50 protein-coding genes and 1 pseudogene (1 of these 51 running past the window's edge) are annotated in these 57,671 nt (G+C 51.8%); 45 read left to right on the top strand and 6 right to left on the bottom strand.

The window, feature by feature from the left end:
* On the top strand, positions 1-880 hold the 3' portion of the coding sequence (locus FD25_RS06015) for a glycosyltransferase family 2 protein (protein WP_057802366.1). 419 nt of this gene lie to the left of the window's left edge; the window shows 880 of its 1,299 coding nt (coding positions 420-1,299); the start codon falls outside the window, past its left edge; its stop codon occupies positions 878-880.
* A 12-nt stretch (positions 881-892) separates the two neighbouring features.
* Entirely contained in the window at positions 893-2,056 is a 1,164-nt protein-coding gene (locus FD25_RS06010) for a family 8 glycosyl hydrolase (RefSeq protein ID WP_057802364.1), read from the top strand.
* Positions 2,057-2,142: 86 nt separating this feature from the next.
* Here FD25_RS06010 and FD25_RS06005 read toward each other — a convergent pair whose 3' ends face one another.
* Positions 2,143-2,985, bottom strand: a complete 843-nt coding sequence (locus FD25_RS06005) for an alpha/beta hydrolase (protein WP_057802362.1) — start codon at positions 2,983-2,985, stop codon at positions 2,143-2,145.
* Positions 2,986-3,286: 301 nt separating this feature from the next.
* Between FD25_RS06005 and allW the strand changes: the two genes are divergently transcribed.
* From allW to FD25_RS05950, 11 genes are all read left to right on the top strand, one after another.
* On the top strand, positions 3,287-4,795 hold the full coding sequence (gene allW, locus FD25_RS06000; protein WP_057802360.1) for an allantoin permease: 1,509 nt from the start codon (positions 3,287-3,289) through the stop codon (positions 4,793-4,795).
* Between the two features lie 3 nt (positions 4,796-4,798).
* Entirely contained in the window at positions 4,799-6,187 is a 1,389-nt protein-coding gene (allB, locus tag FD25_RS05995; RefSeq protein WP_057802358.1) for an allantoinase AllB, read from the top strand.
* A gap of 280 nt (positions 6,188-6,467) precedes the next feature.
* Positions 6,468-7,691: an allantoate deiminase gene (gene allC, locus FD25_RS05990; RefSeq protein ID WP_057802356.1), complete on the top strand. Its 1,224-nt coding sequence runs from the start codon at positions 6,468-6,470 to the stop codon at positions 7,689-7,691.
* A gap of 40 nt (positions 7,692-7,731) precedes the next feature.
* Positions 7,732-8,517: a (S)-ureidoglycine aminohydrolase gene (gene allE, locus FD25_RS05985; protein ID WP_057802354.1), complete on the top strand. Its 786-nt coding sequence runs from the start codon at positions 7,732-7,734 to the stop codon at positions 8,515-8,517.
* Positions 8,518-8,541: 24 nt separating this feature from the next.
* A complete protein-coding gene (gene allD, locus FD25_RS05980) occupies positions 8,542-9,606 on the top strand; it encodes an ureidoglycolate dehydrogenase (RefSeq protein WP_057802352.1) in 1,065 nt (354 codons plus the stop codon).
* Positions 9,607-9,634: 28 nt separating this feature from the next.
* A complete protein-coding gene (gene fdrA, locus FD25_RS05975) occupies positions 9,635-11,401 on the top strand; it encodes an acyl-CoA synthetase FdrA (protein WP_057802350.1) in 1,767 nt (588 codons plus the stop codon).
* A gap of 3 nt (positions 11,402-11,404) precedes the next feature.
* Complete coding sequence (locus FD25_RS05970; protein ID WP_057802348.1) at positions 11,405-12,676, top strand: YlbE family protein; 1,272 nt, start codon at positions 11,405-11,407, stop codon at positions 12,674-12,676.
* Positions 12,657-13,502, top strand: coding sequence for an oxamate carbamoyltransferase subunit AllH family protein (locus FD25_RS05965; RefSeq protein ID WP_057802346.1), 846 nt, complete (start codon positions 12,657-12,659; stop codon positions 13,500-13,502). Before FD25_RS05970 ends, FD25_RS05965 begins: the two co-directional genes overlap by 20 nt.
* A 15-nt stretch (positions 13,503-13,517) precedes the next feature.
* Positions 13,518-14,459 (top strand): carbamate kinase, encoded by a 942-nt coding sequence (arcC, locus tag FD25_RS05960; RefSeq protein WP_057802344.1) that lies wholly within the window; start codon positions 13,518-13,520, stop codon positions 14,457-14,459.
* A 65-nt stretch (positions 14,460-14,524) separates the two neighbouring features.
* Complete coding sequence (locus FD25_RS05955) at positions 14,525-15,283, top strand: NADP-dependent (R)-specific alcohol dehydrogenase (RefSeq protein ID WP_057802342.1); 759 nt, start codon at positions 14,525-14,527, stop codon at positions 15,281-15,283.
* A gap of 63 nt (positions 15,284-15,346) precedes the next feature.
* Positions 15,347-16,306, top strand: a complete 960-nt coding sequence (locus FD25_RS05950) for a 2-hydroxyacid dehydrogenase family protein (RefSeq protein ID WP_057802340.1) — start codon at positions 15,347-15,349, stop codon at positions 16,304-16,306.
* A gap of 134 nt (positions 16,307-16,440) precedes the next feature.
* On the opposite strand, the pseudogene FD25_RS05945 reads toward FD25_RS05950, so the two are convergent.
* The 4 genes and pseudogenes from FD25_RS05945 to FD25_RS05930 form a co-directional block, all read right to left on the bottom strand.
* Positions 16,441-18,295, bottom strand: a pseudogene (locus FD25_RS05945) (heavy metal translocating P-type ATPase).
* 109 nt (positions 18,296-18,404) lie between these two features.
* Positions 18,405-18,758 (bottom strand): fluoride efflux transporter FluC, encoded by a 354-nt coding sequence (locus FD25_RS05940; protein WP_057802337.1) that lies wholly within the window; start codon positions 18,756-18,758, stop codon positions 18,405-18,407.
* Positions 18,755-19,135 (bottom strand): fluoride efflux transporter FluC, encoded by a 381-nt coding sequence (locus tag FD25_RS05935; protein WP_057802335.1) that lies wholly within the window; start codon positions 19,133-19,135, stop codon positions 18,755-18,757. The genes FD25_RS05940 and FD25_RS05935 overlap by 4 nt, the downstream gene beginning before the upstream one ends.
* Before the next feature lie 97 nt (positions 19,136-19,232).
* On the bottom strand, positions 19,233-20,489 hold the full coding sequence (locus FD25_RS05930) for an MFS transporter (protein ID WP_057802334.1): 1,257 nt from the start codon (positions 20,487-20,489) through the stop codon (positions 19,233-19,235).
* Between the two features lie 175 nt (positions 20,490-20,664).
* Here FD25_RS05930 and FD25_RS05925 point away from each other — a divergent pair, with 175 nt between their 5' ends.
* Positions 20,665-22,314 carry a PucR family transcriptional regulator gene (locus tag FD25_RS05925; protein ID WP_057802331.1) on the top strand — a complete coding sequence of 550 codons (1,650 nt, stop codon included), beginning with the start codon at positions 20,665-20,667 and terminating at the stop codon, positions 22,312-22,314.
* A 78-nt stretch (positions 22,315-22,392) separates the two neighbouring features.
* Here FD25_RS05925 and helD read toward each other — a convergent pair whose 3' ends face one another.
* A complete protein-coding gene (gene helD / locus FD25_RS05920) occupies positions 22,393-24,717 on the bottom strand; it encodes an RNA polymerase recycling motor HelD (RefSeq protein WP_057802329.1) in 2,325 nt (774 codons plus the stop codon).
* Positions 24,718-25,587: 870 nt separating this feature from the next.
* Here helD and trpS point away from each other — a divergent pair.
* The 31 genes from trpS to FD25_RS05765 all read left to right on the top strand — a co-directional run bounded on the left by trpS (position 25,588) and on the right by FD25_RS05765 (position 57,586).
* Positions 25,588-26,607, top strand: a complete 1,020-nt coding sequence (trpS, locus tag FD25_RS05915) for a tryptophan--tRNA ligase (RefSeq protein ID WP_057802327.1) — start codon at positions 25,588-25,590, stop codon at positions 26,605-26,607.
* A 17-nt stretch (positions 26,608-26,624) separates the two neighbouring features.
* Complete coding sequence (locus FD25_RS05910) at positions 26,625-27,545, top strand: Ppx/GppA family phosphatase (protein ID WP_057802325.1); 921 nt, start codon at positions 26,625-26,627, stop codon at positions 27,543-27,545.
* Between the two features lie 10 nt (positions 27,546-27,555).
* Positions 27,556-28,824: a hydroxymethylglutaryl-CoA reductase, degradative gene (locus tag FD25_RS05905; RefSeq protein ID WP_057802323.1), complete on the top strand. Its 1,269-nt coding sequence runs from the start codon at positions 27,556-27,558 to the stop codon at positions 28,822-28,824.
* A 7-nt stretch (positions 28,825-28,831) separates the two neighbouring features.
* Positions 28,832-29,797 (top strand): hypothetical protein, encoded by a 966-nt coding sequence (locus FD25_RS05900; protein ID WP_057802321.1) that lies wholly within the window; start codon positions 28,832-28,834, stop codon positions 29,795-29,797.
* 27 nt (positions 29,798-29,824) lie between these two features.
* Complete coding sequence (locus FD25_RS05895; RefSeq protein WP_057802319.1) at positions 29,825-30,523, top strand: NAD-dependent protein deacylase; 699 nt, start codon at positions 29,825-29,827, stop codon at positions 30,521-30,523.
* Positions 30,524-30,533: 10 nt separating this feature from the next.
* Positions 30,534-30,860, top strand: a complete 327-nt coding sequence (locus tag FD25_RS05890; RefSeq protein ID WP_057802317.1) for a hypothetical protein — start codon at positions 30,534-30,536, stop codon at positions 30,858-30,860.
* Between the two features lie 339 nt (positions 30,861-31,199).
* On the top strand, positions 31,200-32,048 hold the full coding sequence (locus FD25_RS05885) for a DUF72 domain-containing protein (RefSeq protein ID WP_057802315.1): 849 nt from the start codon (positions 31,200-31,202) through the stop codon (positions 32,046-32,048).
* Positions 32,049-32,181: 133 nt separating this feature from the next.
* Complete coding sequence (gene metG / locus FD25_RS05880; protein ID WP_057802313.1) at positions 32,182-34,215, top strand: methionine--tRNA ligase; 2,034 nt, start codon at positions 32,182-32,184, stop codon at positions 34,213-34,215.
* Between the two features lie 427 nt (positions 34,216-34,642).
* Positions 34,643-35,419 carry a TatD family hydrolase gene (locus tag FD25_RS05875; RefSeq protein WP_057802311.1) on the top strand — a complete coding sequence of 259 codons (777 nt, stop codon included), beginning with the start codon at positions 34,643-34,645 and terminating at the stop codon, positions 35,417-35,419.
* Positions 35,406-35,981, top strand: a complete 576-nt coding sequence (gene rnmV, locus FD25_RS05870; RefSeq protein ID WP_057802309.1) for a ribonuclease M5 — start codon at positions 35,406-35,408, stop codon at positions 35,979-35,981. Before FD25_RS05875 ends, rnmV begins: the two co-directional genes overlap by 14 nt.
* The gene (gene rsmA, locus FD25_RS05865) at positions 35,974-36,864 is read left to right on the top strand and encodes a 16S rRNA (adenine(1518)-N(6)/adenine(1519)-N(6))-dimethyltransferase RsmA (protein WP_057802307.1); all 891 of its coding nucleotides are present in this window, start codon (positions 35,974-35,976) and stop codon (positions 36,862-36,864) included. The genes rnmV and rsmA overlap by 8 nt, the downstream gene beginning before the upstream one ends.
* 98 nt (positions 36,865-36,962) lie before the next feature.
* Entirely contained in the window at positions 36,963-37,199 is a 237-nt protein-coding gene (locus tag FD25_RS05860) for a Veg family protein (protein ID WP_057731357.1), read from the top strand.
* Positions 37,200-37,312: 113 nt separating this feature from the next.
* Positions 37,313-38,167: a 4-(cytidine 5'-diphospho)-2-C-methyl-D-erythritol kinase gene (ispE, locus tag FD25_RS05855; protein ID WP_057802305.1), complete on the top strand. Its 855-nt coding sequence runs from the start codon at positions 37,313-37,315 to the stop codon at positions 38,165-38,167.
* 215 nt (positions 38,168-38,382) lie between these two features.
* Positions 38,383-39,081, top strand: a complete 699-nt coding sequence (locus tag FD25_RS05850; protein ID WP_057802303.1) for a GntR family transcriptional regulator — start codon at positions 38,383-38,385, stop codon at positions 39,079-39,081.
* A gap of 106 nt (positions 39,082-39,187) precedes the next feature.
* The gene (locus FD25_RS05845; RefSeq protein ID WP_057802301.1) at positions 39,188-39,817 is read left to right on the top strand and encodes a histidine kinase; all 630 of its coding nucleotides are present in this window, start codon (positions 39,188-39,190) and stop codon (positions 39,815-39,817) included.
* A complete protein-coding gene (locus tag FD25_RS05840) occupies positions 39,814-40,554 on the top strand; it encodes an energy-coupling factor transporter transmembrane component T (RefSeq protein ID WP_057802299.1) in 741 nt (246 codons plus the stop codon). The genes FD25_RS05845 and FD25_RS05840 overlap by 4 nt, the downstream gene beginning before the upstream one ends.
* Entirely contained in the window at positions 40,551-41,414 is an 864-nt protein-coding gene (locus FD25_RS05835) for an energy-coupling factor ABC transporter ATP-binding protein (protein ID WP_057802297.1), read from the top strand. Before FD25_RS05840 ends, FD25_RS05835 begins: the two co-directional genes overlap by 4 nt.
* 6 nt (positions 41,415-41,420) lie before the next feature.
* On the top strand, positions 41,421-42,224 hold the full coding sequence (locus tag FD25_RS05830) for an energy-coupling factor ABC transporter ATP-binding protein (RefSeq protein ID WP_057802295.1): 804 nt from the start codon (positions 41,421-41,423) through the stop codon (positions 42,222-42,224).
* Positions 42,225-42,245: 21 nt separating this feature from the next.
* The gene (locus tag FD25_RS05825) at positions 42,246-43,181 is read left to right on the top strand and encodes a nucleoside hydrolase (protein ID WP_057802293.1); all 936 of its coding nucleotides are present in this window, start codon (positions 42,246-42,248) and stop codon (positions 43,179-43,181) included.
* 152 nt (positions 43,182-43,333) lie between these two features.
* On the top strand, positions 43,334-44,278 hold the full coding sequence (locus tag FD25_RS05820) for an alpha/beta hydrolase (protein ID WP_057802290.1): 945 nt from the start codon (positions 43,334-43,336) through the stop codon (positions 44,276-44,278).
* Between the two features lie 83 nt (positions 44,279-44,361).
* The gene (locus tag FD25_RS05815) at positions 44,362-45,273 is read left to right on the top strand and encodes a metal ABC transporter solute-binding protein, Zn/Mn family (RefSeq protein ID WP_307725070.1); all 912 of its coding nucleotides are present in this window, start codon (positions 44,362-44,364) and stop codon (positions 45,271-45,273) included.
* Positions 45,274-45,311: 38 nt separating this feature from the next.
* The gene (locus FD25_RS05810) at positions 45,312-45,977 is read left to right on the top strand and encodes a metal ABC transporter ATP-binding protein (protein ID WP_057802432.1); all 666 of its coding nucleotides are present in this window, start codon (positions 45,312-45,314) and stop codon (positions 45,975-45,977) included.
* Positions 45,970-46,773, top strand: a complete 804-nt coding sequence (locus tag FD25_RS05805; RefSeq protein WP_057802288.1) for a metal ABC transporter permease — start codon at positions 45,970-45,972, stop codon at positions 46,771-46,773. The genes FD25_RS05810 and FD25_RS05805 overlap by 8 nt, the downstream gene beginning before the upstream one ends.
* A gap of 200 nt (positions 46,774-46,973) precedes the next feature.
* The gene (locus tag FD25_RS05800) at positions 46,974-48,737 is read left to right on the top strand and encodes a thiamine pyrophosphate-binding protein (protein WP_057802286.1); all 1,764 of its coding nucleotides are present in this window, start codon (positions 46,974-46,976) and stop codon (positions 48,735-48,737) included.
* A gap of 656 nt (positions 48,738-49,393) precedes the next feature.
* Positions 49,394-50,233: a pur operon repressor gene (purR, locus tag FD25_RS05795; RefSeq protein WP_083484103.1), complete on the top strand. Its 840-nt coding sequence runs from the start codon at positions 49,394-49,396 to the stop codon at positions 50,231-50,233.
* A gap of 12 nt (positions 50,234-50,245) precedes the next feature.
* Complete coding sequence (gene glmU / locus FD25_RS05790) at positions 50,246-51,625, top strand: bifunctional UDP-N-acetylglucosamine diphosphorylase/glucosamine-1-phosphate N-acetyltransferase GlmU (RefSeq protein WP_057802284.1); 1,380 nt, start codon at positions 50,246-50,248, stop codon at positions 51,623-51,625.
* 84 nt (positions 51,626-51,709) lie between these two features.
* Complete coding sequence (locus FD25_RS05785; RefSeq protein ID WP_057802281.1) at positions 51,710-52,690, top strand: ribose-phosphate diphosphokinase; 981 nt, start codon at positions 51,710-51,712, stop codon at positions 52,688-52,690.
* A gap of 262 nt (positions 52,691-52,952) precedes the next feature.
* Positions 52,953-53,306 (top strand): DUF3899 domain-containing protein, encoded by a 354-nt coding sequence (locus FD25_RS05780; RefSeq protein WP_057802279.1) that lies wholly within the window; start codon positions 52,953-52,955, stop codon positions 53,304-53,306.
* Between the two features lie 195 nt (positions 53,307-53,501).
* Entirely contained in the window at positions 53,502-53,855 is a 354-nt protein-coding gene (locus FD25_RS05775; protein ID WP_057802275.1) for a hypothetical protein, read from the top strand.
* A gap of 105 nt (positions 53,856-53,960) precedes the next feature.
* Entirely contained in the window at positions 53,961-54,689 is a 729-nt protein-coding gene (locus FD25_RS05770; protein WP_057802273.1) for a GntR family transcriptional regulator, read from the top strand.
* Positions 54,690-55,126: 437 nt separating this feature from the next.
* On the top strand, positions 55,127-57,586 hold the full coding sequence (locus FD25_RS05765; protein WP_057802270.1) for a phosphoketolase family protein: 2,460 nt from the start codon (positions 55,127-55,129) through the stop codon (positions 57,584-57,586).
* The last annotated feature ends 85 nt before the right edge of the window (positions 57,587-57,671 follow it).

The following is a 57,671-nucleotide window of genomic DNA, read 5'->3' as shown; positions in this document are numbered from 1 at the left end:
GGGGGTGTACGACGCGGATGCGGCACCGGAGACTAATGCGCTGTATTTTCTGGTGCAAAAGGTCCTGGAAGATCCCGAACGGTATGCGGCGGCGTTTGGCCGCAATAAGACCCGGAACTATCAACAGAATTTTTTGACCCGGTGCATTAACTTAGAGATCGTGAATACTCAACGCATCCAGCATACGGGGTTGTGGCAACTCTTTAAGATTGGTCGGATTCCCGGAACTAACTTCATCATCAATAAGAAAATCGTGCAAAGCATCGGTGGCTGGAACGACGGCGCGTTGACCGAGGACACCGCCATTTCGTTTAGCCTAATGCGCGCGGGAAAGCTGATTGCTTTGGCCCACCGCGCCGAGGCCTTTCAACAGGAACCGGAGACGTTATTTGCTTACTACAATCAGCGGAAACGCTGGGCGCGGGGCAATTACGAGGTCATCATGGCAAACGTCAAGCACCTGTTCGATCGCACCCCTTGGCGGATCAAGTTAGAGGTGTTCTATTACGTGTGCACTTTTTTCTGGTTCAACGCCGCTATCGTGATTTCCAACGGGATTTTTCTGATTAACGTGTTACTGGGGACTGCCCAGCTCGCGATTCCGGGTGTACACCAGTTAGTGTCCTTGGGTGGGCCACTGGCGACCCTCTTCTTGATCAACTGGGTGCTGATGTTTTACCTGTACCTAGTTCAGATGAACATCGCCTTGGCTAGTGATTACGGGCAGGCGACGGTCACCAATTTTCTATACACGCTGGCGTCGTACTTCACCTATGCCCAGTTGTTCATCGTGGTGTCGGTGGCGGCAATGGCCGACATGGCGCGCGACAAGGTGACCGGGCAACGGCACACGCACTGGTACAAGACCCAACGATTTTAGGAGGCGGAGTTGGTGAGACGACATAAGTATCAATGGCTTTTAGGGGCCCTGATTATCTTGGTTGCGTTAGCGGTCGGGACGGCGATCTATAAAACGCAGCGGCCCCAAGCCACGGCGATGGTCAAAACCACGACGATTAAAACCCACTATCAGGCCTGGCAAAAGACCTACCTGAAAGGACAAGGACGACAACGCTTCGTGCAGACCACTAGTACGGGGGCGGTACAGACTTTGTCGGAGGCGCAGGGCTACGGGATGTTAATCACGGTGCAGGCGGCGCGTCAAGGTCTGGCCTCCCGAGCAACGTTTGATCAACTGACCCGCTATTATCTGGCCCATCGCATTAGTCGGACCAATCCACTGATGGCCTGGCGCCAGACACAACGTCAGGGGAAGATGGTCAGTACCACGGCCGAAAAGACCAGTGCGACCGACGGGGACTTGGATATCGCTTACGCGCTGATTCTCGCCGATGAGCACTGGCATGGTCGGGGCAGTCTGAATTATGGGCAACTGGCTAAGCAGTTACTGCGCGCCATTAAACGTCAGGAGCTCAACTCGGTCACGCATTTACCCAAGGTCGGCAACTGGGCCACGGCCGCTAATACGGCTAACCTGGTCCGACCGTCCGACTTGATTACGGCGTACTTCCGTAAGTTTGCGAGCTATACCGGTGATGGGAGTTGGACGCGGGTCGCACAGAATAGTCAGAGTACCTTACAGGTCTTGAGTCGCCAACACGCGACGGGCTTGATGGCTGACTTTGTGACGGTCAGCGGGACCAGTCGGCGAATCGGGACGGTGCGAGCGCGCCAGGTCTCCTCAGTCCGCGATAACCAGTACGGGTTCAACGCCTGCCGAATTCCGTGGCGGGTGGCGCTCGACTACCAGCGCTCACACAGCCAGGTGAGCCGCCAAATCGTGCAGAAAATGTTGCGGTTCTTTGCCAAACAACGGTCGATTAAGGCCGGTTATACTTTGACGGGCAAGGCCACGGTCGCTTACACCAACCAGGCCTTTACCGCGCCACTAGCCTACGCGGCGCAAACGATAGGGGATCAGAACCTGAGTCGCCAATACGTCCAGACGTTGACGGCGGCTTTGCCGACAAAGGACTATTACCCGGCAACTCTCCAGACGCTAATGTTGGTCCAGAGTGGGCGGCTAAAACGATGATCCAGTTAACTTTGATGATTAACTAAACGACTTCCCCGGTTGCGGCGGTGCCTCAAACACCGTCGTAACCGGGGAAGTCGTTTGATTTAGGAGACCAATGCTTGGGCTTGCGGGTCCGCCAAGAAGTCAATCATGGTTTGATAGTACGCCTGGGTCGTCGGGGTCACGGTGCGGTCGAAGTCGTGCTCGTGGCCCGCAACGGGGATGAGCTGGGCCGCGGGAATGGCTTGCGTGGCGAGTTGAGCGGCGGCAAACGGGATATCGGGATCGTGACGACTATGGAACGACAGGGTGGGCGGCAACTGCGCCAGTTCGGCGGTGGTCAGTGAATACTGGTCCGCATCACGGATACTGGGCAGAATCTGACTTAACCAGGTGCCAAATTGACGACTGGAAACGTAGAGGGGGTAACGGTCCTTGAGGGCGCCCGTGACCAACGGTTGGTCTTGTACCAGGGCTTGAGCCTGCATGGGCGGGACCGCGGGAAAGGCGGTGTAGAACTCGGCCGGCCGGCGGAACTCGGGGTGGTTGAGCCCGGCATACCCGTAGAGATCGAGAAAGGCGTGGGCAGGCAGACCATCTCGCAGGAGCAGGTAACCCAGATAGGCGCCGGCGGAACGTCCCATCAAGTAGAGGTTGCTGGTTAGGGTGAGCTTGGTTTGTAACGTGGCGATACTTTCCTTAAGGACAGCTAAAATGACGTCCAGTTTACTTTCGGGTGCCAGTAAGTAATCGAGCGTGATGACCTGGTAACCGGCGTCCACGAATTGTTGGAGGTAGGGCCGGGGCAGATCGTCACGTTGGCCGAATTCTAGCCCCCCACCGTGAAGGTACAGAATGGTTCCCTTTAGCGGGCGGGGACTTTCGTAGTGGGTCGCTTTAAGCGAGACGTTGGCGTGGTGATTCAATGAAATAATTTGCGCTTCCATGGTAACGAGCACTCCTTCCTTTAAGTGTATACGCTTACATTTTAGCAAATCAGAATTTTTTAAAATGACAAAAGCAAATTTTTTTCTGGTCAAAGTGGACAATGCCCCGCAAAAAGAAACCGCTTACAATTGGAACTGGTAAATAGCACAAGTTTAATTGAATGAAACTAACGGTTATCAGATTATGATCAAATGAAGTTTAGTTCGCGCGGACGGTTGCATTTGAGTTAGTCGGTCAGGCTATTTATCGAGATCTTCCTGTAATGAAGGTGAGTTTTAAATGTACTAAGGGGGTTTCGCGGTGAAAACGGACGACCAGTATGAAAACATCACCGAACAACAAGTTGCGGTTTTTAAAGCCCGCGGGTATAACGAGGATTTGTTACCCAAGACCAAAGAAAAGCGGAACATGGGTACCGGTAATTTCTTTACGTTGTGGATGGGCTCCATCCATAACATTCCCAATTACGCGGCAGTCGGGGGCTTTCTGTTTCTGGGGTTATCGCCCCTTAACGTGATGCTCGCCATCTTCTTGAGTGCCTTTTTCGTCTCAGCCTTCATGGCTTGTAACGGAATCGTGGGCTCCAAGTACGGCATCCCCTTCGCCATGCATCTTCGTTCAGCCTATGGAAATCTCGGGGCGAAGCTACCAGGCTTTCTGCGGGGTTGCGTTGCCGCAATCGCGTGGTTTGGCCTTCAAACCTATACCGGATCTTTGGCTTTGCTGATTATGCTGGGCAAGATCTGGCCCGGGTTTCTCCAAATTGGTGGCTCGACCAAAATTTTGGGGATTAGCATCCCCGGCTTAATTTCGTTTACGATTTTCTGGATTTTAAACGTGTTAGTCGGTTTCGGGGGTGGCGATATTCTAAACAAGTTTACCGCTATTCTCAGTCCACTCATCTACGTGGTTTTTGGGGGGATGGCAATTTGGGCAATCTGGGGGGCCGGTGGCTTAGGTCCGATCCTGGCGTATCACATTACCGCCACGACTCATGTGAACCCGTTGTTGGTCTACTTCATTATTTTTAACTCAGTGATTGCCGTGTGGGCGGCGCCGGGGACGAGTATTGCGGATTTTACGCAAAATGCCAAGTCCACCAAGGCGCAAGTCGTCGGGCAGACCTTAGGATTGTCGGTAGGGTACTTAATCTTCGCGTTTTCTAGTGTTGTTATCTTAATCGGTGGGTCGATTCACTATAACATCCAAGAATGGAACGTTTTAAATATTGTTGAGCGGTGGGACAGCTTTCCCGCAATTATTATTTCAATGGCGGTTTTCTTACTAACGACAATCTCAACGAATGCCACGGGGAACATTATTCCCGCCGGGTACCAGTTAACGGCGTTGTTCCCGAAACACCTGACTTATCGAAGTGGGGTCATCATTGCCAGTCTCATCAGTTTCCTGATTATGCCCTGGAAATTAATGGAAAATTCTGATAGTATTTTTATTTTCTTGAACGGTATCGGGGCGGTCTTAGGACCGGTTGCTGGGGTGATGATTGCCAACTACTTCTTTATTCATAAGCGACACGAAAATTTAGATGAGCTTTACATGGATTTGAACAAGGACAAAGACGTTTTATATCACGGTGTGAATAAATCGGCCTACATTGCGACCATTTTAGCCTTGCTGTTATCGCTGAGCGGTCAATTTATTTCCGGTCTGAAAGTCGTGTCTGATTTATCATGGTTTGTTGGATTTATCTCGGCATTTCTGATTTATCTGGGTCTCAAGTGGCTCGTGGCCAAACGCGACGTAGCCCCAATCGACCAGAATGTAAACCAAGAAATAAAGGAGGAATAAGACATGAGTCATGAATTAGTCATTAAAAATGGGTTAGTGATTCTCGAAGACGGTGGGGTCAACACGGACGTTGCCGTAGATGGTGGTAAGATTACGGCCATCGGCGAGAACTTGGATGGTCAGCGGGTTATCGATGCCCAAGGTCTCGTTGTGAGTCCCGGCATGGTGGACGCCCACGTGCACATCACACCAATGGGTGGCGGCTACCGGGATCAATGGGAAGGATACGTCACCGGGACGGCCGCTTGTGCCAAAGGTGGGGTCACGTCCTTCATGGAAATGCCATTAAACCAGGTTCCGGCAACGGTTGACGGCAAGACCCTGGAAGAAAAGTATTCCCATAAGGACGAGTTAAAGGTCGACGTGGCCTCGTTCGGGGGCTTGGTGCCCACCAACTTAAAGGGGGGCATTCAAGAACTGGACGACGGTGGTGTTGCCGGCTACAAGTGTTTCTTAGCCACTTGTGGGGATCGGTCCATCGACGGGGACTTTGAAAACGTCGACGACTACTCCCTGTACGAAGGGATGAAGCAGATTGCCAAGACCGGGAAAGTCTTAGCGATTCACGCCGAAGATGCCGCGATTACCGACCGCTTAGGCGAGATTGCCAAGGCCGAGGGGAAGACGACCTTAGCGGACTACGTGGATACCCGACCGGCCTTTACCGAAGTCATGGCCATCAAGAAGGCCATCTTCATGGCCAAGCAAACGGGTTGCCGGATTCACATTTGTCACGTGGCCTGCAAGGAAGGTGTCGACGAAGTCATCAAGGCGAGAGCCGAGGGTGTGGACGTTACCTGTGAAACCTGTGTTCACTACCTGTACTTTACCAAGGATGAATTGGACGCCATTGGACCAGTGGTTAAGTGTTCCCCACCAATCCGGGAACAAGCGCAAAAAGACGCGCTGTGGGACCGGGTCGAAGCCGGCGCGATTAGTTTCGTGACGTCCGACCATTCCCCATGTACGCCGGACTTAAAGGACACGGATAACGCGTTTGAAGCCTGGGGGGGAATTCCGGGCGTGCAAAACGACGTGGACGTGATGTACGACGAAGCCGTTCAAAAGCGGGGGATGTCGTTGAAGCACTTTGCTGAAATTATCGCGGCTAATCCGGCCGACCGGTACAACCTGGACCAAAAGGGTCGCATCAGTGTCGGTAAAGACGCGGACTTCGTGTTGATCAAGCCCAACGCACCGTACACGCTGAAGGCCGAAGACTTGGAATACCGTAACCAAATCAGCCCATACATTGGCCGTCAGATTGGCGCCCAAGTGGCCCAGACCATCTTACGGGGGCAAACGATCTACAGCCAGGACCAAGGGGTTGTGAGTGGCTTCCCTGGCCAATTTATCGAAAAAGCTGGGGCCCAAACGGCCGTGACCGAATAATCTGATTAACCAATTAATACAGTCGAAGGGTGCTTGGTGGGTGACCGCCAAGCACCTTTTAGTTGGGGAAGAATACGCGCTAAAATAGGTCGCCTCCAGGCTGTACATGGAATCATTAAAATGATGATTGATTAGCCGGAAACGCTGACTCCTCTAATCTAATTCAGTATAGGTTATAGTGGACAAAAAAAGGATTATCTTTGGCTAAAGCGTCCAATGATAGCAATTATGAAAGCGCATACAATTGGGTTGTAACAAAGTATGAAGGAGGTTCGGAACAATGGAACTCGCAACGAAACTTGATGAACGACTTAAAGCAGTTTCTTCAATCGGGAGTGATCCCACTGGTGGGATGACCCGGTTATTGTACACGGATTCGTGGTTGGAAGCCCAGAAGTACGTCAAACAACAGATGGAATCCTTCGGGATGACCACGACGTTTGACGACGTGGGGAATTTATTCGGCCGCATCGAAGGCGCTGAAAATCCGGATGAAACCATCATGACTGGTTCGCACATTGACACGGTGGTCAACGGTGGGAAGCTCGACGGTCAGTTTGGGGTTTGTGCGTCGTTGACGGCGGCAGAATACTTGGTTGCCAAGTACGGCCAACCTAAGCGTTCCTTAGAAGTCATTTCGATGGCCGAAGAAGAAGGCAGTCGGTTTCCGTTCGCCTTCTGGGGCAGCAAGAACTTCGTGGGCGTGGCCAACAACGACGAAGTGCAGGATGCGACGGACGCCGACGGCAAGAAGTTTGTGGACGAGATGCGGCGCCAGGGCTTCGATTTTAGCCCTAAGCAGACGCGGCGCGACGACATCAAGGCCTTCGTGGAAGAACATATCGAACAAGGCAGCATCCTGGAACAAGAACACGAACAGATCGGGATTGTGAACAGCATTGCTGGTCAACGGCGCTACGACATCGTGTTGAAGGGTGAAGCTAACCACGCGGGAACCACGCCGTTAAGCTACCGGCACGATGCGGTTTACGGCATGGCCAAGATGATCAACAACGCCTTGGATAAGGCCCATCAGGTTGGCGACCCATTGGTTCTGACCTTCGGGAAAGTGGTGCCGAAGCCTAACACCGTAAACGTGGTTCCGGGGGAAGTCCTCTTCACCATGGATTGCCGGCACACGGACGCCGAATACTTAGTTCAATTTACCAAAGAAATTACGGATATGATGACGCAGGTTGCTGCGGAAATGGGCTTAGACATTTCGATCGACTTATGGATGGACGAAAAGCCCGTACCAATGAGTGACCAGATCGTCAAGACCATCGAAGACAAGGCCAAAGCTGGCAAGTACAAGTACCGCGTGATGCACAGTGGCGCGGGGCACGATTCACAAATTATCGCGCCGGTTTACCCAACGGCCATGATCTTCGTCCCAAGTATCGGGGGCATTAGTCACAACCCCGCCGAAAATACCAAGTTTGAAGACCTGGTCGAAGGCGTGAAGTTAATGGCCGATACGTTATACGAATTAGCTTACAAGTAGCGTTTACACACACATTCAACTAAAAAAGGGAGTCTTTAAAATGGGTTACAAAAACAATCGTACTGGTTACCAAAAAACGTTATTAGGGTCACGGTCAGTGGTTAAGCAAGGCAACTTTGCGTTGATTCCCCACGACGGCTTAGTGAAGAACACGGTTCCTGGTTTTGAAAACGTGGACGTTTCCATCATGGGCACGCCACGGTTGGGCGCGCACTTCGTTGACTACATTGCGTCCTTCCAAAAGGGTGGCAAGCACACCGGCTTTGGTGGCGAAGGCATCGAAACGGTCGCTTACGTGGTCAGTGGGAAGCTGAAAGTTTCCGACGGCCAAGAAGACAACGTGCTGGAAGCCGGCGGTTACGCTTACTTCCCTGAAAGCGTCATCATGAAGATGGAAAACGCCCAAGACGAGCCAACCGAAGTCTTCCTGTACAAGAAGCGTTACCAACCATTAGCCGGTCACAAGGCTTACAAGATCGTGGGTAACATTCACGACCACAAGCCGGTACCGTACGAAGGCATGACCGACGTCTTACTGTGGGACTTCTTACCAACCGATGACTTGGGCTTCGACATGAACATGCACATCCTGTCCTTCGAACCAGGGGCTAGCCACGCTTACATCGAAACGCATTACCAAGAACACGGCGCTTACCTGATCAGCGGTGAAGGGATGTACAACCTGGATAACGGCTGGTACCCCGTTGAAAAGGGCGATTACCTCTACATGGGTTCCTACTCACCACAAGCCGCTTACGCCGTTGGCCGCGACGAACCACTGGCTTACGTTTACTCGAAGGATGCGAACCGCGACCCAGAAATCTAAACCAACCGCTTGGAGGGAAATACGATGGCAGACGGAGTTACCTTAGTAGATGCGCAAGAATTACAAGACTTAATGATGAACAAGTTTATTGCGGCGGGACTGAAGAAAGAACACGCCGAAGAAACGGCCCGGCACTTAACCTATGCGGACGCTTGTGGAATTCACTCCCACGGGACGGTGCGGGTGGCCTACTACGCCGAACGAATCGCCAAGGGCGGCGTCAATTTAGATCCCCAGATTACGTTTGAAAAGACGGGGACCTCGACCGGGATCGTGCACGGAGATAACGGGATGGGCCAGTACGTCTGCAACCGCGGGTTAGACTACGCGATTGAGATGGCTAAAGATACCGGTTTAGCCGCGGTCGGCGTGGAAAAGACCGGTCACAGTGGGATGCTGTCCTACTACGTGAAACGGGCGGCCGAAGAAAATCTAGTGGCGTTGGCAATGTGCCAATCCGATCCAATGGTAGTCCCGTTTGGGGGCAGTGAAAACTACTTCGGGACTAACCCGATTGCGTTTTCCGCTCCCCGGTCCAGTGGTGAAGCCTTGGTCTTCGATATGGCCACCACGGTTCAAGCCTGGGGGAAAGTCCTCGATGCCCGGTCTAAGGATCGCGCCATTCCGGATACCTGGGCCGTTGACGGCGACGGGAACCCAACCACCAATCCTCACGCGGTCCGGGGCCTGTTACCGATTGCCGGGCCTAAGGGTTACGGGTTGATGATGTTAGTCGATGTTATGGCCGGCTCCATGTTGGGCTTACCATTCGGGAAGCACGTCTCCTCGATGTACGCCGACTTGACGCAAAAACGGAACCTCGGTCAATTCTACATCTTGATGGATCCGAAGAAGTTTACCGACCTTAAGGCCTTCAAGGAACGGGTTCAACAGATGACCGAAGAACTCCACCAGATGCCACCGGCTAAAGGGTTTGACCAGGTTTACCTGCCAGGTGAACGGAGCCAGATTCGACGGAAAGAGGCTATGGCGAACGGAATTGAAGTGGCGACCGAAATTTACGACTATCTGAAGAGCGACACGGTGCACTTCGATAAGTACGATGGTCAAGGCGCTTTCGCCGAATAAATTTTTTCGAAAGAGAGTTGATCACTAAATGCTGCATACGATTATTGAAAAAAACAGTTATCAGGACTCCATCGTCCTCATGCTGCTGACGAACTATCTAGAAACTTTAGACGGCGTCAACAACGTTCAGGTCATGATGGGCACGCCTGCTAACAAGGACATCTTCAAGACGGGGGGCTTAGCGACCACAGAATTAGAGGACGCGACGCCTAACGACATGGTGATTGTCCTGGACGTGGACGATGCGGATCAAATTGATGATCTGATGGAGAAGGCTCAGGTCTACCTGGACGAACAGGGTAAAGGCAACGACGAAGACGCGGGCAACGAACGCGTCAAGACCTGGGATAAGGCGTTAGAGCTGGGCAAGGACGCACCCGTGGCCCTGATTTCGGTACCGGGGGTCTACGCCGCTAACGAAGTTGAAAAAGCGTTGGATGCGGGCAAACACGTCTTTTGCTTCAGTGATAACGTGACGATTGAAGACGAAGCCCGGCTAAAGAAGCTGGCACACGAAAAGGGCCTGCTGCTGATGGGACCAGACTGTGGAACGGGGATTGCGAACGGGTTACCGTTAGCCTTCGCCAACCGCGTGCGCAAGGGCGGTATCGGCATCGTCGGGGCTTCTGGGACCGGGATTCAAGAAGTGACGACCATCATCCATAAGTTGGGTGCGGGCGTGACCAACGCCATCGGGACCGGGGGCCGGGATTTAAAGGCCGCGGTTCAGGGCACGACCTTTAAGGACGGCATCGCGCTGTTAGATCAAGACGATAGCGTTAAGGTGATCGTGGCGATCTCCAAGCCGCCGGCAAAGGAAGTTCGCGATGACGTGGTTGACCTGTTACGGGCCGCCCACAAACCCGTGGTGGCTATCTTCTTGGGCGAAAAGCCAGAAGCCCACGAAGAGGGTCTCTACCGGGCGTACACGCTAGAAGAAACGGCGAAGATTGCCGTGAACTTGTTGAACGGGAAGGGACCGCAGATCGACGAAGCGCCGTTGACGGTGCCGGACGTTCAATTGGAACCCCAACAAAAGTACATCAAGGGGTACTACTCCGGTGGGACGTTAGCTTACGAAGCAGCCACACTGATGAACGACGCGTTAGACCTGCACGCCGAAAACGGGGTCGACGGTTACATCCTGAAGCAAGACGGTTACGAAGTCATTGATTTAGGCGACGACGTCTTTACGCAGGGACGGCCGCACCCGATGATCGACGCGACGAAGCGTAAGGAAATGATGGTTGAAGCGGGGAATGACCCGGAAACGGCCGCCATTCTGATCGACATCGTGTTGGGGTACGGAGCGCACGATAACATGGCCGGTGAATTAGAAGGGGCCATTAAGAAGGTTATCAGTGACGCGCGTGCTCAGGGTCGACAATTGCCCGTGATTGGGACCATCGTTGGCACGGATATCGACCCGCAAGACTACGCCCAACAACAGAAGACGTTGACGGACGCCGGAGTGATTCTGTGCCAGAACAACGCCCAGGCCGTGAAGACGGCGCTGGCCATTGTGGGACAATCGATCGACGAACAACCGTTAGCCGTGTTACCAGAACAGGCTTCTCACGTGACGATGCCCGTGGTGACGGACACCATGCGGAAACTCCTGGACGTGACGGACTTTATCAACGTTGGGTTAGATAGTTTCGCCGACGCCATTAACGAAAACGGGGGCCACGCCATTCAATTCGATTGGCACCCGATTGCTGGTGGGAACGTCGAGTTGCAAAGGGCCCTGCTGTTCTTAAACAAGGTCTCATTAGAACAACCAATGGAGGTGTAATGAATGGCTTATAAAACGATTGACGAGGCGAACCAAGCCGTCGTTTCTAAAATTATCGCCGGTTCACCATTCCTCTTAGACGTTGTTCCGGCAATGGACGTGATTGATGAATTCAAACACGGTAAGGTCTTACTACACGCGGGACCACCCATCACCTACGATCACATGATTGATCCGGTGCAGGGGGCCTGCATTGGCGCCGCCCTATTCGAAGGCTGGGCCGCTAACGAAGACGACGCCCGCCGGCTGATGGAAAGCGGTGAAGTGACGCTGATTCCGTGTCACCATGTGGACGCCGTGGGCCCGATGGGCGGGATTACCTCCGCGCACATGCCCGTTGTGATCGTGGAAAACCGCACGGACGGGAACCGCGCTTACTGCACCATGAACGAAGGGATTGGGGCCGTGCTGCGGTTCGGTGCCAACGGTCCGGAAGTCATCAACCGGTTACGGTGGATGCGTGACGTCTTAGGCCCAACTCTGAGCAAAGCGTTACAGATTCGCGAACCGTTGAATGTAAACGTTTTAATTGCCAAAGCGGTGGCCATGGGGGATGAATTCCACCAACGCAACATTGCCGCGTCGTTAGCCTTCTTGAAGGAAATGGCGCCCAGCATTGTCAGCTTAGACATCGACCAACAGGAAAAACAAGACGTGATCCAGTTTCTCGCGGATACGGATCAATTTTTCTTAAACATCATGATGGCCTCCGCGAAGGCCGTCATGGATGGCGCCCGGCAGATTCAAGAAGGTACCATCGTGACGGCCATGTGCCGGAACGGGTATGAATTTGGTATTCGGATCGCCGGCATGGGGGACGAATGGTTTACCGGTCCCGTAAACACGCCGAAGGGGCTGTACTTCTCCGGATTCTCCGAAGACGACGCCTCGCCGGACATGGGGGATAGTGCCATTACCGAAACCTTTGGGGTCGGGGGCTTTGCCATGATCGCCGCCCCTGCCGTTACCCGGTTCGTGGGGACGGGTGGGTTCTTCGATGCCCTGCATACCAGTGAGGACATGACCGAAATTACCACGGCCGCTAACCCGAACTTCCCCATCCCAACCTGGGACTTCCGGGGAATCTCCATCGGGATCGATGCCCGTAAAGTGGTTGAAACCGGCATTTTACCGGTAATCAACACCGGGATTGCGAACAAGAAAGCGGGACTAGGACAGATTGGGGCAGGGACTGTTAATCCACCGATGGCCTGCTTCGAAAAGGCGGTCTTAGCCTACGCCAAGAAGCTAGGGTTTGTTACGCAGCCAGCATAACGTTGCCGTTTACGGCGACCAAGATTTTCTAACGCTAGAGGAAGGAACTTGGTATGTTCATAGTGTCTTTGAACATACCTTTAATTTAACAAATCAACAGCAGACCACCCTGGTGATTGTGACTGGTGATCGCACCAAGCTGTTACCAGGTGGACTCTACCTTCCTCCAGCGGAATTTACCGCGTTACACCGACAGATTCGCGACGTGCAACGAATTACGTTTCGACAACGGACGTTTTACTTGGATACGTACCAGACCCGGTGGTCGCTTAACTTAACGGCAACGTTTAACGCGACGTTAGACCCAGCACCACTGGTGGCTCAACGGATTCAAACCCTGCAAACTGCCTGTGGTCAAGTCATGCAACTGACGGGGTTCGATCACCCGTTTCGACAGTTCCTCGACCTGGCCACGACGCCTTATCCTAAGGAACTGCTGTGGTTGACCACCCCGGTCACGGTGCAGTGGGGCGTGGACTTCTTCATCGGCCGGGGCCGGGGCTTGACCCCTTCCGGCGATGATTTTCTCCTGGGCTGGTTGTTGGTCGCCGACTTAACCACGCAAGATCAGCGGCTTCGAGACGCCATTGCCTGTCGGATTCAATCGGAACGTTACACGACCGCGGTGGGCCGGAGTTACTTGGCTTACGGTTTGCAGCACAAGTTTAGCAGTGCGTTATTAGCTTTGATGGCGTACTTACAAGGCGCGCCCGTCACCCAACCGGTGACCGCGCTGCTGGCGGCAGTCATTCATTACGGCAATACGTCGGGAATCGATTGCTTGGCGGGCATCATGTCCGCACTAGCGTTTAACCCACAACATTGAAAGGGGGGTCTCCAAATGGCCAAACGAGTGGTCATTGCAGTTGGCGGTAACGCGATTCTGCAACCCAAACAGGAACCGAGTTTTGAAACACAAATGGAAAACGTGAAAAAGAGTGCCGAACAGATTGCTAAGATCGAAGCGATGGATTATGAAATCGTTTTGACCCACGGTAACGGGCCACAGGTCGGTAATATCTTACAGCAAAATGACATGGCCAAGCAGGTGGTCCCACCACTACCGTTAGATGCTTGTAACGGTGAATCACAGGGCTTCATTGGCTATATGTTAGAACAAGCGCTGAAGAATACCTTACGGAAGAATCAGTCCTCAGCTAACGTGGCCACCCTGGTCACGGAAGTCGAAGTGGATCGACACGATCCCGCGTTCGACCACCCGACGAAACCGGTGGGGGTCTTCTACACGGAAGCCGAAGCCAAGGAACTTAAGGCGACGAAGGGGTGGGACATGGTCGAAGACGGTGGCCGCGGCTACCGGCGCGTCGTGCCTTCCCCGATGCCCTTACTGATCCACGGTATTGACGCCATTAATCACTTACTCGAACAAAACATCATCGTCATCGCGGGCGGTGGTGGGGGCATCCCGGTTTACAAAACTGAAGACGGGTACCTCCGCGGCCTAGAAGCGGTGATTGATAAGGATCGCACGGGTCGTAAATTAGCGGAACAGGTGAATGCCGAGATCCTGGTGATCTTGACGGACGTCAGCAACGTATACATTAACTACGGCCAACCCGATCAACAGAAATTGGAAGAGGTTTGTGTCAAAGAAGCCCAACGGTACCTGGATGAAGGGCAATTTGCCGCGGGGAGTATGGGGCCGAAGATTGAGGCCGGCATTGAGTTCGCCAAAACCGGGCGAACGGCCATCATTTGCTCACTAGAAGAAGCGGATCTCGCGTTGCAGGGCAAGGCGGGCACTCGAATTAGCTATACTTAATCAACACTGAAAGATTGATTGGGAATGGGTAGCGAATTTTAAAAAATCATTGGAGGTACGAGAAAATGACAGATCGTTTAGCAGGAAAGGTCGCCATCGTCACGGGCGGTACCTTAGGAATCGGCTTAGCCGTTGCGGATAAATTCGTGGCCGAAGGGGCCAAAGTCATGATCACGGGTCGGCACGCCGACGTCGGGGAAAAGGCCGCTAAGAGCGTTGGGGGTCCCGACGTAATTCAGTTCTTCCAACACGATGCGACGGACGAAGACGGTTGGCTCAAGTTATTTGACGCCACGGAAAAGGCCTTCGGACCGGTCACAACGATCGTGAACAACGCGGGGATGGCCGTGAACAAGAGTATCGAAAACACCACGACCGCCGAATGGAAGCAACAATTGGCCGTAAACCTGGACGGGGTCTTCTACGGCACGCGCTTAGGGATTCAACGGATGAAGAACAAACACCTGGGCGCCTCCATCATCAACATGTCGTCGATCGAAGGTTTTGTGGGCGATCCGAACCTGGGCGCTTACAACGCGACCAAGGGGGCCGTGCGGATCATGTCCAAGTCGGCAGCCTTAGATTGTGCCTTAAAGGACTACGACGTGCGGGTCAACACCGTGCACCCGGGTTACATCAAGACGCCGTTAGTCGATGATTTACCAGGGGCCGAAGCCGCGATGTCTGCGCGGACCAAGACGCCAATGGGCCACATCGGGGAACCGAACGATATTGCCTACATCTGTGTTTACTTAGCCTCTAATGAAGCGAAATTCGCCACCGGATCCGAATTTGTGGTGGATGGTGGTTACACCGCCCAATAAAAGCGCTATCATTAAAGAAGAACCAACGGAATGATCTGAAAATTGTAGAAGGAGTGACATTTCATGACTAGTGTTTTAGTAACTGCAGCGATTCCGCAATCGGCTTTGGAAATTTTAAAGACGGCGGGATTAGACGTTGAGATTTATACCGGCAGTGGATTAATCACGAAAGACGACTTGTTGAAACGAATTGTCGGCAAAGATTACCTCATTACCCCCTTATCAACTAAGGTGGATCGTGACGTGATCGATGCAGATCCGCAATTGAAGATCATTGCGAACTACGGTGCCGGCTTCAATAACATTGATGCGGCGTATGCCCGGGAGAAGGGCATTCCGGTGACAAATACGCCGGGCGCCTCGACCGTTTCGACGGCCGAAGTGACGACCGGGTTAATCATTACCTTAGCCCACCGGATGGTTGAAGGCGATAAGCTCATGCGGACCAAGGGCTTTGATGGCTGGGCACCGTTGTTCTTCTTAGGCCACGAATTGGCCGGTAAGACGCTGGGCATCGTAGGCTTGGGCGACATTGGCCAGGCCGTGGCGAAACGGATGAAGGCCTTCGACATGTCGATCATCTACACCCAGCGGAACCAGTTAGACGCCGCCACGGAAGCTAAATTAGGCGCTAAGTTTGTGTCCTTGGATGACTTAGTGGCCCAAAGTGACGTGATCAGTCTTCATTGTCCGTTGAACGACGCCACCCACCACATGTTAGGGGCTGCGGAGTACCGGCAAATGAAATCCTCCGCCTACTTAATCAACGCCGCACGGGGACCCGTGATTGACGAGGCCGCACTTTTAACCGCCTTAAAGGACGGGGAAATCGCTGGTGCAGCGTTAGACGTTTACGAAGCGGAACCGCACGTGGACGATGGGTTCAAACAACTCGACAATGTAATTTTGACCCCGCACGTTGGGAACGCGACCGTGGAAGCGCGGGATGCCATGGCGGCTATCGTGGCCAAGAACGTGGTTCGAGTCGACCAACAACAAGCACCAAAGTTCATTGTGAACTAGCAATTCAACCAATCTAACTTAGCTTTAAATCCTTCATACTGATAAAAATAGAGGAAGTTCGCGAATTACGCGAACCTCCTCTATTTTACGTTGGGCTTAGAAGTGCCCTGGTTTGGGGAACGACAACCCATGCATCATTTAGCTAACAGGAGCCGTAGGCCGTTTAAGATGACCACCAGCGTACTTACCCTCGTGAAGGACGACGCCCCAGGCGATGTCGGTCAGTTGTAAAACGTTAAGGATCATCAGGAGAACCACCACGGCCAACGCCAAGCAGAGGTTCTCCCGGACGATGTGTTGAAGGCGCGCCGACAAGCGGTGGGCGGTCGTGAGTTTGGTCAAATCGTTGGTCATGAGCACCATGTCGGCGACGTCGATGGCCACGTCCGTGCCGGCGCCCATGGCGATACCAATGGTGGCTTGGGCGAGAGCGGGGGCGTCGTTGACCCCGTCGCCCACCATGGCCACGGACTTAAAGCGCCGTTGTTGGGCCGCAATCAGGGCGGCCTTAGAGGTGGGGAGCGTATTGGCACTGACGTGTTGGACGTGTAGTTGGCGGCCGATGGCTTGGCCCGTGAGCAGGGTGTCCCCCGTGATCAGCTCCGTGTGAATCTGGTGCCGGTTAAAGTACGCCACGGTGGCGGCCGCGTGTTCGGCGGGCTGGTCCATGAGGGCGATTAAGAGTTGAATCTGTTGGTCAATGGCGAGTAACACAATCGTTTTTCCCTGGGTTGTCAGGTCGTGGATGATTTGGGCCACGTCCGCCGGTAAAGCGGGAAACGCCGTGGGTTTTCCGATCACGATCGACTGGCCGTGGTAGGTCGCTTGCAGGCCAATTCCTACCGTATTGGTGACGGTTAGCGGCAGGGTGTGCGTCGGTGTGAAATGGGCCGTGATGGCCGTGGCGAGGGGGTGATTACTCTGCCGCTCCATGGCGACCAGGAGGTTCACGACCAGCTGCGGATCGGCCGTGGGGGCCAAGTTCACGTCCGTGACCTGGGGGTGGCCCTGGGTCAGCGTGCCCGTCTTGTCAAAGGCAATGGCGCGTAGCTCGGTGAGTTCGGTTAAGGTGTGGCCGCCCTTAAACAAAACGCCCTGTTTCGCCAGGTTGGACAACCCGGCAAGGGTGGCGGGAACGGCGGCCGCGGCCAACGCACAGGGAGAAGCGGCAATCAGGAAGACGATGGTGCGGTAAAGACTGGTCGCTAGGGTCCAGCCGAGCAGCCAACGATTGCTTAAAAAGACGAACGGAATCAGGGCGAGGACGACCTTGACGTAGCGGGGTTCGAAGCGCTCAATCCAGGTGGCGGTGTGGCCCAAAGACGTCTGGGAGTGTTGAACTAGGGCCACGATTTGGGCGAAGGTGGTTTCCTCACTAGTTTTGGTGACCACCATTTGAAAGCTGGAGTCGCCGTTGAGGGTGCTACCGTAAACGGGGTCCCCCACTCGTTTTTCGCGGGGAAGGCTTTCGCCGGTAATGGTGGCCTCGTTGATTACGGCGGTGCCCCGGGTGATGGTGCCGTCAGTGGGCACCTGATCGCCGTTAAGGACCTGGAGTTGATCCCCCACCGCCAGGTCACTCACGGCAACTAATTCAACGGTGTGCTGGGGCGTTAGCCGGCGGGCTTCAAGGGGGTTGAGGTCCAGTAACGCGGTAATCTCACGGTTACTTTTGCCTTCGGCGTACTCTTCGAGAAAGTGCGCCCCGGCAAAGATCAGCATCAGTAAGGCGGCTTCGCGAAAGCTACCGATGAGGATGGCTCCCGCGGCGGCAAGAAACATTAAGAGGTGGATGTTGGGGGTGAAACGGTGGTGCTGGCGACTGGCAGATCGGGTATCCTGGAGACCTTCAAAGGTGACGTGATAACCGGCAAGGCCGGTGGCCAGAAGCAACCCAATCGCCGATAATGGGGCGGGTAGAAACAGACTGATCCCGAAGAGGAGGAGTCCGCTTAGGTAAAGTTGCATGGCGGTGTTGAGGTGTCGCATGCTAAGGACCTCGCTTTCTAACTAGGTGACGGGGGCTAACGGGAGTGCTGGCAGTGAGTAGGGCGTTAAGTGAAAAAAGTCCCCAGACTAAGTTCGTGTGGGGACCGGGTCAGCGAATCAAGACGTAACCGAGAAAGGCACTCCCAATGCTTAACGAGACGGACGTCGTGAGGTAGGTCACGGCGGTCCAGGGGTGGGCCTGACTGAGCTTGACGAAGTCGTTGGTAAAGGTGGAAAAGGTTGAAAAACCGCCTAGAAAGCCCCCGGCCAACTGAAAGAGCAACCAACTCGGCGCTAGTAGTCCGGTGACGAGGCCTAAACAGCCGGAACCCAGGAGGTTGATGGTGAACGTGGCAACCGGAAAATGGGTGGGACGAATGCGCCGGTTGATGAGGGTAGTCACGGTAAAGCGCGTTAAAGCGCCGCCAGCCCCGGCTAGGCTGATCCAAAAAACGGCGCTCATTTTGACGGAACTCCCGCCGTGACCCAGAGACTGGTACGAAAGCCTAAAATCACGGCGCCGCTACTCAAGATGAGGCTCCCCGCCAGATAAGCGAAGGCTAACCCAAAGGCCCCTTGCGTGAACAGGGTCACCACGTCCATGGTGAACGTGGAAAAGGTGGTGAAGCTGCCGACGAGCCCGACGGAAAGACCGGTCATCGTGGCCTCGGATAAGGAAATCAGGGCGGGAAGGGTTTGGGCGATAAAGGCCAGGAGAAATGATCCCAAGACGTTGATCGTTAAAATAACGAGATAATGCTGACCAACCAAAGTGAGTTCGGTACGCAGAAAACTGCCGCAGAACCCAAATAAGAGAATGGCTAAAATCTTTTTGAACACGGCTAGGACCTCCCGAGATGGTTACCAAGGCAGAAACGACCAAGCAAAGTTACCTAAAGGTAAGCGCTTGGTCGTCTCGATAAGTGATTTGGCGCGATTAAGCGCGTTTCTTTTTCAAGTTGGCAAAGAGGAAGAGGATGGTCCCAACCACCAGCAACAAGATGGCGATGTAGAAACCTAAGACCTTGGACCCCGTGGCGTCGGAGATGTTCCCGGTCAGAGCTGGTGCAATGATCGACGACATCATGCCGAAGAAGTTGAAGACCCCTAAGGTTGTGCCGACCCCGACTTGGGGCGCATTTTCACCCAGCCAAGAGATGATGATGGGTTCAACCGCCAGTTTGCCTAAGAACCCGTAGAGAATCAGGGCAGTCAGGAGGAAGGTAGCGCTGGTAGCTTGCACCGTCAGGAGTAACATGGCGGCTGAGAGCAGTTCTAAGATCACGATGAACTTGATCTTATGGGCCATGTATTTATCAGCTAACTTACTGAAGAAAAGGGCGCCGGGAATGGAGGCAAAGGCAACCAGGGATGATGAAAAACCGATGGCGGCGCCGTGGAAGCCCCGTTCCGTGGCCAAGAAGTTCGGCAGCCAGGTCACAATCATGTAGTAGGCGTAGCAGGTGGCGAAGTAGAGAATGTAGGAGAACAGCATCTTCGGGGCAAAGAGGGTCCCGATAGACACTTTTTCTTTAACCTTGGGCGTGTCGGCCTTGATTTCGGCTGCCGTTGGTTGTGCGGCCAGGGCGGCGACGTCGTCTTTGTGACTCCGAATAATGGCTTGGAACGCGATGACCATGCAGATAATCATGACGACGGCAATGTACATCATGGTTTGCCACGGCATTCCCTGCTGGGCAACCAAGAAACTAGATAAAATCATCCCGAGTCCAGACCCCACGGCGGACCCACTGTTTACGATGGCCGTGGAGAAGCTCTTCTTGTCGGCCGGAATGTTTTGGGCCGTCAACGAGTAGGCGGAGCCGTAGAAGGACCCACAACCTAACCCGGCTAGCAGACTCCCCACGTAGATCATTTGAATGGAGTGGGAGAGAGCCACCACGAGAGCGGCGACGGCGAATAAGAGAAATCCGGGGATTAGGACCCGTTTTTTCCCAATCTTATCGACTAAGAACCCCGCCGGAATTTGCATAATAACGTAACCTAAGAAATAAAAACTAGAAATCGATCCTAGGGCCGTGTCGGAGACGCCGCCACCTAATGAAGACCGAATTTGCGGGTAGACCGGTGCTAATGCTGACCGGTAGATCCAGATGGTAATCCACCCCGCGCACAGGAGAATAACGATTTTTTTCCAATAGGCCATGCCCGTTTTTTCTGTGACTTTGTCCATAATAGACCCTCCAAAAATCTTTCATATGTAAACGCTTACAAGACCAATTATAAGGAGATTTAAGAGAATTTCATTGCGTGTTCTGCACCATAAAAAAAACAAGTTTGTTTATTTTGACCAAATATGGTTAAATCGTTAATTGAAAGCGCTAACACAAAATGAAGGGGGTCACAGCGTGAGTAGCTTAAATGATTTATTGAAATTACCTCGGTTTTCGGACCTGGAGGTTTTATCCACCCATCGGGACCTTGACCGGCCCGTCGAGAGTGTTGAAATTACGGAAACGCCGGACATCGCGGGCTTCATTCCCGAGAACGTCATCATCCTGACCACGGCCATGATCTTTAAGGATGACCAGCAACAGTTAAAGCCGTTTTTAGCTTCTTTAGTGACGAAAAAAGTCGCCGCTTTGGGGATTAAGGTGGGGCGGTTCATTGAAGATATTGATCCGGCAGTGGTGGCGTACGCCACGGAACTGAATATTCCGTTGATTAAGATTCCCAGCACCCAACCACTGGGGGGGCTGCTCTACCGTATGCAGAGTTACCTGTGGGATACCAAGACGGAACAACTGACCTACGCGTTGGACATTCAAAAAAAGTTTTCGAGTTTATTGATGCACGACGTGAGCAACGGGCGCTTCATTGCGGAACTCGGGAAAATTATTAACGCCCCGGTGATTCTGTTGAACCCCTGGCATAAGGTCATTGGAAACTCGCAGTACTTCTCGGGGTCCAGTTACCCGGCTTCGTTCTACGCGGAACAGTTATCCGCGCAGAACTACCGCCGCATCAGTGAAGGCAAGGCGAACCTGGTGATTAACAACATCAACGGTGAGAAGTTGCAAGTTTTGGGTTATCCGGTCAACGTCATCGATAATTTTCCGTACTACCTGTTGATCTTGCGCCCGGAACAGATCCCGTATCCCATCTCGGAGTTTGCCATTGAGCAGGCGGTGTTGACGCTGATGTTTATTCTGTATAAGAACCACAAGGTCCAAGACTTCTTTGACCTGTTAAAGAGTGACTTCTTATCACAATTGGTCGAAGCCAAGAGCCTACAAACGGAAGAGCACCGTAACTGGGTTGATTTGGGCAGCAACTACGGGTTGGTCCAGAGTAACCATTACCGGATTGCCTTAGTCTATTGCGTGCCCGACGAGCAGAGCCAAAACCAGGTCTTTTACCGCAAGGATGAATCGCAAATCGCGAACAACTGGATGCAAGATCAGTTGCCGTTGAAGATTCGAGACGTCGTAGTCTTTAAGGTCAAGAATAGTAACGACATCGCGTTACTGTTTCAATCGGAAGAACCCGATTTGGAACGGACGCTGACGAATCTGGTTAAGGAATTGGAGGACGCCTTAGGTATTCGCTTGAGTTTCTCGTTTGGGAATGCGTGTGAAACCATCGAAGATATCTCTAATTCCTACATCGAGGCCAAATCGGCCTTGACGGAGATTAAGCAGCGCACCGAGATCGAAACGATCAACTACTACCGGCCCAAGGGGTTAATCGGGTTATTTGAGGGAACCGACGAGGAAGATATTCACTACTTCTGTGAGAAAATCTTGGGTGAGTTGGCCTATCCGGAAGATACGGCGACCGTGGATCTCCGGAAGACCTTGCAATATTATCTGGATTATAATTGCGAGATCACCAAGACGGCAAATACCTTGTATCTGCACCGCAACACCATTAAATACCGGATTAAGCAGTGCGAAAAATTGCTAGGAATTTCGGTGAAGCAACCCCAAAACAGCTTGAACTTACGGTTGGCGTTAGAGCTGTCCAAGGGTGAAAACGTCCCTAAACTTAGTGAGTAGCTAAAAAAACAGAGTCCACCAAGTCGTTAACTTGGGGGACTCTGTTTTGATGGGACCTAGTATGGATTAAATAATCAGCTAGTTTAAGAGTTCGTGTTCAATTTGTAGATCGCTTTGCGGAATATTCTCGGAGGCGATGAGTGGCGATACCGGCCCGATGCTCAACAGGGTCAGGTGGTGCATGGCCCTAGAGGCAATCGTGTAGAGCGTGCCGGTCAATTGTTGATCCGGATAATTTTCCGCCGAAACGTTATAGGCGATCACGCTGTCAAATTCCAGTCCTTTGGCCAGGTAAATCGGCAAGACCACCACGCCCTTGGGCAATGACCGGTCGGTATCGGTTAACCGGGTCAGGTCAACGGTGGCGTGCAGTTCCTGGTAAACGTACTTAGCTTCGGCGGTGTTCTTGGTGAGGATCGCCACGGTCCCACTAGTCGCCAGCTCCGTTTGGACTTCGTGGGTCAGGGCCTTAAACGCTGACGCGTCGTCGTAGCGGATCACGACCTTGGGCAGATCCCCTGGTCGGTTGAAGGCCTCAATCTGGTCGCCATCGGGCAGAAGCGCCTTGGCAAAGGTGGTGATGGGGAGCGTTGACCGGTACGAGCGCCGCAGGGTGATCAAACGTGAACGCTTGGCGTGTAAGGCCGCGCCTAACTTCTTCAAGATGGACTCGGGTGACTCAACGGCCTTGAAGAGGGCCTGTTCGCTGTCGCCCAGAAGCGTGAGTTTAGCGCGAGGAAAGGCGTGTTGCAGGTAAATTAACTGAGCAATCGAATAGTCCTGCATTTCGTCGACGAACAGGTGCTGCATCTGGTGATTCATCCCGCCACCGATCAAGAGGTCGCGTAGGTAAAGTAGCGGGGCGGCATCGGTCAACGCCAACCGGTGGAATTCGATGTCGTGTTGGTAACGGTCGATGACGGCCTGCCACTGGTCGGCCGTCACGTCAGCCGGTAAGGGACACTGCTTTAGAAAGGCGGTGTATTGGCTGTAAACGTCCAAAAAGTACCCGTTGTAGATGGCGTCGTCGACCTGCCGTAAGCGGCGGCGCACGATTTGCCGGGCAATGAAGTCGATCTCGTCGTCGAGTTGTTCAAATTGGCCGAGGTGCTTGGCCCCCAGCAGGTTGTGATAGTCTTCGTCGCTGAGTTGGTCGATGGTGTCGCGGACCCAGTCGGCTTTGGCTTCCTCAGCAATTTGTTTGCGGAGCCGTTTTTCGAGAACGTTCTTGGTCTTTAAGAACCGTTCCGCCGCGGGTAAGCCCACCGGAAACTGGCGGTAGATGTCGCGAATCTCCTGGTGATCGAAGAAGACCCGGCCGTTGAAGCGAATGTCGGTGAATTGTAGGTCGTTGGCCGGACATTTTTTACAGTAATCGGCCACGGCACTCATCATCGCCGCGCTTTCCTGAAAGTTGCGTAGGGCCAGATGAACGGGGTGTTGTTGGTCGCTTTCGTACCGTTCGAACTGGGTCTGGACCTTGAGCCCCTGGAACCGTTGGGTCAAAAACTCGGCCAGGGTTACCTGGCGCATGTTCCGTTCCCCGAGGCTGGGTAAGACGTCACTAATGTAGTGACTGAACAGGCGGTTGGGGGAGAACAACACGATTTGGTCGGCCTCAAGGTCGCGGCGGCTGTGGTACAACAGAAAAGCGATGCGTTGTAAAATTGCGGAGGTCTTCCCGGAGCCGGCGACGCCTTGAACCACCAGCAAGTCGCTGTGGACGTCGCGGATGATGTCGTTTTGTTCACGCTGAATGGTGGCCACGATGTTTTGCATGGTCGCGTCGTTTTGTTCGCCCAAGACGTGTTGGAGCATTTCGTCGCCCACGGTTTCGTTGGTGTCGAACATACTTTGGATTTGGCTGTCTTGAATGAGAAATTGACGTTTTTTGAGGAGGTCGGTTTGTTGCTGACCGGCCGGCGTGTCGTAGGCTACCTGACCCAGGACCCCGTTGTAGTAGATACTAGAGATGGGGGCACGCCAGTCATAGACTAAGAAGTTCTCGTCATCGTCAACGAACGACGCTGTTCCGATATACAGTGATTCGGGTGTCGGTTCATCGGGATCTTGAATGTCGATGCGCCCAAAGTAGGGCGACTTTTTGAGTTCTTGAAAGGTGGTTAACTGATCTTGAATGATATTTTGGTTTTCGGTTAAACGGGAAACCAGGGCCCGTTGTTGCTGGAGTTCGGCACTGGTTTCGATTCGGTCATCGACTTCAAACCAGTTGACCGACGTGTTTTCGGTATAGTTTTTTAACACGTTGCGCAACTCTTTGTGGGCGTCATTATACTCGCTCGTGGTGCGGTCGATACGGGTGCCGATTTGTTGAACCACGTCGTCCACGCGGTGTTGCTCGTTGGCTTGTTCGCTGGTGGTCAAGATGACCGCCTCCTTCATTAGAATTGGCTAAATTGCTTAACAAGTTTAGTCACATTTTGGGGCGCTGTCAATCAAAGACCGTTGGTGAAATTGTGGGGACTTTAAGAGATTAGCTTGGCGGATTAAACGCTTCCGGGTCAGTCAGAAATGGGCTGGAACGGGGTGGGCACGGCTTCAAGCCCACAAACCAGGTCTTGAAGACCGACCTTTGTCTAGGTCGGTAAAAAACACCGACCAACACAAATTTCACCCCTGAGCCCATTTCTGACTGGCCCTCCAGCTTACACGGGTTATAACGACGACTAAATCAGATCCTTTTTCAACTGAGAGGTAAAGAATGGCCATTTAAATCTGTGCTAGAGTTTTAAGACAGACCCTAGCAGTAACGGTAACTCTCGGATGGGGTTTAACTAAATGTGTAATTAAATGGATGACCGTGGCTAATGAGGATAATTACATTCTGGGAAACAGTTAGGTAACGGACATCTTTACCGGTGTGAAATCAGCAACATCGTCTGTGGTAGTAGTTAATGACGATTGTCATATTAAATCAATTGCGGCGGAGAGCGACCAGCTTCTTCCTAACTAAGACGCCAGTTTAGTCTGCTAAGATTTCCGTCATGATTTCGGTTTACTTTCGCCCCCAAATCCACTAAACTGTAGGCATGAGTTTCGATGGAGTAGACTAATCTCAGAGAGACGCCGATTTGCTGCAACGGTGTCACGGTCGAAGTGGGTCGAGACGGTTTAAACGACGATGAACTCGCGGTGGCCCCGTTAACGGCTGAAAGTGGTGATCCCAAGTGGTCACAAGTTAGGTGGTACCGCGCACAAGCGTCCTATTGACAGTCGTCAATGGGGCGCTTTTTAGTAGAAAGGAAGATTCTCATGACAAACAAACACGTGATTTTAACGGGCGATCGCCCCACTGGTAAGCTCCACATCGGCCATTACGTTGGCTCCCTGAAAAACCGGGTGATGCTCCAAAACACCGGGGATTACGACACCTTCATCATGATTGCCGACACCCAGGCGCTGACCGATAACGCGCGTGATCCCGAAAAGATTCGCCATAGCTTATTACAAGTGGCACTCGACTATTTGGCCGTGGGCATTGACCCAGCCAAGTCGACGATTCTGGTGCAATCGCAGATTCCAGCGTTAAGCGAATTGACCATGACTTACCTGAACCTGGTCTCCGTTGCCCGGTTAAACCGGAATCCAACCGTTAAGACCGAAATTAAGCAAAAGGCCTTTGGGGAAAGTGTGCCCGCGGGGTTCTTCATCTACCCGGTCAGCCAAGCCGCCGACATCACGGCGTTTAAGGCCGACACGGTACCCGTTGGTGATGACCAAGAACCGATGCTAGAACAAACGCGTGAAATCGTGCGGAGCTTCAACAACGTTTACGGTCAAGAAATCCTGGTGGAACCTGAAGGCTACTTCCCAGCTAAGGGCCTCGGCCGAATTCCCGGTTTAGACGGGAACGCCAAGATGAGTAAGTCATTAAACAACGCCATTTACTTGGGCGACGACGCCGACACGATTCAAAAGAAGGTCATGTCGATGTACACCGATCCCGAACACATCCACGTGGAAGATCCCGGTCACATTGAAGGCAACACGGTCTTCACCTACCTGGACATTTTTGCCGATGACAAGGCTAAAGTCGCCGACTTGAAGGCACAATACCAGCACGGTGGCTTAGGGGATGTTAAAATTAAACGGTATCTAAACGACGTGTTGCAGGCCGAACTAAAGCCGATTCGGGAACGGCGCGAACACTTTGCGGCCGATCCCGCCGGCGTTTACGACATCCTGAAACAAGGTAGTGAAAAGGCCAACCAAGTGGCGGCCCAGACGCTACGTGAAGTCCGGCACGCCGTTGGAATCGACTACTTCGGTTAAAAAACGGGGGACTGACCATGCAGAATTTAGCGATTGTGGATTTAGGGTCGAATTCGGTGCGCTTAGCGGTCAATGAATTGCGCAATGATGGCACTTACCGGGAAGTGAACCGGGTCAAGGTCGATAGCCGCCTGTCCGAAGGGATGGGCCCGGAAAAGATTTTACAGCCCAAGGCGATGGCGCGGACCATCTCGGCGCTGCGGTCGTTTCGGCCGTATTACGAGCACCTGCCCAACCTGATTGTCCGGGGCATTGCCACGGCGGCTGTGCGGCAGGCCCGCAACCGTGCTGATTTTCTGTCACAGGTCAAAGCGGCGACCCACATCGACTTGGAGGTGCTCTCCGGCGATCAGGAAGCCTATTACGATTATTTGGGCGCGGTCAACCGGCTGAAGGTCAAGGACTGTTTATTGCTCGACACCGGGGGGGCCAGTTGCGAGCTGGTGCACGTGAAGGACGGCCGGGATGCTAACCTGATCAGCGTGCCGTTTGGCGCGGTCAACCTCTCCGAACAGTTTCGTCTAGACGACCGGGTCACGGCCGTCGATCTCTTTTCCGCCCAGGTCTTTTTACGCGAACGCCTGCGAGATATTTGGTGGTTGAACGACGCCAAACATCTTCCGCTGGTGTTGTTGGGTGGGGCGAACCGGACGCTGGCCCGGATGAACCGGCAGCAGCAAAAGATTCTGCACGTGGAAAACATCCACGGGTACCGCCTGACCACCGACCAAGTGATGCGGACCTTCGAACGCTTGATTCGGGTGTCTTTAAAGGAACGTAAACGCATTTCTGGTCTCGAACCGGAACGCGCCGACATTATTCTAGGCGGTATGTTACCGCTGGTGACGCTCCTACAGATGTTAGATTCCGATCGCGTGGTCTTTTCCGAAAGCGGTGTGCGTGAGGGCATCATTTCCGAGTACCTTAGTCAACGTTAGGAGGCCCAACATGACCGTTCCCTTTTACCGCTTGCCTTACGGGCAGCGGCGCGACCAACTGGCCCAAGCGAGTCACTTAACGCTGAGTCAGCTGGCCACGGTGGCGCAGAAACGCCAAGCGACCGACGAAGAACTGATTGAAAACTACCTGACCACCTACGGATTACCGGAGGGCGTGGCGGTGAACCTGCACGTCGACGGCCAGACCGTGGCGGTCCCCATGGTCACCGAGGAGCCCTCGGTGATCGCGGCGGCTAGTAACGGGGGCCGAATGCTCGATGATGGCCAGCAAGGCATCACGACGCAGGTGACTCAGCGTGAATTGATGGGCCAGATTGTTTGTCAAAAGGTGACCGATCCGGCCGAACTGAAGGGCTGGATTTTAAACCACCAGGCCGAGTTATTGGCGGTGGCCGACGCGGCCCACCCGTCATTAGTGACGCACGGGGGTGGTGCCCGGTCGATTCGGGTGCGGGTATTACCGCCGGATTGGGTGTCACTCGACCTGTTTATCGACGTGGGGGAGGCCATGGGGGCTAACCTGGTCAATACCATGGCCGAGGCCGTGGCCCACTATTTACGGTCCCACCACGCCACGGATATTTTAATGAGTATTTTAAGTAACTACGCCACGCATAGTCTAGCAACGGCGCGGTGTGCGGTGCCCGTCGCTAACCTCAAGACTAAAACGCTCGAGGGGTTGACCGTGGCCCAACGGCTATGCGCCGCCAGTGACTTTGCCCAGGTCGACCCCTACCGTGCGGCGACGCACAACAAGGGCATCATGAACGGTATCGATGCCGTGGTGCTGGCGATGGGCAACGATTGGCGCGCCGTGGAAAGCGGTGCGCACGTCTACGCGAGTCGCGATGGTCATTACCGCGGGTTGAGTCGGTGGTGGCTCGACGGGCAAACGTTACACGGGGAATTAACCCTGCCCCTGGCCCTGGGCTTCGTGGGGGGCGCCACGCGGGTCTTTCCGTTGGTGGCGATTAACCAGCAGTTGGCTCACGTGACCGATGCGCGGCACCTGATGCGCTTGACGGTCGCTGTGGGGTTGGCCCAAAATTTGGCCGCCTTACGCGCTCTAGTCACGGACGGCATCCAACAGGGGCACATGCATTTACAACTTAAATCCTTAGCGCTTTCGGTGGGCGCCACGCCCGCCGAGGTGCCGGCGGTGGTTCAGCGCTTAACGGCGACGCAACCCACCACCGCGCAGGCCCGATCCGCGTTACGGGCGGTTCGGCAGGTAAATTCAAAGAAAACGGGTGACTAACTTAATTATGGAAGCAAAAGACGTTCAAATTTCGCCAGAAGTTCAAGATTTAATCAATAAAGTTAACGAGATCTATCCCGGTAAGGTGGAGGTTCAGTTTATCGGTCAACTCCAGGCCGGTTACGTACGGCACGACCAAGCCCAACAGGTTCAAGACGGCAAGAATATTCAAATTCAGGTGGCGGACTTAACGGCGCCTAACTACACGGCGTCTCACGAACTCTTACACCTGTTGATGATTCTCTCCGGCTTCCCACAGGTCTTCTTCTCGTTGACCACGGGCAACGATCAACTCGACGAACAGCTGATGATCATGGGGACCGAACTCTACGACATCGTCAGTCACGTGGTGGTCGTTAGCGAACAACGCAAGCACAATCTGATTACGCCGGCCATCGAAGACCTGTACCTTAAGGGCGTTCAGGCCACGATTAAGCCGGAACCCACGCCGGTCGACGACGAAATGACGTTGCGGACCCTGACGCTTCTCGACGCATTGGTCTTCTTCGGTGACGGGCACGACGATATTTTAAAGCAGTTTAAGCAGGATTACCCGATCAGTTTGGCGGCCGCTCAAAAGTTGTACGCGTTGATCATGGCTAAACCGGTCACGTCGCCATTTACCTTCCGGCGCAACGTGGTCAAGTTGTTCAAGGCCTTCGATGAACAGTTGGAAGCCTGGCACTTACCGGCCCTGCACAACACCGAATTCACCACGCTGACCAGTGTGGTGTCTAAGCGGCAATTAAGTTTGCAGGTACGGCAGATGTTTGAACTCTACCACTCCGATATGCACGACAAGACCACGCAACGGCGGGCGTACGTCGGCTTTAACCGGGCGGACAACCAGAACGCCTTCGTGTTGTCGGCACCCAAGCCGAGCGAGGACACGCCGGATTATTACACCAAAATCTACGACATGACCGTCGAGGACTTATTTAAGTTATTGAAGATGCCGTATATTTTACGGTAACGGGTTTGAGTAAGGGGGATGTATTCGATGGAAGCACGCTTACAAAAGCTATTTGATGACGCGACCCACATCGTCTTCTTGACGGGGGCGGGCGTCTCGACGCCGTCGGGGATTCCGGATTACCGGTCGAAAAACGGGTTATATACCGGTCACCGGAACGCGGAATATTACCTGAGTCACCAGTGCTTGGCTCAGGAACCCGACACCTTTTACGACTACGTCAAACAGAATTTGTATTATCCGGAGGCACAACCCAACGTGATTCACCAAAAGCAAGCGGCGCTGACGCAGCAGAACCGTGCGACGGTGATCACCCAAAATATTGATAATTTGTACCGCGAGGCGGGCTGTCAGCACCTGGTAGAATTTCACGGGAACCTGTACAACGTGTATTGTCAGGTCTGTGGGGCGACCGTCGATTGGCACGACTACCTTAAAGATCCGCACCACGACGTTGACGGTGGCTGGTTACGGCCGGACGTGGTCTTATACGATGAGGGGTTGAACACCCTCAACGTCCAACGGGCCGTGGCGGCCATGGGGGCGGCCGATCTGGTCGTCATCGTGGGGACCTCCATGCGGGTTTATCCGTTTGCCGGACTCCTGGACTACCGCAATGCTCAGGCACCCGTCGTGGTGATCAATCAAGAGAAGCTGGAACTGGGAATGCCCATCGACATGGTTCAGGCCGATGCGACCCAGTTCTTTACGGAGCTTCAAGTTTGAAGGTGAGTCGATGAGTCGCACAGAGATTATGACCCAACTGCGGAAGCTGGTGCAACGGTTACGCTGGCTGAGCGTTCTCCAACTACTCCCCGATACGTTAGTGATTTACGGGATTTTACAACTAGGATTTAGTCAAGGCGTGGTGCCCCTATTTAACGTGGGGTTCACGCGGCAAAAGGCTGGCCTGGTGGTGATCCTGTTCGTCCTGATTGATTTATGTGTGACGGGAATTCGGTACAACGACCGGATGGCGGGACGCCGCTTGATTGGCCAGCTTAAAGGCCATCTCGATGAGTCGGAATCTGCGTTGATCAAGCAGTTTGAGAAATTTAAGTAGGCTAGAGTCTATCTTAAAAGATAAGTTTGTTGAGTTTAGCGCTTCCGGGCCAGACAGAAACGAGCTGGAGCGGGGTGGGCACGGCTTCAAGCCCCAAAGCTCGGGTCTTGAAGACCGACCTTTGTCTAGGCCGGTAAAAAACACCGGCCAAGTCAAATTTCACCCCTGATCCCATTTCTGCCTGGCCCTCCAGCTCACACTGATCGGGTAACTCAAATGGATTTTTGGTTAAGCGGCCCTGAATAGTTGTTCTGATTAGCGGTTGAGTTTTAGGACGGGTTTTAGTCAGGATCTAGTTTGGAGGAAAAATCTAGGAAACCTACGATTGGAGGGCGAACAATGATTAGTATCGGTTTAACGACCTGGACGGAACATCCCGCCTTGATTGGGGGGGAAGACCGGCCGGTGACCCTCACCGAATATGCAGGAAACTTGCCCTTGGTCGAACTGGACACCCCGTTTTACGGGATTCCCCGGACCAGCACGGTCGCTAATTGGCAGGCCACGGTTCCGGACGGCTTTCAATTTATCTTGAAGGCTAACCAGGTCATGACCACGCACGGCCAGCGTCAACACCCGGTGACCGCCGAAGAAGTGCAAACTACCTTTGCACACTACCGCGAGATGGTGGCGCCGCTGGTCGCCAAGCAGAAATTACAGACAATTCTGTTGCAGTTTCCGCCGTACTTTAACCGTACGACGGCCAATATCGAGTACCTGCGACAGGTCCGCCTAGCGTTAGGCAATTTGCCACTGGCCGTGGAATTTCGTAGTCCCAGCTGGTTTGCCACGCCGGGATTGACCACCGACGTGATGGCGTATTTGCAATCACTTAAACTGACGAACGTGGTGACCGACGAACCCCATAACTTAAATGATGGGATTCCGTTGGTGGCTACGGTGACCACGCCGGAGCTAGCAGTGGTGCGGCTACACGGGCGTAACGCGCAGGGCTGGTTCAACCAGGGCGCTAATTGGCGCAAGACGCGGACGTTGTATAAGTACAGCGAAGACGAATTGCAGTCGATTGCGACGCTGGTCCGGCAGTTGGCCATGCAGGCCCAAAATGTCAGTGTGATTTTTAACAACAACTCTGGCAGAGACGCCGCGCCGAACGCGTTACGGCTGAAGGAAATTTTACACTTACACTGGACCAATTTGGCCCCACAGCAATTGGACCTGTTTTAAGGTCATCCCGTTAAGAAATCCCCGGCCCCAGCTATGGCTTGACCGGGGATTATGCTATACTAAATGAGAATTTAAGCGAAATCTAACCCGAATTTTTACGGAAATAGGTTGCAGTAAAGGAAGGCTTTATTTTATGGCAGAAACCAAACCCACTTTTTACATCACCACGCCGATTTATTACCCATCCGGCCGGTTACACATTGGGAACTCCTACACCACGATTGCCTGTGATACGGTCGCTCGTTACAAGCGTAGCGACGGTTACGACGTCTTTTTCCTGACGGGGACCGACGAACATGGTCTGAAAATTGAAGACAAGGCCCAATCGCAAGGCAAGACGCCCCAAGAATACGTCGACGGGATGGCTGCGCAAATCAAGCAGCTCTGGAAGACGTTGGAGATCTCTAACGATAAGTTTATCCGGACTACCGACGCCGAACACGTGGCCGCCGTGCAGGAAATTTTCGAACGCCTGTTAAAGCAGGGCGACATTTACCTGGGCGAATACGAAGGCTGGTACTCCGAAGACGACGAAGAATACTTTACCGAAACCCAACTGGCCGAAGTCTACCACGACGACAACGGCAAGGTGATCGGCGGGAAGGCCCCGTCCGGTCACGAAGTTTCGCTGGTCAAGGAACAATCCTACTTCTTCAAGATGAGTAAGTACGCCGACTGGTTGTTAGACTTTTACCACCAGAACCCGCACTTCATCCAACCGGAATCCCGGATGACCGAAATGGTCAACAACTTCATCAAGCCGGGTCTGGAAGATCTCGCCGTTTCCCGGACCACCTTTAGTTGGGGCGTGCCGGTCAAGAGTAACCCCAAGCACGTGGTTTACGTGTGGATCGACGCGTTGCTCAACTATATCACCGCGTTAGGCTACACCAGTGACGACGAAAGCTTGTTCAAGAAGTTCTGGCCGGCCGACGTCCAAATGGTCGGCAAAGAAATCGTGCGGTTCCACTCCATCTACTGGCCAATCGTCCTGCACGCCTTAGGCATCAAGCCGCCCAAGGAACTTTTCGCGCACGGCTGGTTATTGATGAAGGACAGCAAGATGAGCAAGTCCACCGGGAACGTGATCTACCCCGAAACGCTGGTCGACCGGTACGGCCTCGATGCCGTGCGGTACTACCTGATGCGCGCGATGCCTTACGGTAACGACGGGAACTTCACGCCGGAAGACTTCGTGAACCGGTTGAACTACGACTTAGCCAACGACCTGGGGAACCTGTTGAACCGGACCGTGGCCATGATCAACAAGTACGAAGACGGTAAGCTACCTGAATTTAAGGCGGGCGTGACCGAATTTGATGCGGACTTAGAACAAACGGCCGCCGACGTCATCAAGACGTATCATGAATTAATGGATCAGATGCACTTTGCCGACGCCCTAGCCGAAATCTGGAAGTTAGTGGCCCGGACCAACAAGTACATCGACGAGACGGAACCTTGGAAGTTAGCCAAGGATGATGCCGCAGCGGCTCAATTAGCCGCCGTCATGGCCCATTTGGCCGCTAGTTTACGGGTCATCGCTACGTTGATCAGTCCGGTCATGACCCACGCGCCGAAGGAAATCTTCGCACAATTGGGCTTAGACCCGGCCACGTTAGCTTTGGAAAACTTGCAACTGGCTGACTTACCAGCCGGCAAGCAGGTCGTGGCTAAGGGGACGCCGATCTTCCCTCGCTTAGACGCTGAAGAAGAAGTCGACTTTATCCAAGGCCAAATGACCAAGTCGGAAAAGACCAAGGGCCGGGCCGCCATGGCCGCTAAGGCGAAACAGCAGGAACAGGCAACCGGTGGCGACACTGAGCTGACCTTAAACAAGCCGGAAATCCGCTTCGATAAGTTCGAAAAGATCGAACTACGGGTTGCGGAAATCAAGGCGGTCGACCACGTCGAAGGGGCCGATAAGCTTCTGAAGTTCCAGTTAGACGCGGGGGACCAGGGCTTACGGCAGATTTTGTCCGGAATCGCGCAATGGTATCCGGAACCACAATCGTTAGTGGGCAAGAAGGTCATCATCGTGGCCAACTTGAAACCGCGGAAGATGCGCGGGCAGGTTAGCCAGGGGATGTTGCTGTCGGCCGAACACGACGGCAAGGTTCAACTGGCAATCGTGCCGCAAAACTTAGTCAACGGGTCATCAGTCGAATAACGTCAAGCAAACGCGGGCGGCGAATCGAAAGACGCCGGCCCGCGTTTTTTGAGTGTTAGATAGGGTTGTTCGCCCTCCGGCGCTCAAGGTGAACATTTGGACCGCCTGCGGGCACGATTTGAAGCCCCGCAAAAACCGCGGGTCTTCAAACTCGGCCTTATCCTAAGCCGACAAGAAACGTCGACTAAGGATAATTTCGCTGGCTGAGCCCCTGCTCGCCTCCAGGCTGTACACTGGTAGATTCAATCGATAATTGATGTGATGGCGGTAGGGCTACCTTACTGAGTTCCGCTAGATTAATTAGTAAGGCAGTGACTGTCGCGACGAATATAATGTTTTTTGCTATGTGTTCATGTCATAACGTTTCCACGACTTTGGTAAGGCTATGCCAGCGTTTCACGAACATTTCATGCAAAGGAGAGTATCCATGCAAATCTATGATTCACATACCCATTTAAACAGTGAAGAATTTATCACCGACGTGCCCAAGTACCTCAAGCGCGCCGCCGAGTTGGGCGTCACCAAGATGACCATCGTCGGGTCCAACACCCAACTCAACACCGACGCCATCAAGTTAGCCCACCAGTATCCCGAATTGGTGGCCGCGGTGGGCTGGCACCCCGAAGACTCTAAGAACTACACGCCGGAAAAAGAGGCCGAACTGGAAATCCAGTTGGCCGATGACCGCGTGCGCGCCCTTGGTGAAATCGGGTTGGACTATCATTGGGATACCTCACCCCAGGACACCCAACGTAAGGTCTTTGCCCGCCAGATTGCGATTGCTAAGGAAGTCGGCAAACCCATCGTGGTCCATAACCGTGACGCCTTCGACGACACCTACCGCATCATTAAGGAAGCCGGGATTCAAGACATTGGTGGGGTGATGCACAGCTTTAACGGTGATCCCGAATGGTTGAAGAAGTTCCTGGACCTGGGGATGCACATCTCCTATTCCGGGGTGGCGAGCTTCAAGAACGCCCACGAGGTGCACGATTCCGTCCGGGCCACACCACTCGACGTGATGATGGTCGAGACCGACGCGCCGTACCTGACCCCGGAACCGCACCGGGGTGAACAGAACGAGCCGGGCTTTACCCGTTACACGGTCGAGGCCATCGCCAAGGAACGCGACACCACGCCGGACGAGATTGCGGCGGCCACTTACCACAACGCAGAGGAGTTTTACCACATTGAAGAAGTTTAAAGAAGTGCTGGTGGTCGAAGGTAAGGACGATACCAAAGCCATCAACCGGGCGGTTAACGCCGACACCATCGAAACCCGGGGGTCCGCGATCGACGAGGACACGCTGGCCTTGATTGAAAAGTTGGCGGACCAGCGCGGCGTCATCATTTTTACCGACCCGGACTTTTCCGGTGAGAAGATTCGCAAGATCGTCGCCGAAGCCGTGCCTAACGCCAAACATGCCTTCCTGCCGAAAAAGGAAGGCCGACCGGATAAGGCGGGCGGTTCACTGGGCGTGGAACACGCCACACCAGATGCCATTCGGGCGGCGCTGAATCACGTGTACACCGAAACCGACGCCGCTCCGGAACTGATCACCCATGCCGATTTGATGGCGGCGGGCTTGATCGGGGGCGCGGGGGCCAAGCGCCGGCGTGAACAATTGGGTGAACTGTTACAGATTGGCTACGTCAACGGCAAGCAGCTGGAAAAACGGTTACGGATGTTTGGTATCCAACCGGCGACCTTTGCGCAAGCCATCAGGCAGATGAACGCAACATCGAAGGAGGAATTCCATGAATAACGACGTGCCAGAAATTGGCTCCCCGGCCCGGACAAAGGCCATCCTGAACCGCTACCGGTTGGTGGCTAAGAAGAGTCTAGGGCAGAACTTCTTGTCGGACCTGAATATTTTACGAAATATCGTCAGTGCGGCCGACGTGACGGCCGACGATAACGTGATCGAAATCGGCCCCGGGATTGGGGCGTTGACCGAACAGTTGGCGCGCAAAGCCCGCCGTGTTGTGGCCTTTGAAATCGACGAAAACCTATTGCCGGTCCTCGACGATACCTTGATGCCTTACGATAACGTGAAAATCATCAATCAAGATATTCTAAAGGCCAACCTGCCCGAGGTCATCGAAAATGAATTTGAAGCGGGTCACCCCATTAAGCTGGTGGCGAACTTACCGTATTACATCACGACGCCGATTCTGATGGGGGTCCTACAAAGTAACGTGACCTTCGACCAAATTGTGGTGATGATGCAGGCCGAGGTGGCCGACCGGCTAGTGGCGGTCCCCGGAACCAAGGCCTACGGATCGTTATCCGTGGTCATGCAGTACCGGGCCCACGTCGAGGTGGCCTTTAACGTGCCCCGGACCGCGTTTATCCCGCAACCCAACGTGGATTCGGCGATTATTCGCTTAACGCCGCGTGAGGCCTTACCCGTCGAACCGTACAGCGATCAGGCGTTATACGGGTTCGTAAAGGGGTGTTTCGCGCACCGCCGGAAGTCGTTGTGGAACAACCTGCAGGGGATTTTTGGGAAGCAGCCGGAGGTCCGGGAACGAATCGAAACCGTCCTGGATAAGGTCGACATTTCCCGGCAACTGCGGCCGGAACGCTTAACGTTGCTGAATTTTATTGAATTAGTGAATGCTTTTCACGCTGAAGGCTTAATGTAACCCTTACCATTGGCTAATTCTTGCGCTTGCGGACCGGTTGTGGTATAATTTGCATTTCTTGTGAAACTATGGTATCATGTTTCACAGAGGTGAAGTGCATGCCAACAAGTTTAGCGAACATTAAGAACAAACTGGATGGGCGTATTGGCGAAAAATTGATGGTCATCGCTCAAGCCGGTCGAAAGAAAACAACCGAACGGCATGGAATTCTCCGAGAGACCTACCCGGCCGTTTTCGTGGTAGATCTTGACCAGAACGAAAATTCATTCGAGCGCGTTTCTTATAGCTATACCGATATTTTAACCAAAAACATCGAAGTCGACTTTGATGAATAATAATTGGGCCGGATAAGGCCTTTTTATTTTGCACTTTTCCATAGTATAATGGGCTTAATTACATTCAGAACAACGGTAGGGCGGTAAGCCTACCAGGGAATTCAGGTGAGCTCATGCAACTGATTGAAAAGGCACCGGCCAAGATAAACCTCGGGCTCGATACCCCATACCATCATCAGGATGGCATGGAGGAGTGGAACATGGTGATGACGTCGGTCGATCTGGCGGACTACGTCGAAATCCAGACGTTGACCCACCATAAACGAATCCGTGTGGCATCGGATAGCGGGTTTTTACCCAACGATCAGCGTAACTTGGCCTTTCAAGCGGCCCACTTGCTGCAAACCCAATTTCGGGTCAAGCAGGGGGTCAACATTCGGATTAAGAAAAATATTCCGGTCGCGGCCGGACTGGGCGGCGGGTCCTCCGACGCGGCCGCCGTTTTACGGGGGCTAAATCAGCTCTGGAACTTGGGATTGTCGTGGCAGGAACTGGCTAAGCTAGGCCTGCAGATCGATTCGGACGTGCCGTACTGCGTGTACGGCCGGACGGCCCACGTGCGCGGTCGTGGCGAACGGATTACGCCGTTATCAAAATTACCGGCGGCTTGGGTGGTCTTAGCCAAGCCCAAGGTGAGTGTGTCGACGCCCAGTATTTTGCAGCGGATTCGCTACGATGATTTGGAGCACCCGGACATTGATGCGTTGCTGCGGGGGATTCGCGAGCAGGATATCGACGCCATGTGTGCGGTGATGGGCAACGCCTTGGAGCCGCTAACGGCGAAACGACACCCCGAGATTACGCAGTTGAAACGCCAAATGATGAAGTTTGGCGCGGACGCGGCGCAGATGAGTGGGACCGGGCCCACAGTCTTTGGGTTGTGCAGCAAGCAATCTCGGGCCCAACGGGTGTTTAACGGGATGAAGGGATTCTGCCGTGAGGTGTACTTGGTGCGGCCGTTACCATAAGAGGTAATCTAAAAAAGAAAACTTGTTAATTCCAATAAGAATTAGCAAGTTTTTCTTTTTTTGTCAAAAAGTAAGCGATAACAATTTAATAAAAACAAATAATCATGCGAAAATAGTTCGGATTTGATACAAATTATAAAATTTAGTAGAATGAAAATATAGCTAGTTTGAGGATTCAAAAATACATAAAAGTATTTAAAAATGAGGCGATAGGAATGTATAAATACGAAAAAGTTGTTCGAAATATTATTCGTGATATTGATCTAGAAATATTACGCCCTGAAAGCAATCTACCAACAGATGAACAATTAATGAAACGTTACACAGTTAGTCGGGTAACTGCTCGTAAGGCGGTTCAGGAATTGATTGATCAGGGATATGTTGTAAAAGACTCTGGGAAACGTCTTATTGGTCAACAACACAATACGCAAGCTAAATCATTGGATTATTTTCAGAACTTAATGCCTATTGTGTTAACGTCTGAGATTACTAATGTGATTACGGAAATTGACGTTCAACAGGCTAATCCCTTTAGCGAAAAGGTATTTGGCCGAAATGTTGGTGCTTATTTTGTTGCTAATTTATGGTATCAAACAGCAAATACTATTGTGGCTAATGAGCAAAGCTTAATTCCAGCAGAAGTTGTTTCGCAAGCAGGAATAGATATGTATGATAAAAAAACAGTTCAGCAGCTGATTGAAACGAAAGTGTATCGACTAGGCTATAATGCGGCGGTGACAATTGATACGTTAACTCCGAAATCACATGATTTTAAACATGTGATTCAGGGGAATTCTCAAGATGTTTTTTATAAGCTTACGGAAAATATCTATAACAAGGAGCAAAATGTCATTATATATAATGAATATTACCTATCCACGAAGAATGCCTATCTAAAATTACATACACGCTAGTTTGAAAAAGTAAGACAATTCTGTCTTATTGACGGCTATTCAAGACCAGTGTACCTTGGTGATGATGAATCCGGAATCATCGACGAGAAAACTGGAGGGTTGGCTTATGCGTAAACGGAAAATCGGTATTAGATACGATTTTAATTTACTAGCTTTGCTGTTAATTCCGATTGGTGTGTCATTGAGTGTAGTAGGGTATCAATTGTCAACCGTTTTGAAATTGCCGATTTTTATTGATCTTATTGGAACAGTAATGGTGTCGATGATTGCAGGGCCATGGGTGGGAGCTGCTACAGGGATTCTAGGTAATTTGGTAAATGGGATGTTAAACCCAATTTCAATTCCCTTTGCATTTGTTTCATTGTGTACGGCGTTAGCAACTGGCTACTTATCCCGTTGGAAGATGTATACCAATATTGTGGGAATTGTTATTGCCGGACTATTGGTTGACGTAGTATCAGCAACGTCATCGGCTGTTGTCTCTGTATTGCTTTTTGGCGGCGTGACTGGTACGGGAACAGATTTTATCACGGCTGCCTTTTTGGCCACGGGGCAGCAAATTTGGACATCGGTTATTTCGACGAATCTTATTTCAGGAACAATCAACACTATTATTAACATGGTATTAGCACTGCTGATTATTCATAATATTCCACCGCGGTTCTTAGTGAAATTAAATTATGGTTGGAACTATATTCCTAAGAAACTCAGACGTTTGGAGGAATCTCTATCATGACTCATTTTATTCCGCGGCTTTATCCAACAACAAAGGCATGGTTAGTATTAGGGATAATTTTATGTTCAATATTTATTCCTGGATATTGGTTTCAATATAGTATTTTCTTAGTAGCTTTAGTATTGGCAATGCTAAGCGGTGTTGCTAAAAGGTATACCAGTCTATTTTTAAAATCGATATTTATTATCTCGTTGTTTATTTTCATCATTCAAACCTTTCTAGTTTATCATGACCACATTATTGGGTCGTGGTACATCTTTAAAGTATCAAGTACCGGCTTACAGGCTAGCTTAACGATGACATCTAAAATTGTCGCGATTGGAGCTATTCTGATTTGGTTTTTCCAAGTAACACAAGTTAAAGATATCGCGGCTGCAATGCAAAACGCGGGTTGGAACAAAAAGTTGATTTTTGTCATGTTGTCAACGATGCAACTTATTCCACAAATGACATCTATGATGAACACGATTGCGGACGCACAACGCTCCCGAGGTGTTGAAACGGAGGGAAATCTAATAACGCGAATGAAATCTTTTGTTCCTATGTTAGGTCCAGTAGTATTAACTTCCATTGAACAAAATGAGGAGCGAGTGTTGACACTTGAATCACGAGCATTTTCCAATCGTCAGCGTCCCACTTTGATGGTACCGGTAAATAAAACTAAAGCTGATTATTTGTTGAGCTGGATAATCATTATAATTATGCTTGGAATCTTTTATTGGGGGGTCTTTAAATGAATCCGCTAATTGAATTAAACGATGTGTTATATCGGTATCCGCTAACTCGTAAGTCGGCATTAAGACATATTCAATTTAAAGTGACTAGCGGAATGGTTATGGGAATTATTGGCGTTAATGGATCAGGTAAAACAACATTATGTAACGTTATTCGATCATTTATTCCAAATTTTTATCAGGGAGACTTACAAGGAACGGTTACGCTTAAGGGAAAACCACTTAACCAATACTCAGAAACAGAATTGAGTCAGTTAGTTGGTTATATTTTTCAAAATCCATTCACACAAATTTCTGGAGTTAAGGATACAGTGGCTGAAGAGATCGGTTATGGGTTAGAGAATTTAGGTGTGTCATCTAAGAAAATTCAAAAACGAGTTGCTAAGATGATTGATTTATTAAATTTATCAGATATTAAAGATAAAAATCCATTTGATTTATCTGGAGGACAGAAACAAATGGTTGCAATTGCAGCTATTCTAGCTATTAATCCTGAAATATTCATTTTTGATGAACCAACTTCGCAATTAGATCCGGCAGGGACAACTAAAATTTTTAAAATTATACAGCAACTTAAATCTCAGGGGAAAACGGTTATCTTAGTTGAACATAAGCTGGACTTGATGATGCAGTATATCGACCAGTTATTGGTTCTCGATGAGCAAGGGCAACAGATTGCGTGGGGAAAGCCGGAAGAAATACTAGCATCGTTTACGGAGAATCAGACGATAGCACTTCCAACGGCTACTCGTGTCTATCAACGAATGGCAGCACAACATTTGATACCGATAGCGACGAATAAGGTCCCTGTAACTCAGGATGAAATTGTCCAGACTATTCAAAATTTCCAGGAGACGAGGTGAACGTTAATGACAATGGTAGAATTAAAAAATGTTTCGTTTAGTTATGATGGCCAGAAACAAATCGTTCATGATATTAATTTGGCGTTTACTGCTGGAACGGCAACGGCTATCATTGGACAAAATGGTGCTGGTAAAACAACAACGGTTAAGATGATGAATCATCTTCTGGTCCCAACGCAGGGGCAAATATTGGTGAATGGAGAAGATATCCATGATCGGACCACTGCGCAAGTTGCACACCATGTTGGATATGCCTTTCAAAACCCCGATGATCAAATTTTTAATAATAGTATTCAAAAAGAAATAGAGTTTGGACCAAAACGTGATAATTTACCACAGGATCAACTTCAAAAACGGGTTCAAGTAGCCGCAAAAATGACAGGACTATCTGAACATTTGGATGAACATCCGTATAATTTCCCGTACTCATTACGAAAATTTATTACGATTGCGTCTATTTTAGCAATGAATCCGGAGACTTATATATTTGATGAACCAACGGCTGGGCAGGACCATTTAAGTCGCCAGCGATTGAGTAAAATAATTACTCAGCTTGTAGCCCAGCAGAAATGCGTTATTGTCATTACTCATGACATGAATTTTGTTGCTGAGAACTTTAATCGAGTCATTGTATTATCTGAACATCAAGTGTTAGCAGATGACACACCACAAGCAATCTTCTCACAGCCGAAGCTCATGACCCGTGCTAACATTGAGCCACCAGAAGCTTTATCAATTGCACGAAGAGTTCATATGGCAACACGTCCACTAACGGTGACAACGTTGGTTGATGCATTGAAGTCTAAGTAAGAGGAAAGGCGGTTTTCCGTCATGAAAAATATTTTGTTTGATTGTGATCCAGGGCATGATGATGCCTTAGCATTGTTTGAAGCAATAGCACACCCCAATGAGTTGAATATTCTGGGGGTAACAACTGTAGGGGGAAATCAAACCCTTGAAAATGTCACTAAAAATGCTAAACACATCTTATCAGCTACCCATTCTAATATTGAACTAGCGAGTGGACAAAGTCAGCCCCTAGTAAAAGAGTTTTATCCGGCGACCAACGCACATGGCGATTCTGGTATGGACGGGCCTAAGTTCAGTTCTCAAGATGATACCTATCCGTTAAGTAGTCAGAATGCAGTAACGTTTTTGCATAAAAAAATTCAACTATCTTCAGAATTAGTTACTATTGTGGCAACGGGGCCATTGACTAATATTGCGTTACTATTAAAGACGTTTCCGGAAGTGAAGGATTCTATTGAAAAGATTGTTATTATGGGGGGCGGCTTAGACCACGGTAATATGACGAAAGCGGCCGAATTTAATATCTGGACGGATCCCGAGGCAGCTAAGATTGTTTTTACTTCTGGAGTTGAAATGGTGATGGCGGGGCTTGATGTTACAGAGCGAGCATATGTGACCTATGACGAAATTCAAACGTTTAAGGAACAAGGGAAAATTAGTGATATTGTGTATGAATTGTTGAGCTTTTATTATGAATCTGGGAAACAATTCGGATTTAAGAATAGCCCAATTCATGATTTGTGCACGATTACCTATTTGTTATTCCCAGAAGCGTTTTCTGGTGAAACTTATTCGGTGGATGTTGTGACGGACGATTCTGAAGCGCGTGGTATGACGATTGCTGATAAACGACTTTTACCGGAGAATAAGAATTCAACTTACGTTTTATTAGATGTTGATCGGAAGAAATATCGAGATATACTTATGGATTCAATTCAAAGATTAGATAATCGGTAATTCAATCTTTAGACAACGATTCGCAGACGCGTCAACTGACGGCCTGAGGGTCGTTTTTTTCTACGAAAATTTTCCGGGGTAACCCTTGGCAACCCTGCCGAATTTCGGGTATGGTAGGAAGTAATCAATCATATTAAAAGGAGTGTTCGGTGATGGCGAAAAAGTGGTTAGGAATTACGGCGGCGTTAGCGGCAACGAGCTTAGTTAGTCTGGTGGGAAGTACCCTGGCGGTTTATCAGCTGGGGATGAAATCCTTTAGTCGGAGTAAGCAGAAGTCCAAACAACGGTCGATCGCGGAGAATACGGCGGCAGACAACGCCTGGTACCTTCAGCAACCCCTCCAAGAATGGACCCAGACCAGTCAGGACGGCCTGACACTACGGGCGACTTTTATTCCCGCCGACCATCCCAGCAAGCGTGTCGCTATTCTGGCCCACGGCTTGGGGCATTCCCGCGAACAGATGATTCCCTACGCACAGGTCTTTCACGCCTGGGGTTACCACGTGTTAATGCCCGATGCGCGGGCCCACGGCGATAGCGACGGCACCACCATCGGGTACGGCTGGTTGGACCGGCACGACTATCAGGGCTGGATCAGTCAGGTGATTGACCGTCAGGGGACCGACGTGCAAATCGTGTTAATGGGGATTTCGATGGGGGCCGCCACGGTATTGGCCACGGCGGGCGAAGACCTGCCGGCCAACGTGAAAGCCGTGGTGGCCGACTCCGGGTACGCCTCGGTCCTGTCCGAGGGGCGGTACCGGCTATGGCACAAGTATCACGTGCCCGCTACGCCAACCATGACGTTGGCTAACCAGTATTCCCGCTTAGACGCGGGTTATCGGTTACAGGACGGGGACATCGCCGAGCAACTGCGGCACACCACCTTACCGATTCTCTTCATTCAAGGAGCGGCCGATCAGACCGTACCAATCGAAAATCTGAATATTTTGTATCAAGCGGCGGCCGGGCCCAAGCAGCGGTACCGTCATCCGAGCGCCGGGCACATCGCGACCCGGGCGGCCGATCCAACTAAATATGATCAGACCGTGGCGGCCTTTCTCGCCCCTTACGTGGTGCCGACCACCGAAAAGTGATTGACAAGCTTTCATTTTTCGGTAAACTGGTAAATGGTAATAGTTATCATTTACAAATTCGTAGACAGAAAGCAGGGAAGTTTGTGCGACGTTTTGGATGGCTGACGGGCCTAATTTTAATGATCGTTTTAGGTTTGGGCCTTAGTGGTTGCCAGACCAAAACCACGACCCCGGCAAAACAAACGGGGATTCACGTGGTGGCCTCATTGAACTTCTATGGTGAAGCGGCGCAGAAGATTCTGGGGAATCACGGCACGGTCACTACGGTGATCAACAGTCCTAGCGTTGACCCGGAAAGTTTCGAGCCCGACATTGCCACGGCCAAAAAGGTCGCCCAAGCCAACGTCGTGATTCAAAACGGTTTGGGTTACGATAGCTGGATGCAACGGTTGGTGACCGCTAATGGGCATAGCGACATTCAAGTGCTCAATCTGGGAAACCTGGTGGGCCGCAAGATGGGCGCGAACCCCCATTTGTGGAGCGACCCGCAGTTGATGACCCGAATGACTCGTCAGCTGGTCCGACAGTTTAGTCGCCTGGACCCGCAACACGCTACGGCGTTTCAACGGCGCGGGGCGGCCTATGAACAACAGTTGCGGGCGTTACCCCGACTAGCACGGCAAATCAAACGCCACGCCAACAATCAGCAGGTGGCCGTCAGTGAACCCGTCTTTAACCTCGCGTTAAGTGCGATGGGGTATCGGGTCAGCGACGGGCACTTTGCCCAGGCTATCGAGGAGGACAGCGATCCCACGCCGGCCGACATTACCCAGCTGGCGGCACAGATTCGGCACCACAGGATTGCGTTTTTCGTGGAGAATACCCAAAATTCCAGTAAGAACGTAACCACCATGGTTAACCTCGCGCACAAGTACCACGTGCCGGTGGTTAAGGTGACCGAAACCAAGCCGGTCAACCAGAGTTATCTAACCTGGATGACCAGCCAGTACCGGCAAGTTCTACGGATTCAACAGGAAGCGAGGAGTCAGTCGTGACGGCGAAAACACCCATTTTACAACTTAAACATCTGGGGATGACCTTTCCGGGCCACCCCGTTTTTAACGATTTAAACCTCACCGTTAACCGGGGGGAGTTCTGGAGTATCGTCGGTGAAAATGGGGTGGGGAAGACCACCCTGATGCGGACGATTTTACACCAGCTGCGGCCCACGACCGGGAAGGTGAACTACCTGCCCAGTACCAACGCCGTGCGGATCGGTTACGTGCCTCAATTTCGTAACATCGATTCGGAATACCCCTTAACTATCCGGGACTTCGTTGGGTTGAACTTAACCGGTTGGAAATTACCGTGGTTGAGTCGTGACGAGCGGCAACGGGTCGAGGCCATATTAAAGCAGACCGGTCTGACCAAACTAGCCAGTCGGCCAATTGGTCAGGCGTCCGGGGGCGAAAAGCAGAAAGCATACTTAGCCCAGGCGTTGGTCGAACGGCCCAATTTATTAATTCTGGACGAATCCACGGCCAGCCTGGACCCGGTCACTAAGACCGAATTACTGGATCTGGTTCAACAGATCAACCAGACGTTAGACTTGACCGTCCTGTTTGTGACGCACGACATCCCACTGGCTCGACGCTACACGCGGCAATTCTTAATGCTCACGCCGCAAGGGACCGAACAGGGACCCATCGACCAGTTGACTGACCAGAAGGTTTGGCGGGGGGAGGCCGAGCATGTTTAGTTACGAATTTATGCGCAACGCGTTTGCGGCCGGCACGATTATCGCCATTATCTGTGGCATCATGGGGGTCTTCGTGATTGCCCGGAACATGTCGTTTCTGACCCACACGTTATCGGAAATTGGGTTCTCGGGCGCGGCCTTTGGTATCTTTGCCGGGTGGACGCCCCTTAGCGGTATGTTGCTGTTTACGGTGGTGAGTTCGGTGATCGTGGGTCAGTTGAGTGTCCGGGCCGAACGGCGAGAGGCCGCGACCAGTGCTATCTCGGCACTGTTCATCGGTCTTGGAATCTTGTTCTTATCGCTAGCCAACACCAACGCCAGCTACGCCACCAACATCCTGTTCGGAAGTGTTATTGGCATCAGCCGGAGCGACGTGAACCAGATGCTGGTGTTGTCGATTCTGGTCCTCATCGTGGTACTGGTGATTTACCGGTTCCTGAAGTTCGATTCGTTCGACCATACCGGGGCCCTGGTCAAAGGGTTATGGACCAACACGCTTTCCGTGACTTTTCTAGTGCTCTTGGCGTTAAGCGTCAGTGTGGCGGCGCAAATCGTGGGGTCGTTACTAATCTTCATCCTGTTGACCCTACCGGCGGCCACGGCCAAATATTTTGCCCATTCCGTCGGACGGATGATGGGCCTAGCCATTCTGTTAGCCCTGGTCGGAGTTTGGGGCGGGCTGATGCTCAGCTACCTGACCAATTATCCGGTCTCGTTTTTCATCGCAGCCATTGAAGCGGTCTTCTACTTCATCGCCTTGGGCTGGCAACATACCCAAACGGCGGCTAAAAGTTAATCGGTTCCAAGCGCTCAGTGACGCGGCTTAACGCCGGTCGCTGGGCGTTTTTGAGTTGTGAAGTCGTTAACTTACAAAAAGTAAGCAAAACTGCTGGTAATTGTGGGGCAAAACCACTATGATGACCTTGTAAACTTAATTCGGTGCCCAACCAGTTTTGTTTGGCGCGTGGCGCTATTTCGGTAAGGAGTGCGATTAACATGACGAAGATGATTGCAGGACAAGCATTGGTCAAGGTGTTAGCAGCTTGGGGTGTGGACCACGTTTACGGGATTCCCGGTGGCTCCATTAACCATACCGTCGAAGGTCTGTATCTGGAACAAGATCAGGTTAAGTATATTCAGGTGCGTCACGAAGAGGTCGGGGCGTTAGCCGCTGCGGCCGATGCCAAGTACACCGGCAAGGTCGGTGTGTCCTTTGGGTCCGCGGGGCCCGGCGCCACACACCTGTTCAACGGGTTATACGATGCCAAAATGGACCACGTGCCCGTCTTAGCACTGGTGGGTCAAGTCCCACAGCCAACCATGAATACCAACTACTTCCAAGAAATGGACGAAACGCCAATGTTTAGCGACGTCGCCGTGTATAACCGCACGGTCACCACGGCTGAACAGTTACCCTACGTGGTCAACCAAGCGATTCGCGAAGCCTACCGCCAAAAAGGTCCGGCCGTCGTAATCATTCCCGAAGACCTTTCGGCCAAGGAAATCGATTACGAACCGGTCAAGACACCCAACGTGGTGGTTGATTCCTTCAAGCAAGTGATCGACCCTAAGGCCGTTGACGAAACGTTAAAACTCTTGAAGGCCGCCAAGCACCCGTTGGTCTACGCGGGACGGGGCTTACTGAACGCCCGTGACGAGTTAGTCAAATTCAGTGAACAATTCAATTTACCGGTCTTAAATACCGTCCCAGCCACCGGGGTCATTCCGACCGATCATCCCAACGCCATCGGAACGTTTGGGCGGTTGGGGTCCAAGTCCGGGTTTGAAGCCTTACAACACACCGACTTAATCCTCTTTCTGGGGTCCGAGTTCCCGTTTGCCCAGTTCTGGCCGAAGAACATCAAGATCGTCCAAGTGAACGACAATTCCTTTGATATCGGGAAGATGGTGCCGGTCGACGTCGCCGTGCTTAGTGACGCCAAGCAATTCTTACAGGCCATGATCGCCACCGGAGAGACCTTACCGGCCACGGATTGGCTGACGGCTAACCGGCAAAACAAACAAAACTGGAACACTTACCTGGCCCAACTGGCTCAAGACGACAGTGCGGGCCTGGCTCCCGAAACTGTGATGCGTAAGGTGGCGTCGATGGTCGGTCCCAAGGATATTTACGGGGTCGACACCGGAAACGTGTCCGAATGGGCCGTACGGGGACTACCTATGAACCAGCACCAACGGTTCGCTTTATCCGGCCTTTTCGCGACGATGGGTTACGGGTTACCGGCTGGACTGGCCGGGGCGTTGAACGCCGACAAGGGCGCCCAGGCTTGGTCATTCTCCGGTGACGGGGGCTTTGCCATGGTTGCGCCAGACCTGATTACCGAAGCCCGTTACCAGTTGCCGGTCATCAACGTGGTCTTTACGAACAACCGCTTTGGCTTCATTTATAATGAACAAGTGGCAACCGGTCAACACCTGTACGGGGTGGACTTGACGGAAGCCGACTGGGCCAAGGTCGCCGAAGGTCTTGGCGGGATCGGCTTTACGGTCACCAACAAGGTCGACGTCGAAAACGTCTTTAACAAGATTAAGGACTTGCAGGCTAACGGCAACACCAAGCCAATCGTGGTCAACGCCATCATCAAGGATGACGATCCTATCGAAACGGCCTTCATGCCACTGGATCCGAAGCTTTACGGTCAAGATGCCGTGGACGCTTACGCCAAGAAGAACCACATTGATTTGACGCAACAACCCGCGTTAGGGGAACTTCTGCGGGCCAAGGGTGATAATCTGTAGGCTTAGTTTAGATACACGTCGTTTTAGTTGGAATAGGCTAGGTCGCCTCCAAGTTGTACACTGGTGGTTTGAACTAAAAAATGGTTAAGCGGCAAAGACGTTATACATCATTTAAACTTTAAACTGATCCTCACGCTGATTTTGGACAACGTGGGGGTCAGTTTTTTTAGTTAGGACCGGGTTTACGCTAATTTACTGGTTGGAACGACTATGTTAGGGTTATCGACTTTAAGAACAGGCCGAGTTGCCATTAAGACTAGTGTGAGCTGGAGGGGCAGTCAGAAATGGGCTCAGGGGTGAAATTTATCTTGGTCGGTGTTTTTTACCGGCCTAGATAAAGGTCGGTCTTCAAGACTCGGTTTGGGAGGCTTGAAGCCGTGCCCACCCCGTTCCAGCCCATTTCTGACTGGTCCGGAAGCGCTGAAAACGATGACCTGGGGACTTCGGGTAGCGTCTGTATATAAAATATTTCATATTTAAGCAAAGCGCTACCATTTGCGCCAATAAACGGGGAATGGTGTTCGGGCTTAACTGAAAGTTGCACTAAGTTCTCCCACAAAGTTGGATTTCTCACGGAAATGTCACGAAAAACCCGAACATTTATGCTAAAATGAAGCATACAATTAGTCCTAAAGAAAACAATTGAGGTGAATAGGTTGAAAGTCAGAAGAAGTGACCGGTTGGTCGATATGACCCGCTACTTATTGGAACGCCCGCATCAACTGGTTTCCCTGACGTTTTTTGCGTCGCGTTATGAGTCAGCGAAGTCTTCTATCAGTGAAGATTTAACCATTTTAAAGCGGACCTTCCAGACGCGTGGCACGGGATTACTGGAAACGGTGCCCGGTGCCGCTGGTGGGGCCCGGTTCATTCCCTATATTTTACGGGAAGAAGCCGAACAGTTCGTGGGCGACATGATTGATGAGTTGTCCGCTGCGGACCGTTACTTACCCGGGGGTTACGTTTATATGTCCGACATCTTAGGTCGGCCAGCCGCTCTTCGGCAAATTGGGCGGATTCTCGCCACTCAATACCTGAATCAAACCGTGGACGTGGTGGTCACGGTCGCCACTAAGGGGATTCCGTTAGCCCAAAGCGTGGCCAACTACCTGAACGTCCCGTTCGTGATTGTGCGGCATGATTCGCAAATTACGGAAGGCTCCACGGTCAGTGTCAACTACGTTTCTGGGTCGACCAAGCGTATCGAACGCATGGCGCTCTCCAAGCGCAGTGTGAAGCCCGGATCGCGCGTGTTAATCGTCGACGACTACATGAAGGGCGGCGGCACGGTTGGGGGACTACGGTCCTTGGTCGATGAGTTCGACTCCCAACTGGCCGGGGTTGCCGTGTTTGCGGGAGGTGACTTTGACGGTCAACGACCAGTGTCGAAGTACACGTCGTTGGTTAAGGTTCAAGCACAAGATGATGAAATTCGCGTCACGCCGGGGAACTACCTCACGCAGATCTTTGGCGAAGAAAATAATCCACAAAAATAGGAGATAGTAGACATGAGTACGAGAAATACAATCATTCTGGCAGCCGGCAAGGGGACCCGGATGAAGTCGAAGTTGTATAAGGTCTTGCATCGCGTTTGCGGGAAAGCCATGGTCGATCACGTGCTGACCCAAGTGGAGAAGACGCATATGGACCAGGTCGTCACGGTGGTCGGTTACGGTGCCGACGAGGTTAAAGCCACGTTAGGTGACCGGACCCAGTACGTCTTACAGGCCAAGCAATTGGGCACGGGCCACGCGGTTTTACAAACCGAACCCATCTTAAAGGACGAACAGGGCACGACGTTAATCGTTAGTGGGGATACGCCGTTATTCCGAGCCCAAACGTTTGAAGATTTATTTGCCTACCACGAAGCTAAGCACGCTGCGGCCACGATTCTGACGTCCAAGGCGCCAGACCCAACCGGTTACGGGCGAATCGTCCGCAACAACATCGGCATCGTTGAAAAGATTGTGGAACAAAAGGACGCCAACTCTGAGGAACAAGAAATTCACGAAATCAACACCGGAGTTTACGTGTTTGATAACCAAAAGCTCTTCAAGGCGTTGCACGAAATCTCTAACGACAACGCTCAGGGGGAATATTACCTGACCGACGTGATCGAAATCTTGAAGCAACAGGGGGACATCGTCGGCGCCTACCGGATGAGTAATTTTGACGAATCCATGGGGGTTAACGACCGCGTGGCTTTGGCCGCTGCGACCAAGATCATGCGCGAACGGATCAACAAGCAACACATGCAAGACGGTGTGACGTTGATCGATCCAGAAACCACCTACATTGATGCCGGCGTGAAGATCGGGGCCGACACGATCATCGAACCCGGAGTCTTGTTGAAGGGAAAGACGGTCATTGGCGATGATTGCTATATTGGGGCGCACTCCGAACTGCGCAACGCCACTTTAGCGGACCACGTGACGGTTACGTCCTCCTTATTGGAAGACTCCGACATGGCCAGTGGGTCAAATATCGGCCCGAACAGCCATTTACGCCCAGAATCCCACATCGGCCCTAAGGTTCACCTGGGGAACTTTGTGGAAGTCAAGAAGGCGACAATTGGTGAAGGCACCAAGGTGGGTCATCTGACTTACGTGGGGAACGCCAAATTAGGTAAGCATATCAACGTGGGTTGCGGCGTGGTCTTCGTTAACTACGATGGTAAGAATAAGCACGAAACGGTCGTGGGTGACGATGCCTTCATCGGGTCAAACTCGAACCTGGTTGCCCCATTAGACGTGGCCGACCACAGTTTCATCGCGGCGGGTTCGACGATTACCGACGCCGTGAACCAGTACGACATGGCGATTGCTCGGCAACGACAAACGAACAAACCGAACTATTATCAAAAACTTCCATACCGCGGCGAAGAATAACCGCGGAGATATTCTTGTGTTTTAGCACGGGATAATCTAAAATTATGGTAGTAATTCAGGCAGCTTTGGCTATTGGAGGAAATTATGGCTACGCAATATTTCGATCCTAAATTAAAGATTTTTGCGTTAAATTCGAACAAACCGTTGGCTCAAAAAATCGCTGACGAAGTGGGTGTCGAATTAGGAAAAACTTCTGTGGACCGGTTTAGTGATGGTGAAATTCGCATCAACATTGAACAAAGTGTCCGGGGATGTCACGTGTACGTGATTCAATCGACGTCGGCACCGGTAAATGACAACTTGATGGAACTGTTGATCATGATTGATGCCTTACGACGGGCCAGTGCGGCCACCATCAACGTGGTCATTCCGTACTACGGTTACGCGCGGCAAGACCGGAAAGCCCGGTCTCGCGAACCCATCACGGCCAAGTTGGTGGCGAACATGCTCCAAACGGCGGGGGTCACGCGGGTCTTAGCGTTAGACTTGCACGCGGCACAAATCCAAGGGTTCTTCGACGTCCCCGTGGACCACTTGATGGGTGCGCCATTATTGGCGGACTACTTCTTGCGTAATGGTTTAGCCGAGGACGCCGTCGTGGTTTCCCCCGATCATGGTGGGGTTACCCGGGCGCGGGCCTTGGCGGAATTCTTGAAGGCCCCAATTGCGATTATCGATAAGCGGCGGCCGCGGGCCAACGTGGCCGAAATCATGAACATCATTGGGGACGTTAAGGGCAAGCGCTGTATCATGATCGACGACATGATCGATACGGCCGGGACGATTACGTTAGGTTCAAAGGCCTTGATGGAGGCCGGCGCGCTGGAAGTGTACGCTAGTTGTACGCACCCGGTTCTGTCGGGTCCGGCGATCGAACGGATCAAGCAATCGCCAATCAAGAAGTTAGTGGTCACGGATTCCATCCAATTGACGGCAGACAAGCAAATTGAAAAGATCGAACAGATTTCGGTAGGACCGCTGATTGGGCAAGCTATTAAGCGAATCAACGAAAACCGGCCGGTCAGTCCGTTGTTCAAGAACCGTTTCCGCAGCCGCGAACAATAGTAGCAAAGAGTGCGTCCAGGGGCGGTCAGCGGGTGAGCATTAACGTCATTTCGGTGATTAGCCTGGGCTTGGCTAATTGCTGAAATGGGGTTAAGCGGAACCCGGTGCCCCTAGTAAGCACGTTTCGACTGTGTAACAGTAAAGACACCGTGTAGTAGCCCCAATCGCTGGGGTTACACAGCACCATTAATACAAAATTCAAATTAAAAAGAGTTTGGGGCGCGTTCCCAAGCTCTTTTTCTCAAAAAAGGAGGCGAGCGGCATGCAACAAAATTGGCAACGCTGGGGAACCGGCGTCATTGGCGCGAGTGTGCTGATCGGCCTAGTCGCCCATATTTTGGGGATGCAGTTGATGGTTATTGGTAATTTACTCTTTATGCTGGGGTTAGCCCTAGTGGTGGTTGGTGCCGTACTGGTCCTGGCACGGGGACACCTATTTACGGGGTGGCGGCACCGGCGTAAGAAGGGGCAGGACCCCTTGCCCGGTGAAAAAGTTGACGTGCACGACGTCGCCACGGTGAAAAATTCGCCGATTCGAGTCTCTCCCGGTGCCCGGTTCAGCTTTCTGACGGGTTTTGGGTTGATTATCGTTGGCATTGTTTTAACCTTGTTTTAGGTCAGGGTGGTCTGATGGGGCCGCCTTTTTGTTTGGTTGAGCGTTTTCTTAACCCCGACTTAACTTGTTCGTGATACACTCAGTTCAGAGTTGACATGAATCAACTGAGGGGACTGTTTAGCAGTTGAGCTGGTTTGGGAATCGTCGGGGGACGAAGTGACCGCAAACTGGCACGAGGAGTAGGAGGTCTAACGGATGAAAGTTAGCCAAATGGGGATCATCGGGCTTTTAATGGTCGGCGTCGGTCTGACCATGCCCACGGCCTCGGCGGATCATTATTCGGCCCGTCGCGCACATTCAGTTAAGGTGGTCTGGCGACAGAAGATGGGGCCACACCGGTATCACGTCACCCGAGATGCACGGTATTCCCGCCACTTTCGGGTCCGCTACGCCACGCATCGCCGGGCCCAACGCACCGTTTGGGTCACGGATGCGCACCAGAAGGTGACGGATCGCTATCGGCACACCACGGCCATTTATTATCACGTCAAAAGTCAGGATGGTCAGCATAGTGGCTGGATTTGGCGGGGGTATCTGCGGGGTGTTTAGTTGGCGGACAAGAAAAGGTTGGCCAATAAAAAGATGCTCCGGGACCCTAAACTCTGGTATACTATCGGGATGGAAATTGACGCAAAGCCCTGAGGAGAGTCACGAATGCCAGATTTAGTTTATCGAAACGTTATGCACGATATCAAAAAACGAATTCGCCGCGGGGAATTTACCACCAAGAAATTACCGGACGAGCGAAGTCTGAGCGAGAGTTACCAGGTGAGCCGGAGTACCATCAAACGCGCCATGGGCGTGCTGGTAGACCAAGGAATCATCTTCAAGAAGCGCGGCTCCGGGACGTTCATCAATCCGTTATACTTAAAGGATCAATCGGCCTTTCGTTACGAGGGGAAGAACCTGGGGATTACGGATAGTTTTCAGGTAGACGGTGAGCAACCGCAAAGCCGGCTACTCGATTACCGGGTGGTGCCGGCGAGTCCGGAAATTCAACAGGAACTATTTTTAAACGATGCGGAGTTTGTTTATCGCATCAAGCGCCTGCGGCTGTTTAACGACCAGCCCGTCATTATTGAGACGGGGTACATTCCCATCAAAATTTTGCCGGCCCTCACGCCCGCAGTGGTTCAACGGTCGATTTTTAACTACCTGCAGGAGACGCAGGACCAGTCCGTGACGAAATCTTTCCTGTCGATTCGGGCCCAACCATCGAGTCAAGAGGATCAGCAATTGTTAAACCTGACCGAGACCGAACCCGTTGGTGTGATGGAGGGAATCTTCTTCATGGATGACGGGACGCCGTTTGAGGTCTCAAACATGCACTTACACTATAAATACTTAAAGTATGGGACCTTCGTCGACCTAAACGAAGACTAACCAGTTAAGGACGCTCACGGGAGCGTCCTTTTTGGGTTGAAATGCCGGGATTACTTGCGTCATAAAGATAATTCTAAGCGCTTCCTTTTGGTTTAATCATTGAACTATGATATAAAGATACTGTAAACGGTTGGCGGCACCCCTTAACTAAAAAATAATCTGGGGAACGACCGCTAAATTGGGCGCCCAGTGACGCCAGAAAAGACGAATTAAATGGCCAGTAAGCGGCGCCGGACGGCCGTTTAACGCGACCGTCCGGGAAAGGACAAGTTTTGAATGGGGGCCACCATCATTTAAAATTGGACCGTATCAATTTGCAAAGTAGTTGACTTTTCTCAAAAATTCCGTATGATAAAAGAATGTAAATTAGAAGTTATGTGATTTACGGATAACATGACGACATTGATGTTAACTAGCAGACGAAGGAGTGTAAATTCATGGCAGTAGATTTCGATTCCAAGTCTTACTTGGAAAAAGTTGACGCCTGGTGGCGCGCAACGACTTATCTCTCCGGTGGGATGATTTTCCTCAAGAGCAACCCACTGTTCTCAGTTACTAACACACCAATCCAAAAGGATGACGTTAAGGTCAAGCCTATCGGACACTGGGGTACGATCTCAGGACAAACGTTCCTGTACGCGCACGCTAACCGTCTGATCAACAAGTACGGCTTGAACATGTTCTACATCGGTGGCCCAGGTCACGGTGGCCAAGTAATGGTAACTAACTCCTACTTGGACGGAACTTACACGGATGCCTTCCCAGAAATCACCCAAGACCTTGAAGGGATGTCCCGTTTGTACAAGCGGTTCTCCTTCCCAGGTGGTATTGGCTCTCACATGACTGCCCAAACCCCAGGTTCCCTTCACGAAGGTGGGGAATTAGGTTACTCCCTCTCCCACGCTACTGGTGCCGTTTTAGATAACCCAGACCAAATTGCCTTTACGGTTGTTGGTGATGGGGAAGTTGAAACTGGTCCAGCCATGACGGCGTGGAACTCCATCAAGTTCTTGAACCCTAAGAACGACGGTGCTGTTTTACCAATCCTTGACTTAAACGGCTTCAAGATTTCTAACCCAACTCTGTTCTCTCGGATGGACGACGAACATTTGACGAAGTTCTTCGAAGGGTTAGGCTGGTCACCTCGGTTCATCGAAAACGATGATATCCATGACTACATGACTTACCACGAAAAGGCTGCTGCAGTCTTTGACCAAGCCATTGCTGACATCAAGCAAATCCAAAAGGATGCGCGTGAAAACGGCAAGTACGAAGATGGCACGATTGCACCATGGCCAGTTGTTCTGGCTCGTTTGCCAAAGGGTTGGGGCGGTCCTACGCACAACCCAGCCGGCGAACCAATCGAAAACTCCTTCCGTGCGCACCAAGTTCCACTTGGCTTAGCACAAAACAAGTTGGATGAATTACCAGAATTCGAAGCTTGGATGAACTCATACAAGCCAGCTGAATTATTCAACACGGATGGGACTTTGAAGGCAGAAGTCGCTGACTTCGCTCCTAAGGGCGACAAGCGGATGGCTGCTAACCCATTAGCTAACGGTGGCCGTGCACGTGGCGAAAAGCCAGAATTATTAGACTTACCTGACTGGAAGTCTTACGCTAACGACATCAACGAAAGCAACCGTGGGACGAACTTACCAGACGGCAACCGGAACATGGATATGAACGTCTTATCAACGTTCTTCGCCGGTGTGGCTACCAAGAACCCATCTTCATTCCGGATCTTTGGCCCTGACGAAACCATGTCCAACCGTCTTTGGGAAATGTTCAAGATTACGAACCGTCAATGGGAAAGTAAGGTCAAGGAACCAAATGACCAATACGAAGCCCCAGAAGGTCGAATCTTGGATGCCCAATTATCCGAACACCAAGCTGAAGGTTGGTTAGAAGCCTACACGTTGACTGGTCGTCAAGGGGTCTTCACTTCTTACGAATCATTCTTGCGCGTTGTCGACTCCATGATCACTCAGCACTTCAAGTGGATCCGCCAAGCGGCTGCTGAAGACTGGCGCAATGATTACCCATCATTGAACCTGGTTTCCACTTCCACTGTATTCCAACAAGACCACAACGGTTACACCCACCAAGATCCAGGTATCTTAACTCACTTGGCTGAAAAGAAGTCTGACTTCGTTCGCCAATACCTGCCAGCCGATGGGAACAGCTTGTTAGCCGTCTTTGACCGCGCCTTCAAGGACCGTCAAAAGGTTAACCACATCGTTGCTTCCAAGCAACCTCGTCAACAATGGTTCTCCATTGATGAAGCTGAAGAATTGGCTACTGAAGGAATCAAGGTTATCGACTGGGCTTCTACGGTTGCCGAAGGCGAAGATGCTGATATCGTCTTTGCTTCTGCCGGTGTAGAACCAACCATCGAAACTTTGGCTGCTCTTCACTTGATCAACGATGCCTTCCCAGCCGTTAAGATGCGTTACGTGAACGTTGTTGAATTAGGCCGTCTGCAAAACAAGAACGGTCAATTGAACGCCGAACGTGCCTTGTCTGATGACAAGTTCAGCTCATTATTCGGTGAATCCGGGACGCCAGTTGTCTTTGGCTTCCACGGTTACGAAGACTTGATCGAATCCATGTTCTACGAACGTCAACACTTAGGCTTACACGTGCATGGTTACCGTGAAGATGGTGATATCACCACCGCTTACGACATGCGGGTCTACTCCGAACTTGACCGGTTCCACCAAGCTAAGGACGCCGTTAGCGTCTTAGTGAACAAGGGTGTGATTGACGAAGCTGCCGCTAAGGCCTTCGATGCTAAGATGGATGAAATCTTGGCTAAGCACTTTAAGGTTACCCGTGACGAAGGTCACGATATCGAAGAATTCACGAAGTGGCAATGGACGCCACTGAAGAAGTAATTCTTCTTTGACCTTTTAACTTAACTCAGAAAAGGAGTTCGGGACATAACTCGAGTTCTATAGAAAAACAGGAAGGAAATTCTCG

Origin of the sequence: Levilactobacillus acidifarinae DSM 19394 = JCM 15949 (assembly GCF_001434835.1) — a bacterium.
Lineage (GTDB): Bacteria > Bacillota > Bacilli > Lactobacillales > Lactobacillaceae > Levilactobacillus > Levilactobacillus acidifarinae.
The sequence above is the reverse complement of the archived record's forward strand: the minus strand, read 5'-3'. Positions and strand labels throughout refer to the sequence as shown.

Coding starts and splice junctions, on each gene's coding strand:
- FD25_RS05820 (WP_057802290.1), top strand. CDS start 43,334: ATGGCGAAAAAGTGGTTAGGAATTACGGCGGCGTTAGCGGCAACGAGC.
- allE (WP_057802354.1), top strand. CDS start 7,732: ATGGGTTACAAAAACAATCGTACTGGTTACCAAAAAACGTTATTAGGG.
- FD25_RS05890 (WP_057802317.1), top strand. CDS start 30,534: ATGAGTCGCACAGAGATTATGACCCAACTGCGGAAGCTGGTGCAACGG.
- FD25_RS05955 (WP_057802342.1), top strand. CDS start 14,525: ATGACAGATCGTTTAGCAGGAAAGGTCGCCATCGTCACGGGCGGTACC.
- FD25_RS05950 (WP_057802340.1), top strand. CDS start 15,347: ATGACTAGTGTTTTAGTAACTGCAGCGATTCCGCAATCGGCTTTGGAA.
- allD (WP_057802352.1), top strand. CDS start 8,542: ATGGCAGACGGAGTTACCTTAGTAGATGCGCAAGAATTACAAGACTTA.
- FD25_RS05830 (WP_057802295.1), top strand. CDS start 41,421: ATGACAATGGTAGAATTAAAAAATGTTTCGTTTAGTTATGATGGCCAG.
- FD25_RS05840 (WP_057802299.1), top strand. CDS start 39,814: ATGACTCATTTTATTCCGCGGCTTTATCCAACAACAAAGGCATGGTTA.
- fdrA (WP_057802350.1), top strand. CDS start 9,635: ATGCTGCATACGATTATTGAAAAAAACAGTTATCAGGACTCCATCGTC.
- FD25_RS05845 (WP_057802301.1), top strand. CDS start 39,188: ATGCGTAAACGGAAAATCGGTATTAGATACGATTTTAATTTACTAGCT.
- arcC (WP_057802344.1), top strand. CDS start 13,518: ATGGCCAAACGAGTGGTCATTGCAGTTGGCGGTAACGCGATTCTGCAA.
- FD25_RS05895 (WP_057802319.1), top strand. CDS start 29,825: ATGGAAGCACGCTTACAAAAGCTATTTGATGACGCGACCCACATCGTC.
- trpS (WP_057802327.1), top strand. CDS start 25,588: ATGACAAACAAACACGTGATTTTAACGGGCGATCGCCCCACTGGTAAG.
- FD25_RS05900 (WP_057802321.1), top strand. CDS start 28,832: ATGGAAGCAAAAGACGTTCAAATTTCGCCAGAAGTTCAAGATTTAATC.
- FD25_RS05875 (WP_057802311.1), top strand. CDS start 34,643: ATGCAAATCTATGATTCACATACCCATTTAAACAGTGAAGAATTTATC.
- glmU (WP_057802284.1), top strand. CDS start 50,246: ATGAGTACGAGAAATACAATCATTCTGGCAGCCGGCAAGGGGACCCGG.
- metG (WP_057802313.1), top strand. CDS start 32,182: ATGGCAGAAACCAAACCCACTTTTTACATCACCACGCCGATTTATTAC.
- FD25_RS05940 (WP_057802337.1), bottom strand. CDS start 18,758: ATGAGCGCCGTTTTTTGGATCAGCCTAGCCGGGGCTGGCGGCGCTTTA.
- FD25_RS05785 (WP_057802281.1), top strand. CDS start 51,710: ATGGCTACGCAATATTTCGATCCTAAATTAAAGATTTTTGCGTTAAAT.
- FD25_RS05860 (WP_057731357.1), top strand. CDS start 36,963: ATGCCAACAAGTTTAGCGAACATTAAGAACAAACTGGATGGGCGTATT.
- FD25_RS05885 (WP_057802315.1), top strand. CDS start 31,200: ATGATTAGTATCGGTTTAACGACCTGGACGGAACATCCCGCCTTGATT.
- FD25_RS05835 (WP_057802297.1), top strand. CDS start 40,551: ATGAATCCGCTAATTGAATTAAACGATGTGTTATATCGGTATCCGCTA.
- FD25_RS05805 (WP_057802288.1), top strand. CDS start 45,970: ATGTTTAGTTACGAATTTATGCGCAACGCGTTTGCGGCCGGCACGATT.
- FD25_RS05850 (WP_057802303.1), top strand. CDS start 38,383: ATGTATAAATACGAAAAAGTTGTTCGAAATATTATTCGTGATATTGAT.
- FD25_RS05770 (WP_057802273.1), top strand. CDS start 53,961: ATGCCAGATTTAGTTTATCGAAACGTTATGCACGATATCAAAAAACGA.
- FD25_RS05775 (WP_057802275.1), top strand. CDS start 53,502: ATGAAAGTTAGCCAAATGGGGATCATCGGGCTTTTAATGGTCGGCGTC.
- helD (WP_057802329.1), bottom strand. CDS start 24,717: ATGAAGGAGGCGGTCATCTTGACCACCAGCGAACAAGCCAACGAGCAA.
- allB (WP_057802358.1), top strand. CDS start 4,799: ATGAGTCATGAATTAGTCATTAAAAATGGGTTAGTGATTCTCGAAGAC.
- FD25_RS05825 (WP_057802293.1), top strand. CDS start 42,246: ATGAAAAATATTTTGTTTGATTGTGATCCAGGGCATGATGATGCCTTA.
- FD25_RS05905 (WP_057802323.1), top strand. CDS start 27,556: ATGACCGTTCCCTTTTACCGCTTGCCTTACGGGCAGCGGCGCGACCAA.
- FD25_RS05910 (WP_057802325.1), top strand. CDS start 26,625: ATGCAGAATTTAGCGATTGTGGATTTAGGGTCGAATTCGGTGCGCTTA.
- FD25_RS05765 (WP_057802270.1), top strand. CDS start 55,127: ATGGCAGTAGATTTCGATTCCAAGTCTTACTTGGAAAAAGTTGACGCC.
- rsmA (WP_057802307.1), top strand. CDS start 35,974: ATGAATAACGACGTGCCAGAAATTGGCTCCCCGGCCCGGACAAAGGCC.
- ispE (WP_057802305.1), top strand. CDS start 37,313: ATGCAACTGATTGAAAAGGCACCGGCCAAGATAAACCTCGGGCTCGAT.
- FD25_RS05930 (WP_057802334.1), bottom strand. CDS start 20,489: ATGGACAAAGTCACAGAAAAAACGGGCATGGCCTATTGGAAAAAAATC.
- FD25_RS05800 (WP_057802286.1), top strand. CDS start 46,974: ATGACGAAGATGATTGCAGGACAAGCATTGGTCAAGGTGTTAGCAGCT.
- FD25_RS05810 (WP_057802432.1), top strand. CDS start 45,312: ATGACCTTTCCGGGCCACCCCGTTTTTAACGATTTAAACCTCACCGTT.
- FD25_RS05780 (WP_057802279.1), top strand. CDS start 52,953: ATGCAACAAAATTGGCAACGCTGGGGAACCGGCGTCATTGGCGCGAGT.
- allC (WP_057802356.1), top strand. CDS start 6,468: ATGGAACTCGCAACGAAACTTGATGAACGACTTAAAGCAGTTTCTTCA.
- FD25_RS06005 (WP_057802362.1), bottom strand. CDS start 2,985: ATGGAAGCGCAAATTATTTCATTGAATCACCACGCCAACGTCTCGCTT.
- FD25_RS05970 (WP_057802348.1), top strand. CDS start 11,405: ATGGCTTATAAAACGATTGACGAGGCGAACCAAGCCGTCGTTTCTAAA.